This window comes from Limnobaculum zhutongyuii (assembly GCF_004295645.1).
Taxonomy (GTDB): Bacteria; Pseudomonadota; Gammaproteobacteria; order Enterobacterales; family Enterobacteriaceae; genus Limnobaculum; species Limnobaculum zhutongyuii.
In genome coordinates this window covers 2,993,500-3,051,170 of record NZ_CP034752.1, presented here as the reverse complement: position 1 = coordinate 3,051,170, position 57,671 = coordinate 2,993,500, and the positions used below count along the sequence as shown (strand labels likewise).

Annotated in this window: 58 protein-coding genes (1 of these 58 running past the window's edge); 42 read left to right on the top strand and 16 right to left on the bottom strand. The window is 46.1% G+C overall.

The window, feature by feature from the left end; translation table 11 throughout:
• The first annotated feature begins 51 nt into the window (after positions 1-51).
• The 7 genes from EKN56_RS13720 (at position 52) to EKN56_RS13695 (ending at position 7,793) form a co-directional block, all read left to right on the top strand.
• Positions 52-261: a DUF2732 family protein gene (locus EKN56_RS13720; protein WP_130592297.1), complete on the top strand. Its 210-nt coding sequence runs from the start codon at positions 52-54 to the stop codon at positions 259-261.
• A 2-nt stretch (positions 262-263) separates the two neighbouring features.
• On the top strand, positions 264-479 hold the full coding sequence (locus EKN56_RS13715) for a TraR/DksA C4-type zinc finger protein (RefSeq protein ID WP_130592296.1): 216 nt from the start codon (positions 264-266) through the stop codon (positions 477-479).
• A gap of 10 nt (positions 480-489) precedes the next feature.
• Positions 490-630 (top strand): hypothetical protein, encoded by a 141-nt coding sequence (locus tag EKN56_RS20955; RefSeq protein WP_168189654.1) that lies wholly within the window; start codon positions 490-492, stop codon positions 628-630.
• Positions 631-647: 17 nt separating this feature from the next.
• Entirely contained in the window at positions 648-1,502 is an 855-nt protein-coding gene (locus tag EKN56_RS13710) for a DNA adenine methylase (protein WP_130592295.1), read from the top strand.
• Between the two features lie 251 nt (positions 1,503-1,753).
• A complete protein-coding gene (locus EKN56_RS13705) occupies positions 1,754-4,276 on the top strand; it encodes a replication endonuclease (RefSeq protein ID WP_130592294.1) in 2,523 nt (840 codons plus the stop codon).
• A gap of 230 nt (positions 4,277-4,506) precedes the next feature.
• Complete coding sequence (locus EKN56_RS13700) at positions 4,507-5,592, top strand: AAA family ATPase (protein WP_130592293.1); 1,086 nt, start codon at positions 4,507-4,509, stop codon at positions 5,590-5,592.
• Entirely contained in the window at positions 5,592-7,793 is a 2,202-nt protein-coding gene (locus EKN56_RS13695; RefSeq protein WP_130592292.1) for a S8 family peptidase, read from the top strand. Before EKN56_RS13700 ends, EKN56_RS13695 begins: the two co-directional genes overlap by 1 nt.
• A 405-nt stretch (positions 7,794-8,198) precedes the next feature.
• On the opposite strand, the gene EKN56_RS13690 is transcribed toward EKN56_RS13695, so the two are convergent.
• Both EKN56_RS13690 and EKN56_RS13685 read right to left on the bottom strand, forming a co-directional pair.
• Positions 8,199-9,251 carry a phage portal protein gene (locus tag EKN56_RS13690; protein ID WP_407656485.1) on the bottom strand — a complete coding sequence of 351 codons (1,053 nt, stop codon included), beginning with the start codon at positions 9,249-9,251 and terminating at the stop codon, positions 8,199-8,201.
• 2 nt (positions 9,252-9,253) lie between these two features.
• On the bottom strand, positions 9,254-10,981 hold the full coding sequence (locus EKN56_RS13685) for a terminase large subunit domain-containing protein (RefSeq protein ID WP_130592291.1): 1,728 nt from the start codon (positions 10,979-10,981) through the stop codon (positions 9,254-9,256).
• A gap of 154 nt (positions 10,982-11,135) precedes the next feature.
• Between EKN56_RS13685 and EKN56_RS13680 the strand changes: the two genes are divergently transcribed.
• From EKN56_RS13680 to EKN56_RS13600, 18 genes are all read left to right on the top strand, one after another.
• Complete coding sequence (locus tag EKN56_RS13680; RefSeq protein ID WP_130592290.1) at positions 11,136-11,984, top strand: GPO family capsid scaffolding protein; 849 nt, start codon at positions 11,136-11,138, stop codon at positions 11,982-11,984.
• A gap of 59 nt (positions 11,985-12,043) precedes the next feature.
• On the top strand, positions 12,044-13,075 hold the full coding sequence (locus EKN56_RS13675) for a phage major capsid protein, P2 family (RefSeq protein WP_130592289.1): 1,032 nt from the start codon (positions 12,044-12,046) through the stop codon (positions 13,073-13,075).
• Positions 13,076-13,129: 54 nt separating this feature from the next.
• Positions 13,130-13,987 (top strand): phage terminase small subunit, encoded by an 858-nt coding sequence (gpM, locus tag EKN56_RS13670; protein ID WP_130592288.1) that lies wholly within the window; start codon positions 13,130-13,132, stop codon positions 13,985-13,987.
• A gap of 102 nt (positions 13,988-14,089) precedes the next feature.
• Positions 14,090-14,578, top strand: a complete 489-nt coding sequence (locus EKN56_RS13665; RefSeq protein ID WP_130592287.1) for a head completion/stabilization protein — start codon at positions 14,090-14,092, stop codon at positions 14,576-14,578.
• Positions 14,578-14,781: a tail protein X gene (locus EKN56_RS13660; RefSeq protein WP_130592286.1), complete on the top strand. Its 204-nt coding sequence runs from the start codon at positions 14,578-14,580 to the stop codon at positions 14,779-14,781. The genes EKN56_RS13665 and EKN56_RS13660 overlap by 1 nt, the downstream gene beginning before the upstream one ends.
• 6 nt (positions 14,782-14,787) lie before the next feature.
• A complete protein-coding gene (locus EKN56_RS13655; protein ID WP_130592285.1) occupies positions 14,788-15,186 on the top strand; it encodes a putative holin in 399 nt (132 codons plus the stop codon).
• On the top strand, positions 15,186-15,488 hold the full coding sequence (locus EKN56_RS13650) for a phage holin family protein (protein ID WP_246019826.1): 303 nt from the start codon (positions 15,186-15,188) through the stop codon (positions 15,486-15,488). Before EKN56_RS13655 ends, EKN56_RS13650 begins: the two co-directional genes overlap by 1 nt.
• The gene (locus tag EKN56_RS13645) at positions 15,485-15,964 is read left to right on the top strand and encodes a TIGR02594 family protein (RefSeq protein WP_130592283.1); all 480 of its coding nucleotides are present in this window, start codon (positions 15,485-15,487) and stop codon (positions 15,962-15,964) included. Before EKN56_RS13650 ends, EKN56_RS13645 begins: the two co-directional genes overlap by 4 nt.
• 1 nt (position 15,965) lies before the next feature.
• Positions 15,966-16,376, top strand: coding sequence for a hypothetical protein (locus tag EKN56_RS13640; RefSeq protein WP_130592282.1), 411 nt, complete (start codon positions 15,966-15,968; stop codon positions 16,374-16,376).
• Positions 16,300-16,494 carry an Rz1-like lysis system protein LysC gene (gene lysC, locus EKN56_RS21730; protein WP_456085575.1) on the top strand — a complete coding sequence of 65 codons (195 nt, stop codon included), beginning with the start codon at positions 16,300-16,302 and terminating at the stop codon, positions 16,492-16,494. The genes EKN56_RS13640 and lysC overlap by 77 nt, the downstream gene beginning before the upstream one ends.
• A 2-nt stretch (positions 16,495-16,496) precedes the next feature.
• The gene (locus EKN56_RS13635) at positions 16,497-16,958 is read left to right on the top strand and encodes a phage tail protein (RefSeq protein ID WP_130592281.1); all 462 of its coding nucleotides are present in this window, start codon (positions 16,497-16,499) and stop codon (positions 16,956-16,958) included.
• A gap of 1 nt (position 16,959) precedes the next feature.
• Positions 16,960-17,601 (top strand): phage virion morphogenesis protein, encoded by a 642-nt coding sequence (locus tag EKN56_RS13630; protein ID WP_130592280.1) that lies wholly within the window; start codon positions 16,960-16,962, stop codon positions 17,599-17,601.
• A gap of 94 nt (positions 17,602-17,695) precedes the next feature.
• Positions 17,696-18,325, top strand: coding sequence for a phage baseplate assembly protein V (locus EKN56_RS13625; RefSeq protein WP_130592279.1), 630 nt, complete (start codon positions 17,696-17,698; stop codon positions 18,323-18,325).
• Positions 18,322-18,675, top strand: a complete 354-nt coding sequence (locus tag EKN56_RS13620) for a GPW/gp25 family protein (RefSeq protein ID WP_130592278.1) — start codon at positions 18,322-18,324, stop codon at positions 18,673-18,675. The genes EKN56_RS13625 and EKN56_RS13620 overlap by 4 nt, the downstream gene beginning before the upstream one ends.
• Before the next feature lie 4 nt (positions 18,676-18,679).
• Complete coding sequence (locus EKN56_RS13615) at positions 18,680-19,591, top strand: baseplate assembly protein (RefSeq protein WP_130592277.1); 912 nt, start codon at positions 18,680-18,682, stop codon at positions 19,589-19,591.
• Positions 19,584-20,192 (top strand): phage tail protein I, encoded by a 609-nt coding sequence (locus EKN56_RS13610; protein ID WP_130592276.1) that lies wholly within the window; start codon positions 19,584-19,586, stop codon positions 20,190-20,192. The genes EKN56_RS13615 and EKN56_RS13610 overlap by 8 nt, the downstream gene beginning before the upstream one ends.
• Positions 20,189-21,475: a phage tail protein gene (locus EKN56_RS21030; protein WP_130592275.1), complete on the top strand. Its 1,287-nt coding sequence runs from the start codon at positions 20,189-20,191 to the stop codon at positions 21,473-21,475. Before EKN56_RS13610 ends, EKN56_RS21030 begins: the two co-directional genes overlap by 4 nt.
• A 1-nt stretch (position 21,476) precedes the next feature.
• Positions 21,477-21,878, top strand: a complete 402-nt coding sequence (locus tag EKN56_RS13600) for a tail fiber assembly protein (protein ID WP_130592274.1) — start codon at positions 21,477-21,479, stop codon at positions 21,876-21,878.
• A gap of 122 nt (positions 21,879-22,000) precedes the next feature.
• Here EKN56_RS13600 and EKN56_RS13595 read toward each other — a convergent pair whose 3' ends face one another.
• From EKN56_RS13595 to EKN56_RS13570, 6 genes are read right to left on the bottom strand one after another with little or no spacing between them, the layout of a single operon-like run.
• Positions 22,001-22,429 carry a phage tail protein gene (locus EKN56_RS13595; protein WP_130593709.1) on the bottom strand — a complete coding sequence of 143 codons (429 nt, stop codon included), beginning with the start codon at positions 22,427-22,429 and terminating at the stop codon, positions 22,001-22,003.
• A 31-nt stretch (positions 22,430-22,460) separates the two neighbouring features.
• Positions 22,461-25,244: a phage tail tape measure protein gene (locus EKN56_RS13590; protein WP_130592273.1), complete on the bottom strand. Its 2,784-nt coding sequence runs from the start codon at positions 25,242-25,244 to the stop codon at positions 22,461-22,463.
• Positions 25,241-25,306: a GpE family phage tail protein gene (locus EKN56_RS21560; protein ID WP_313770507.1), complete on the bottom strand. Its 66-nt coding sequence runs from the start codon at positions 25,304-25,306 to the stop codon at positions 25,241-25,243. The genes EKN56_RS13590 and EKN56_RS21560 overlap by 4 nt, the downstream gene beginning before the upstream one ends.
• A 59-nt stretch (positions 25,307-25,365) precedes the next feature.
• On the bottom strand, positions 25,366-25,710 hold the full coding sequence (locus EKN56_RS13580) for a phage tail assembly protein (protein WP_130592271.1): 345 nt from the start codon (positions 25,708-25,710) through the stop codon (positions 25,366-25,368).
• Between the two features lie 29 nt (positions 25,711-25,739).
• The gene (locus tag EKN56_RS13575; RefSeq protein WP_130592270.1) at positions 25,740-26,255 is read right to left on the bottom strand and encodes a phage major tail tube protein; all 516 of its coding nucleotides are present in this window, start codon (positions 26,253-26,255) and stop codon (positions 25,740-25,742) included.
• A 14-nt stretch (positions 26,256-26,269) separates the two neighbouring features.
• On the bottom strand, positions 26,270-27,463 hold the full coding sequence (locus EKN56_RS13570; RefSeq protein ID WP_130592269.1) for a phage tail sheath subtilisin-like domain-containing protein: 1,194 nt from the start codon (positions 27,461-27,463) through the stop codon (positions 26,270-26,272).
• A 156-nt stretch (positions 27,464-27,619) separates the two neighbouring features.
• On the opposite strand from EKN56_RS13570, the gene EKN56_RS13565 reads away from it, so the two are divergent.
• Both EKN56_RS13565 and EKN56_RS13560 read left to right on the top strand, forming a co-directional pair.
• Positions 27,620-28,711: a contractile injection system protein, VgrG/Pvc8 family gene (locus EKN56_RS13565; RefSeq protein WP_185955843.1), complete on the top strand. Its 1,092-nt coding sequence runs from the start codon at positions 27,620-27,622 to the stop codon at positions 28,709-28,711.
• Between the two features lie 57 nt (positions 28,712-28,768).
• Complete coding sequence (locus EKN56_RS13560) at positions 28,769-29,011, top strand: ogr/Delta-like zinc finger family protein (protein ID WP_130592268.1); 243 nt, start codon at positions 28,769-28,771, stop codon at positions 29,009-29,011.
• Positions 29,012-29,086: 75 nt separating this feature from the next.
• Here EKN56_RS13560 and EKN56_RS13555 read toward each other — a convergent pair whose 3' ends face one another.
• The gene (locus EKN56_RS13555) at positions 29,087-29,470 is read right to left on the bottom strand and encodes a hypothetical protein (RefSeq protein ID WP_130592267.1); all 384 of its coding nucleotides are present in this window, start codon (positions 29,468-29,470) and stop codon (positions 29,087-29,089) included.
• 683 nt (positions 29,471-30,153) lie between these two features.
• Between EKN56_RS13555 and chiP the strand changes: the two genes are divergently transcribed.
• The 3 genes from chiP to EKN56_RS13540 are packed head-to-tail and all read left to right on the top strand — an operon-like array spanning position 30,154 to position 34,635.
• A complete protein-coding gene (chiP, locus tag EKN56_RS13550; protein ID WP_130592266.1) occupies positions 30,154-31,548 on the top strand; it encodes a chitoporin ChiP in 1,395 nt (464 codons plus the stop codon).
• A gap of 56 nt (positions 31,549-31,604) precedes the next feature.
• A complete protein-coding gene (gene chiQ, locus EKN56_RS13545) occupies positions 31,605-31,934 on the top strand; it encodes a ChiQ/YbfN family lipoprotein (RefSeq protein WP_130592265.1) in 330 nt (109 codons plus the stop codon).
• A gap of 22 nt (positions 31,935-31,956) precedes the next feature.
• Positions 31,957-34,635 (top strand): family 20 glycosylhydrolase, encoded by a 2,679-nt coding sequence (locus EKN56_RS13540; RefSeq protein WP_130592264.1) that lies wholly within the window; start codon positions 31,957-31,959, stop codon positions 34,633-34,635.
• Between the two features lie 226 nt (positions 34,636-34,861).
• Here EKN56_RS13540 and EKN56_RS13535 read toward each other — a convergent pair whose 3' ends face one another.
• Entirely contained in the window at positions 34,862-35,152 is a 291-nt protein-coding gene (locus EKN56_RS13535; protein WP_130592263.1) for a hypothetical protein, read from the bottom strand.
• Between the two features lie 351 nt (positions 35,153-35,503).
• On the opposite strand from EKN56_RS13535, the gene acnB reads away from it, so the two are divergent.
• Positions 35,504-38,104, top strand: a complete 2,601-nt coding sequence (acnB, locus tag EKN56_RS13530; RefSeq protein ID WP_130592262.1) for a bifunctional aconitate hydratase 2/2-methylisocitrate dehydratase — start codon at positions 35,504-35,506, stop codon at positions 38,102-38,104.
• Between the two features lie 289 nt (positions 38,105-38,393).
• A complete protein-coding gene (locus EKN56_RS13525) occupies positions 38,394-38,756 on the top strand; it encodes a YacL family protein (protein WP_130593707.1) in 363 nt (120 codons plus the stop codon).
• On the opposite strand, the gene yddG is transcribed toward EKN56_RS13525, so the two are convergent.
• Positions 38,753-39,643 (bottom strand): aromatic amino acid DMT transporter YddG, encoded by an 891-nt coding sequence (gene yddG, locus EKN56_RS13520; RefSeq protein ID WP_130592261.1) that lies wholly within the window; start codon positions 39,641-39,643, stop codon positions 38,753-38,755. The genes EKN56_RS13525 and yddG overlap by 4 nt on opposite strands.
• A 628-nt stretch (positions 39,644-40,271) precedes the next feature.
• On the opposite strand from yddG, the gene EKN56_RS13515 reads away from it, so the two are divergent.
• From EKN56_RS13515 to EKN56_RS13490, 6 genes are all read left to right on the top strand, one after another.
• A complete protein-coding gene (locus EKN56_RS13515; protein WP_130592260.1) occupies positions 40,272-40,901 on the top strand; it encodes a ferredoxin-like protein in 630 nt (209 codons plus the stop codon).
• A 54-nt stretch (positions 40,902-40,955) separates the two neighbouring features.
• The gene (locus EKN56_RS13510) at positions 40,956-43,055 is read left to right on the top strand and encodes an aldehyde ferredoxin oxidoreductase (RefSeq protein WP_130592259.1); all 2,100 of its coding nucleotides are present in this window, start codon (positions 40,956-40,958) and stop codon (positions 43,053-43,055) included.
• 17 nt (positions 43,056-43,072) lie between these two features.
• The gene (locus tag EKN56_RS13505) at positions 43,073-43,777 is read left to right on the top strand and encodes a YdhW family putative oxidoreductase system protein (RefSeq protein WP_130592258.1); all 705 of its coding nucleotides are present in this window, start codon (positions 43,073-43,075) and stop codon (positions 43,775-43,777) included.
• A gap of 217 nt (positions 43,778-43,994) precedes the next feature.
• Entirely contained in the window at positions 43,995-44,663 is a 669-nt protein-coding gene (locus tag EKN56_RS13500) for a 4Fe-4S dicluster domain-containing protein (protein WP_130592257.1), read from the top strand.
• The gene (gene phsC, locus EKN56_RS13495; RefSeq protein ID WP_130592256.1) at positions 44,660-45,445 is read left to right on the top strand and encodes a thiosulfate reductase cytochrome B subunit; all 786 of its coding nucleotides are present in this window, start codon (positions 44,660-44,662) and stop codon (positions 45,443-45,445) included. The genes EKN56_RS13500 and phsC overlap by 4 nt, the downstream gene beginning before the upstream one ends.
• Entirely contained in the window at positions 45,445-46,464 is a 1,020-nt protein-coding gene (locus tag EKN56_RS13490) for a hypothetical protein (RefSeq protein ID WP_130592255.1), read from the top strand. The genes phsC and EKN56_RS13490 overlap by 1 nt, the downstream gene beginning before the upstream one ends.
• Before the next feature lie 29 nt (positions 46,465-46,493).
• Here the strand turns inward: EKN56_RS13490 and hemL are convergent, their stop codons facing one another.
• On the bottom strand, positions 46,494-47,780 hold the full coding sequence (gene hemL / locus EKN56_RS13485) for a glutamate-1-semialdehyde 2,1-aminomutase (protein WP_130592254.1): 1,287 nt from the start codon (positions 47,778-47,780) through the stop codon (positions 46,494-46,496).
• A gap of 377 nt (positions 47,781-48,157) precedes the next feature.
• Between hemL and erpA the strand changes: the two genes are divergently transcribed.
• Positions 48,158-48,502 (top strand): iron-sulfur cluster insertion protein ErpA, encoded by a 345-nt coding sequence (erpA, locus tag EKN56_RS13480; protein ID WP_108900121.1) that lies wholly within the window; start codon positions 48,158-48,160, stop codon positions 48,500-48,502.
• A 326-nt stretch (positions 48,503-48,828) separates the two neighbouring features.
• Here erpA and EKN56_RS13475 read toward each other — a convergent pair whose 3' ends face one another.
• Genes EKN56_RS13475 through mtnN form a run of 3 tightly spaced genes read right to left on the bottom strand, consistent with a single transcriptional unit; the run spans position 48,829 to position 51,028 of the window.
• The gene (locus EKN56_RS13475; protein ID WP_130592253.1) at positions 48,829-49,443 is read right to left on the bottom strand and encodes a TRIC cation channel family protein; all 615 of its coding nucleotides are present in this window, start codon (positions 49,441-49,443) and stop codon (positions 48,829-48,831) included.
• A gap of 29 nt (positions 49,444-49,472) precedes the next feature.
• Positions 49,473-50,327, bottom strand: a complete 855-nt coding sequence (btuF, locus tag EKN56_RS13470; RefSeq protein WP_130592252.1) for a vitamin B12 ABC transporter substrate-binding protein BtuF — start codon at positions 50,325-50,327, stop codon at positions 49,473-49,475.
• On the bottom strand, positions 50,327-51,028 hold the full coding sequence (mtnN, locus tag EKN56_RS13465) for a 5'-methylthioadenosine/S-adenosylhomocysteine nucleosidase (protein ID WP_130592251.1): 702 nt from the start codon (positions 51,026-51,028) through the stop codon (positions 50,327-50,329). Before mtnN ends, btuF begins: the two co-directional genes overlap by 1 nt.
• A gap of 259 nt (positions 51,029-51,287) precedes the next feature.
• On the opposite strand from mtnN, the gene dgt reads away from it, so the two are divergent.
• Both dgt and EKN56_RS13455 read left to right on the top strand, forming a co-directional pair.
• Complete coding sequence (gene dgt / locus EKN56_RS13460) at positions 51,288-52,787, top strand: dGTPase (RefSeq protein WP_130593706.1); 1,500 nt, start codon at positions 51,288-51,290, stop codon at positions 52,785-52,787.
• Between the two features lie 245 nt (positions 52,788-53,032).
• Positions 53,033-54,187 (top strand): CdaR family transcriptional regulator, encoded by a 1,155-nt coding sequence (locus EKN56_RS13455; protein ID WP_130592250.1) that lies wholly within the window; start codon positions 53,033-53,035, stop codon positions 54,185-54,187.
• 155 nt (positions 54,188-54,342) lie between these two features.
• Here the strand turns inward: EKN56_RS13455 and garD are convergent, their stop codons facing one another.
• Complete coding sequence (gene garD / locus EKN56_RS13450) at positions 54,343-55,905, bottom strand: galactarate dehydratase (RefSeq protein WP_130592249.1); 1,563 nt, start codon at positions 55,903-55,905, stop codon at positions 54,343-54,345.
• Between the two features lie 549 nt (positions 55,906-56,454).
• On the opposite strand from garD, the gene EKN56_RS13445 reads away from it, so the two are divergent.
• Positions 56,455-57,671, top strand: the 5' portion of a protein-coding gene (locus EKN56_RS13445) for an MFS transporter (protein WP_130592248.1). It continues 118 nt past the right edge of the window; only the first 1,217 of its 1,335 coding nucleotides appear in the window; it begins with the start codon at positions 56,455-56,457; its stop codon lies off the right edge, out of view.

Genomic DNA, 57,671 nt, shown 5'->3' with positions numbered 1-57,671 from the left:
TTACGTCAAATAAATGGCGGGGATCGCTTTATCCAAAATAAGGAAAAAGAAATGTTAACTCCAGATATAAAACCACCCGATTTTCTGGCGGCATTAAATGAAGCAAGAAAAGATGAAAGGCGCAATTATGCCGCTGTTGTTGCTTCCCGCTTAGAAGGTCTTGCCAACTTTATCGTTGATGAGTCTCCGGCTGATATTGCAGCGATTCTGCGTGATGAAGCAGAGGTGTTTAATAGAGTCGCCAGCGGCTCAGAGGTCTGATTATGGCTGATGAAATCGATATAGCTCAAGAACGGCAATCAATTGTATTGGATAGCCAGATCGCTGCTGCCCGTTTGAGCGCGGGTGTTTCGGCATTCATCTGCGAGGATTGTGATAAGCCAATACCTGAAGCTCGACGCCTTGCCTTTAGCGGGGTGACTCGTTGCATTCATTGTCAGGAACGTCATGAGCTTTTGAGTAAGCACTATAGGAAATAGAGGTGAGCTGATGCTGTTTGATAACTGGCTGGACGTTGTTGTTATCACTGGAGCTGTTTTATTAATCGCACTCATTGCTTTCATCATTTTTTGTGAATGGAAGGAAGAGCGCGATTTTATGAATAGCCCAGAGAATAAAAATTACGATTAATGGAATAAGGCATTTATATGAATCGTTCATTTTTAAAATGGCAGGGCGGGAAAGGTACTGTCATTGATGAAATTAAAAAACACCTTCCAACAGGTAAAAGATTAATTGAGCCTTTTGTGGGGGCGGGTAATGTATTTATTAACACTGATTACAATGAGTATATTTTGAATGATATTAACCCCGACCTTATGGGCGCGTACTATTATTTGAAATTGAATCATATTAGTTTTATGCAGCGATTGGCTCAGCTTTTTATTGAGGGGGCAGATCAAACCGGTTATTTATCTAGTCGAAAAATATTTAATAGCGGCAGGCGTTGCGGTAAAAATTTTGAGCGCGCCGTGCTTTTTGTTTATTTAAATCGGCATTGCTTCAATGGTGTCTGTAGATATAACCAACAGGGTGATTTTAACGTCCCCTTTGGTGATTCCAAGAAAGCCTATTTTCCTGATAGTGAAATGCTTTCATTCGCTGAAAAATTAACTAACGCTAGTCTATGTAGCACCGACTTTGAAGAAGTGATCGCCATAGCTAAGAACGGCGATGTAATTTATTGCGATCCGCCGTACCTACCAGCCTCAAAAACAGCAAGCTTTACCACTTATCACACAAAGCCATTCACCACCGAAGACCATCAACGACTAAATGCCGCGCTAATTGCTGCCGCTGAACGCGGTGCCAGCGTTGTTCTATCGAACAGTAATACCACCGAAACCCGCGAAATATACCCAGACTTTATCTTTTTTGAAATTGATGCCCGTCGATCATCAGCCGCTAAAGCGGGTAGCCGGAAGTCAGTCAAAGAGTTGATTGGGGTCTTACCCAGACCACATGCAGTTTTATTAGATCAGGCAGGGGACAGGATGATATGACAAACGTATTTCAATTGAGTGAGGCATATGCCGAACAATCGGTGAGATTGAAGCTCAGAATGCTGGGGAGTAAACGCCGTCCTTTTAATTCTTATTCTAACTGTGAAATTGGAGTAAGAGTGGATGGGCGCAGTTTAAAACACTTGAACCGTAAACTCAGATCTATCAGACCTCGCGGAAAGGTGTTCTCTATGATTATGCGGCGTCAATTTTCACGACTTTCCATTTTAGTTGAAGATGGACGCAAGTGAATGACCACCGAAACTCATGGCCGTTACGCACCATCTGAGCCAGCACCATATCCGGGTATTATTGATGATACCCGGTATGCTTATATGTGGAATAAACCACGTAAAGCGGTTGGTCTGTTTTTTGATGATGAAATAGACGAGTCTGAAGTATTTAGCGTTAGCCCGTTAGTTGCTAAGCATCTTGAAAGAATGAAACATGATTGGCAACCGCTAGGGGCGGCGGTTATACAGAGAATTAAGGAGCAGGCTCAAGAGGAACGATCCGAGCACGAAAGAAAAAAGGTGACGTGGGCTGAAACACCCGAAGGTGTAGAACAGCGTTTTAATGAACAACCTTCTTTTATCCATCAGGCGCTATTGCCTAAAGTGAACTGGTTGCGCCAGAACCGAGATCAAAAACACATCAATGCTTTTTTCATGGGATCCGTGAGAAAAGCATTGCTGCGTCTTGATGCCGTGCGCCAGCGGCAGAGTGTTAATAGTGGTCATGGTTATGAGCTGGCTGCTTACTATTTCCGGCGCTGGCCGCATTTGGCTACATTCAGCAAGAAACAGGTAATCACCGTTGCGCATGAGATTGCAGCCCGGCTGACTGAAATGTTTGAAACAGAGTGCTCAGCGATAGGTAGCCGCCCATCTGAAATGTCAGACGATGATTTATTGTGGCTATACCGACATTTAGGCGCTGAAATGTTTGCCTTACGGGTGACGCCTCCGGCATGGCAGTCGCTTAATGCTAAAGGTGGTTTTTCCCGAACCCAGTGTTATTCATCTTTATTGCGTATCTCAAACCCTGATTGGTGGGGGCGTAAGCTGTGGCGGTTGCGTTGTGAATGGCGTGAGAATCAGTTTAGGGCCGCGGGCGTTATCCATAAAAAACGGATGCCTTACGTTAGCTTTGATGCTCTGAACCAGTGGCAAGAACAGCGCCGAAAGAATCGGGCGTTTTTCCAGTCTCACGATCTGGTTGACGACGAAGGCAATATTGTCAGCTTAGAAGATATGGTTAACGCCAGCGTAAGTAATCCGGCAATCCGCCGTCATGAGCTGATGAATAGAATGTCTGGCGTTGAGCTTATTGCTCAGTCGCGCGGTGATGTTGGTATTTTTCTGACTATCACCTGTCCGTCAAAATACCACAGTAATATTCATAGCGGTCATCAAAATCCTAAGTGGAATCACACTACCGCGCGTCAGGGGCAGCAGTATTTATGCAAGGTCTGGGGACGGGCAACCTCAGCACTTAAGCGACAAGCTTTGCGCCCTTACGGGTTCCGCGTGGCGGAGCCTCATCACGATGGGACGCCGCACTGGCACGCCTTGTTATTTATGCCGCAGGATCAAGTAAAAGAAACGTTGGCCATTTTACGTGAATACTTCATAAAGGAAGATCGTCACGAATTAGGGCGTAATACTGGCGCGCGGTTTAAGTCTAAGAAAATGGATCCGCGCAAGGGGTCAGCAACTGCCTATGTTGCCAAATACATTAGTAAAAATATCGATGGCTATGCTCTTGACGGTGAACTGGATACCGAAACCGGCAAGTCACTAAAGGATACGGCAAAGTATGCAATGGCTTGGGCTTCTCAGCACAATATTCGACAGTTTCAGCCATTTGGCCAGCCGCCTGTCACTGTCTGGCGGGAGTTACGAAAGCTCAGTAATCAGTTAACCGGCATTCAGAAAGAAGCTGGGATCTTTCAGCCTGGCAAACAGATGCTACCTGATGCGGCTATGGATAATGTTATGGCTGCCGCTGATGCTGGTTGTTTTGCGACTTATATCGAAAAGCAGGGCGGTGTTCTTATTCCCCGTGAATGCTATACCGTGCGCCTGGCCTATGAAGAGGCCGAAGAGGTAAACGCTTACGGCGAATCACCAGAAAAGATTTTTGGAGTCTTCTCGCCGCACATCGGTATCACGTCCCGTATCTGTACCCGTCTTACAAGGTGGAAGATTTGCGCCAAGCATAAAACCGATAACGGCAAGGCGCGTAGCGCTGACGCCGAGGAGGTTTCTGGCTTTTCGCCGTCCGCAGGCGGCGCTTGGAGTTCTGTCAATAACTCTACGGGCGACCAAAAAACAGACGAAAAAATAGCGCCGGTAGAAGAAATTGGCAGTACATCTGAGCCAGAAATGTCTATGTCAGCTATTGATTTTGATAAGTTGGACGATAAAGAACGGCGTGCAATGCTACGGCGATTGCGAAAGCAGCCGCCAGATCGACGCAATGTTATTTGTTCGTCCACAATTCAGCGTAAGAAAACAGCAGGCGATCAGGCATTTAGCCCGCAGGCAGACGAACTGATCGCGAAAATCGAAGAATTCGCCCAGTCATTGGGCTGGCAGTTATCTCAGCATGAAACCCGCAGACTTGCCGCAGGGCATAAGGTTGATATTGATGGCCGGTATTATCGCGCCCGGCCAGACGGTTGTATCTATGCTGGCCAGCCCGAACCGCGGGCGCGGGTTTCTGCATTGATGACGCGAATACACAAATTAAGTATGGGGACAGATTTTTGAGCATTTTAGAGGTTATTGATGATTTAGTTATATGGCATAAAAACATTGTAGTCTTAGAAAAACATATAAAACAAAGGGTAGTGCTTCACTTTTAAGTTGGCCTGATTATTTATACAGTAAAAATTAAAGATAGCTCTTTCAATGTTTAGTCATATAGTGGTAATATTCTATGTAAAATATTGGTGTGTTGTTTTCCAGTTACTGTATGTTAATGATTTAAAGGTGTTTTTATGGTAAGTATAAACGAGGAAGATTTTTTCCGGCTTGTTGAGCAAGGCGTCAAAGGAAACGCTAATGCATTTGTTTTGCTTTGCAGAAGAATGATTAGCAATATAAGAAAAAATGATGAAGAACTTGCATCTAAATTAGCTAAATATATCTCTGATGGGACAGTGCTGCGTAGCGCAACAAAGAATTCTTCTATTCTTCCTGTTGATGGCGATTCTCGAAGAAACTTGTTGCAAGAAACGCCTATTGATAGCTCTTCTGAAGAACCAATGTGGAGCTCAGATATATCTAAAAAGTTAATGTCTATTGTTAACGAAAGGGAGAATACAGTTGCTTTACTAAAAGCCGGATTGGAGCCTGTAAAAGCTGTTTTACTTTCAGGGCCTCCCGGTGTAGGTAAAACAATGTCAGCGCATTGGCTTGCAGCTAGATTAAGTTTACCTCTGTTAACTTTAGATCTTTCTTCTGTTATGAGTTCTCTTTTGGGAAAAACAGGCAGCAACATAAAGTCTGTAATGGATTATGCTAAAGAATCTCCATGTGTTTTATTGCTTGATGAGTTTGATGCTGTAGCTAAAAAACGAGATGATGAGCGTGATGTTGGTGAATTAAAGAGGTTAGTCACTGTACTTTTACAGACTATAGATGAATGGCCTTCAACATCATTATTGGTGGCCGCTACAAATCATCCTGATATTTTAGATCCTGCAGTATGGCGTCGTTTTGAACATGTTTTAAATTTTGATAATCCTCAAGAGGATCTTATAAGATTATATTTAATTAAACATGGTGTAGATGAGTTTTTAGCTATAAAACTATCGACGCTACTTAATGGCATGTCATTCGCGACAATTAATAAATTATTAAACTACTCTAAAAAGAATGAAGTTCTTTCGAGTGTTTCATTTGAAAATTCTTTAATTGAATCAGTTATTATGGAAAAGTTACCTATATACAATAAGAATGATAAAGATTTAGAGGTAATAAAAAAACACTTTGAAGGAATATCTAATAGGAAGATAGCTGAATCAATGAGTATGTCACATCCAACGGTTTCAAATATTCTAAAAAAATGGGGTGTTAAATAATGGAACGTAACCTACTTCTAGGCAATGGTGATATTTTAACGAGTAAGGAAGAATTTGGTAAGGTTGGCGGGGATAAAAACTATCCTTATACCATTTCTGATGTTAGGAGCAAAATTAATAGTCAGATTGATAATGTTGTTGAAAGCTTTAGTGCGCTAGATCGAGTGGCAAAGCCAAGAGGTGAGAGTGTCTTTAATTTAACACTGCACCCGGCTTTTCTTGGTAAGTCATATTATCCTGAAAATATATTGCGTGTTTCTGGACTGAGAGACGTGGGTAGTAGGCAAATAACAATAACGCCACGCAAAGTCACAAGGAAAACTGATGAAAATAAAGAGTTAGTTACGGCGCAGTTATTCGTTAGTGGTAAAGAAGATGCTGTTAAAAAATTTAAGGAATTATTAAATTCAAATGCAACAGCAAAATATTTACAGAAAGAATTTACTGAGATTGAAGATGTTCAAAATTTCAATATCTTAGATAGAGAGCGGAATTTTAATTTAGCTCCTAAAGGGGAAGCTAAGTACGAGGTTGTTTTACATGCAGGGAATGATGACGATGATATTGTAAAAGCTTATGTATCTTATGCTGCATTACATAACGTTATTGTTGACTATAAAAATAAAATACAGGTCGGTGGGTTGACTTTTTTATCGGCAAAAGCAACTCAAGAAAACATCCGTAATACGCTTGATTTCGCTTTAATCCGTGTTGTTCGTCCTATGCCTATTCTTAGATGCACTCAACCTAATATAGTTAGGCAAATGTCAAACATTGAATTACCTTCATTGCCAATAGAAGGGGCCTATTCTCAATCAGGTAAAGTAGCAATATTTGATGGTGGATTAGGGACGACAGATTTAAATAATTGGGTTACAGAATATGCATATCCTGATACGCAAGAAACAGTAGGGTATTTGCTACAACATGGTAATGAAGTTACATCAACATTTTTATTTGGCCGAGTAGATAAGGATAATCCAGAATTTAATAGACCATTCATGAATGTAGATCATTATCGTGTTTTATCACCAGAATCGGGCAGCAACGGGGACTGGGATTTATTTGATGTATTAAAGAAAATTCAGCATGTTCTTGATACTGGCGATTATAAATTTGCTAACTTAAGTTTGGGCCCTAGACTTCCTATTGGTGATGATGAGGTTCATGTATGGACGGCAGTACTAGATCAGATCTGTGTTAAGCACGGAATTCTTCTAACGGTAGCTGTAGGAAATGACGGCGAAGAAGATGGTGACGCAGGAAGAATTCAGCCCCCATCAGATATGGTTAATGCTCTGGCTGTAGGTGCCGCCGATCGTAGTGGTAAAAAATGGGCCAGAGCCCCATACAGTTGCATTGGTCCAGGAAGAAGCCCCGGGTTTGTAAAACCTGATGGCATTATTTTTGGTGGTAGCGATGATGAGCCATTTTATACATATAATCCGTTGCTAGGTGCAATTGTTGGTGTCCAAGGTACTAGCTATGCTTCCCCTTTAGCATTAAGAACTGCAGTAGGTGTGGCTGCACTTTCTGGCACACCATTAAATACGATCGCTTTAAAAGCACTATTAGTTCATCACGCAGAGGCGTCTCGGAAAGATCCTAGAGAACATATTGGATGGGGCCGTTTTACTGAAGATCCAAACGAGCTAATCGATTGTAAAGACGATACTGCTACAGTTATTTACTACGGCTCTTTAGCTAAAGGCAAATATCTTCGTGCACCTATACCATTTCCAAATGTACCATTTCATGAATCATTTGAGCTATCAGCAACATTATGCATTCAAACTCCTGTTGATCCCGAACATTCCGTTAATTACACGAGGGCTGGTATGCAGGTGAGTTTTAGGCCACGTTTTGGTTTAGATGATACAGAAACAGATGACTTCTTTGGTCAGAAAAGTCAGTATAAAACCGAGCGAGAATGCAGAAATGAAGGACATAAATGGGAAACAACCCTTCATAGAGGTAAAAAGTTTAATGCAGATACTTTACTGAGCGATCCTGTATTTGATATTCGATATCATGCACGAGATTCTTCTCGTCATGTGGCAGGGAAATCAGCTCCTGATATGCAATACGCGATGGTCATAAGCGTGAAAGTGAAGGGATTAGATATGTATAATATTATTCGGCAGAGATATAAAATTCTGAATCCTATACAACTTCGTACTCAGATTTCTATTGAGTCATAATGAAGTAGCCGCCTTTTGGGCGGCTTAAACTTTAAATTAAGCTACAGATATTGAAAATAAATTTGATGCACGCTATTACATAAAATTGCACAAATTTTCTGAGAGCGCTTTTTCTTATTTAACCCAGCTACTGCACGGCCTCCCATGGACTGCACATATGCACAAAAAAGAGGCCTTTTAATGTGCGGGTGAGGTGGGGGAATCAGCGCGCGCTACGAGGTTGGGTGAGGGTATCCTCATGAAATGAGAAATTACCCGCTTTTTGGACTGTTTTTGTGGTGTATCGCTCTTCATTACGCCATGATGTAGGTGTGTTGAACGTGTGCTTAGAGCTTCAATGATGCGCAGTAATGATGGACAAGAAAAAAGCCGCGCTAGGCGGCTTCAGTAGTGGGTAATTGGAGGTTAAGCGGCTGATTTTTTAGCTAGTGCGTATTCATTGAATCGGATGACTTCAATACCTAACCAACTGTTTAATTCTTTTAGCGTTTCTTGTATTGGTAGCAACTCGTTCACTGAGAATACCTGAGCGGCCTTTTCTACGTCACCGAAGCCGCCAACATTGCCAGGCATAACGCCCATCAGTTGCGGCGGTACTCGATGGATTGCTAGCATATCGTCACGGGTTGCATCTTTAATACCGGTAAACTCATCTTTAGCGGCTATTTGACTGAACGGTAATATTTGTAATCCGTCTTTCTTACCGCCTGCAGCATAGACAAATAAGTTTTTAAATGCGCCGTTGCCGCGTGCTTCTTTCAGTGACCGTTTTAGTTTTTCAACATCAGCATTATTAGCAACCGGGTCGGTGAGATAAACGATAACGCCAGCGTGGCTACCGTTAATATAATAATTACGTCTGAATACTGTGGCCTCACCGTTCAGGCTGACGCTGTTCAGAGCAGCCATATATTCAGGGGATCCATAAATTTCTTGATGAATACTTGGGTTTTTTATTTGGCATACAGAACCTGGTTCAAAAGCGAAATCTTGCGCGTATCGAGTAACAAACCAATATTGGTCAAGATTGACACCGCGACGGGTATATTTGGCCAGACTGTGTTTTAGTTCAATGGGTTCACCGAGTCGATTGCGCCTGACTTCCATGAAGTTATTGCCAAATATTAAATAGTCTAATATCCATGCGCTCATATCCTGCCTGGATAGCAGAGGATGAGGAATATAACAGGACAGAATAACGTTCCGTTTAAAAAATAGTGGTGATGAGTGGTAGGCCGCATTGTCGAGCATACGAGCCAGACCATAAGTACTGATAGGTGTTTCATACCAGAGACCGTTATTTGCACATTCAAAGCAGTCATTGAGATCGCTCATTCTGTTTACAGTAATAGCATCACCAAAACTGAATGATTCTACCGACTCCATTGGCTCAGCACCTAGCTCAGCCGGTAGATTGGCCAGCGGTTTGGCCGTTCGTTTATTTTTATTGCGACTCACTATTAAAACTCCTCAACAAAGCTGTTGCTTGTGTCCGTGACTTCTACGCCAATCGGTTCGTTAAATATGCCTTGCATAGTGGCCCATGCTAGATCGCCGTGGTTACTGCCGCGTTTACGGTCAGATTCATAGGTCATAATGCCGCCCGGCGTTACCACTTTTCGGATAGTCATAAATGCATGAACAATTTCCATCATGCCGGCGTCATATTCATAGCGTCCGGAACGGATAACCATCAGCATTTTGAGTACCATCGCCCGCTTAAGTGATAAGGAATAGTTGTACATAACGGCCGCAGGGAAAAATTTAATCACCAGTTGGTAAACCGCTTCACCAATACCGGTACCATCAATGGCAATATGCTGCACGTTGTAACGCTCAGTAATTTCTTCAATGACCTTAGCTTGCGCTTCGAATTCCATGCCGCGAAGTTGAATGCGCTCAACGGTACGGAATTTAGCCCCCGGCACTGCTGGCGGTGATAAGACAACTAAACCGGCACTGTCACCTTTGCCGCTGCTGCCGTTGGGATCGTAGCTTACCCATACAGGGCGCTGGCCTAATGGGCGAGGGGAGAACGGTCGCCAGTCTGGCCATACATCATCGTTATAACCATCAACCCCGCAATTAATCAACGCGTTATAATCAAAGGCTCGTTCTCCGACTGAAATAAACCGGCACATATACAGGTTTTCAAACTCGTCAGGGGAGTTCTCCGATTTGATTTCATCCAGATCTATTTTGTCAAAGCCGAGGTTAATCGCATCAGTAACAGTAACTATTTGGCGGAAGATATTATCAGCGCATAAACGGCCATTTTTTAGCGCCTTATGACTGATATCAATATCAACCTGTTCCGATCGCGGCTTGCCCTCATTGAACAGTTCACCGCTCCAGAATTTATAGGCTTCATGTTCTTCACTCGATGCTGTGGATAGATATGTACGCCGCAGGTGTGTATGCGTAGCCATACCTGCCGCGACTTTTCGAACATTCAGAAAGTTACTTATCCAAAAAGCCTCATCAAGATTAAGGTCGCCGGTATAACTCTGATTGTGAGCCGCTGATGTACCGAGGAAATATAAAATTACACAGGAATGCTCATCAGTGGACAGTTCAATTGTATCGCCGCCTGTTAGCTCAACGCCTACCAGGCGTGCTGCTGATTGAATGAAACGCTTAAATTGGAATGCTTGAGCCCGGCTAGCTGATAAGAATATCTGGTTATTCCCCGTTTCTAACGCGACCAAAAACGCTTCATGCGATACGTAGCGAGTGCCGCCAATCTGGCGGGATTTAAGGTAAAAACGGTTCCGGCGTTTACGCTGTTTATACCAGCGTTTCTGGTGTTCGTAGAACGATTCAAACAGTAGATCACGTAACTGATTAATCTGTTCAGTAGTGAAATGATTCTTTTTGGTTTTCTTTTTTTCTTCTTTCTCTTCGTCCTGACGTTCATGCCTGAAAAAACGGTCAAGCTGCCGCCCTAGCAGGTCAATGCGTTTAAAGTCGTGAGGGGTTGGATTTTCTTTTTCTATCAGCCGTAAGTACTGGACGTGTGTACGTTCGCTAACGCGCTGCTTTCCTGTTGCCTCATCCCATTTATCACGACGCCGCCAGCTATAGAGCGTGTTAATGCTCACCCCGATCTCTTTTGATATCTGAGTGATGCTAAATTCTCGCCAATATAGACTCTTGGCTTCTGCGCGAACGTCTGGGGATGTATTCATGACAACAGGCTAACGCGCGCGCGGGCGTTGATATATCTGATTAAGTTGTCACAACAGCGCGACAATCTGAAGGTTTTGCGCTGGGGCGGCAAGGGGGAATGATGTGATTATCATTTTATGAGAAAGCGAATCTATCTACCCGGAGCTTTATACCATGCCTATTTCAAAACCTTTCTGTGTTGCTGTCGAGGGCGCTACCTGTGACGGACGTAAATTAGAACGTCAGCATATTGACCAGATGGCAGCGAGCTATAACCCTACGGTTTACGGTGCGCGTATTAATCTTGAACATTTACGGGGTTATTCACCTGAAAGCGATTTTCGGGCTTACGGTGATGTTATGACCTTGAAGGCCGAAGATATTGATGATGGGCCACTTAAGGGTAAACGCGGACTTTATGCCGTTGTTGATGCTACTGACGATTTGGTTACGTTAAAGGATAAACGTCAGAAAATTTATCACAGTGTCGAAATTCATCCTTCATTTGCCGATACAGGAAAAGCCTACTTGATGGGACTGGCCTGCACCGATAACCCTGCCAGCCTTGGTACTGAAATGATGAATTTCTGTGCTAATAGCGCGGTTAATCCACTGGCATCCCGTAAGCACGATCCCGCCTGTTTTTTCTCTGAAGCTATTGAGTCAACCATTGAGTTTGAGGCTGAAAAACCGCCGGCTGAGCCAGAGAGCGGCAAATCATTCTTCGCCCGAATCACTGAGAAGCTGACCGGTACGCAGCAAAAGTTCAGTCAGGAAAATAACGAGATCAAAAAGGCCGTAGAGGCGATTGCTGAAAGTCAGGGCAAGTTACTCGACCGAATCGAAACGCTAAGCACTGGCCAGGCTGCAACAACAGAGATCAAAGCGTCTATTGATGTGCTACGTACTGATTTTGATGCCTTAAAAACCAAGCTATCTGAAGAAGATGCTAATCATTACGGACGGAGACCGCCAGCGACCGGCAATAACGGAAACGCGGCCCCGGTTCAGGCGGACTGTTAATTACCTGACCGTTTTGACTGATACCAAATTAACTGAAATAGAAAAATAGGAATTTTAATATGCGCAATGAAACCCGCGTCTTGTTCGATGGCTACATGGCACGACAAGCTGAGCTGAACGGCGTGAGCGTCGATCATGTGACGAAAAACTTTAATCTGGCACCGAGTGTTGAGCAGACTTTGGAAGATAAAACGCAACAGTCTTCGGAAATGCTGCAAAAAATTAATATCGTCGGCGTGCCTGAGCAATCCGGCCAAAAGCTGGGACTTGGTATCTCCGGCCCAGTATCAAGTACTAATACCTCAAATACCGATCCGCGCCAGCCGCGTTCAATTCATACGCTGGATGATGATCAATACAGTTGTGGCCAGATTAATACTGACACCTATATCTCTTATGCTCAGTTAGATATGTGGGCGAAGTTTCCAGACTTCCAGCAGCGTATTGCTAACCAAATTATTCAGCGCCGGGCGCTTGACCGAATCATGATCGGCTTTAACGGTACCAGCCGCGCACCTAAATCAGATCTGGCCACGAATCAGCTATTGCAGGATGTCGGAGTTGGTTGGTTACAAAAATACCGAGAAAACGCAGCTCAGCGAGTGATGAAAAATGTCACGGTAACCAGTCGCGATGATGGGAATAAGGTTATCGCAAAAGGTATGTACGGTAACCTTGACGCGCTGGTTTTTGATGCGGTTAATTCCTTACTGGAAGAGTGGTACAAGTCATCGACTGAGTTAGTCGTGGTTTGTGGGCGTCAAGTAACGGTTAGTCGTAATTACCCATTAATTAACGCAGTGAGTTCTACTAATCCGAACTCCGAAGCCATTGCCGGCCAGCTTATTGCCACGCAGAACAAGATCGGCAACCTGCCGTCGTATATTGCTCCAAATTTCCCTAACGGTGCCATGCTGATTACCCCAATGAAAAACCTGTCTATTTACTGGCAGGAAGGCAAGCATCGCCGCATGGTTCGAGAAGAGCCAGAGCTTAACCGTGTCGCTACATATGAGTCTTCAAATGATGATTATGTGGTTGAAGATTACGGGTTTGGTTGCCTGATCGAAGGCATTACCGCTGCCGTATAACAATATCAACATGAGGGCAGGGTAAATACTCTGCCCCGTGTGCTAGGGGGAATCATGTTAACACCGGCAAGAATGCATTTTGAGAAAGTCATGGCTGAGCGCCGTGGCCATAATTCAGAGAGTAATCTTCAGGAACGGACAGCATACGAACAAATGCTTTACCGTCTACGTCTGGATAAATCTTCACTTAAAAACGTTCAATCTGATTCAGCAAAGGCCGAGTTAAAACGCAAGCTATTGCCTAATTATCAAGCGTGGATTGACGGCGTTTTGGCGTCTGATACCGGCCAGTCTGATGAAGTCCTGACTACGGTAATGATCTGGTCTGCTGACTGTGGAAATATCGCTGATGCGCTTCGCGTTGGTGAGTATGTATTACGCCATAAGTTGCCGATGCCTGATCAGTACCGGCGCACTGCCGCAACAGTGTTGGTTGAAGAAATTTGCAATCCGGTGCTGGCAGCGTTCAAAGCTAACCCGGCAAATGCATTGGTCTCAATTGATTTGCTGACGGGCTTGCAGGGCATCACGGCTAATGAAGATATGCCCGATCAGGTACGTGCCAAACTATTTAAGGCATTAGGCTTTACGCTGCGATTGGAACAGGAGCCTGAATCTCTTGAGCGAGCATTGTCTTGCTTGCGTGAAGCTATGCTGCTGGATCCGAAAAAGGCTGGCGTTACTCGTGATATTGAAAATCTGGGGCGTGATATTAAGAAAATCAATCAGACCGGCACTGATTCCACTGATGACGTATCTGCACAGGAAAGTAGCACGATTGTTGATGATAAAGCGCCGCCAGCAGAGCCAGCAAAGCCGAAAAAAGCAACATCAGCCAAGGTATCAACTAAAAAACCGCAGGCAACAAAGCCAGCGGCAAAGAAAGTGATCGGGCGTAAAGCTCAGTCATAACCGAATGTGCCCCCGCGCACCCAGGCGGCACGGAGTGATGCAGTAAGGTCAGCTTATTTGTATCACTCCGTCCACCGCCTGACCTTACCGGAGATAGTCAGCATGAGCCTGATAGCGACTGAACCAGTCAGATCCGAAACAGAGCCAGAACCGAATGACGGTGATTCAGTGGTAACTAGCTCAGCATTTTGGCCGGTTATTTCTCTGAAAGCGCTGCGCAAGTCAATGAAGATTGATGGTCAGGTAACAACCGACCGCCTGATGTCACGCACGATTGAAGCGGTAGTGAATGTTAATAATCAGCTTAAGGATTGGAAGTGGAATCAGGAATCAGACGGCTATTGCTCGTTAGTCAATGTACCGGCTGAACTCGTTAACGGTGAATCGGAAAAGGTCTGGCGATATAAAAACGCGGTTTACTCCCTGACGAAAGCACTATTGATCGAAGGACATCGGGATATTGATACTACGCGTGAAGGTGAGAAGCACGCCATAGCGCTGAGTACCCAGATCGATACGCTTTGGCGTGATGTTAACTGGTCAGTCAGTGATATTCAGGACAAAAACCGAGGTATAGCGGAATTAGTGTAATGCAAATACGAGCGCAGCAGGGCGATACGGTTGATGAGATTTGTTTACGTTACTACGGCAGAACGGCGGGAGTGACAGAGGCGGTCTATGAGGCTAACCCCGGACTCTGTGACGGTTCGCCCTTACTTACTGCCGGTCAGGTCGTCTATCTGCCGGAAGTATCACCGCCTGTACAACAGGAAATAGTACAACTATGGGATTAAAACATTATGGCTGAGCCAATAACCATCACCACAGGTATGGCAACCGGTGTTGTTGCGGGCGTTACGGTAGCGAGTCTTATGCCGGGGGTTGAGCCGGGGGTCATTATCGCGGCGTTTGCTGGGTCAGTGATATTTGTACTATCAGCCATTGATTTTCCTATCTGGCAGCGTGCCTTTCTATTTGGTGTATCGATGATTACCGGTATTTATGGCGCCGAGTTTGCTGCCGCGATTGCATCAGCATTGTTGTCTGCGGTACTGCCTGGCGAAATTCAAGCCGCTGCACCGATAGGGGCGATTTTAGCATCAGCGGCGGCGGTCAGAGTATTGATGATGTTCAGCGCAAGGCCGAAAGATAATGGCTCTGTGTTCGATCGGTTCCGTAATAGAGGGGATGGGTCATGATGGGTAATGCGCTTCTACTGGCGGTAAATGCGGCCGTTTGTATGCTAATTATTGTCAGATTATTCACGTATCGCCGTAGAGGCGCACAGCATCGGGCGGCGGGATCGTGGCTGGCCTATGTGCTGATGGTGGCCTGTGCGGCGGTCGTTGTCCGGATCATATTCGGACAATATACGAGCGTAGATTGGGCTGAAACGCTGCTGAATATTGCTTTATGCGCTTCAATATATGCTGCACGTGGCAACGTGATGCATGTCTTTCGTGGGCCAGCCAGTGAGCCCGTTATAGGGGATAAGAAATGACTGAACCAAGCTGGATTGCATTAGCCAAAAAAGATATTGGTGTGAGTGAAATCAAGGGTGATAAACATAACCCTGTTATCGTTCAGTACTGGAAAGATATCAAACGTGGCGGCATTAAAGATGATGAAACTCCTTGGTGTGCGGCATTTGTCGGTGCCATGCTTGAGCGTTCCGGTATTCGCTCCACTCGGTTTGAGTCTGCTAAATCGTACGAAACTTGGGGCGTAAAACTCACCTCTCCGGTATACGGTTGTATTGTTACATTTATTCGTAATGGCGGTGGTCATGTCGGTTTTGTCGTCGGTATATCTCCGAGCGGCGATCTGATGGTGCTTGGTGGCAATCAGTCTGATGCAGTGAATATTAAAGCCTTCTCAACTGACCGCGTAACGTCATATCGCTGGCCACCGATACTACTCCCAATCGATAGAGCATTACCCATTTTTACCGGTAACCTCTCAACGCGTGAGTCATAAAATGATGCGTCTGACTGCAGTATTGTCATTCATAACTATGTTGGCCATAGCTTCAGCGTTCTGGTTATGGCATGGGAAAACAGAAGCGCAGGCCGCAGAGCAAAAGGCTATTCAGGATTTAAATATTAGCGCCAGCACAATGAGCAATGCGCTCCGCTTAACAACAGTATTTAGTGTTATTTCAGAAGGACGGGCTCATGAAAAACTACGAGAGCAGCACGAAGGCGAGCAACGCCGCAAGGATAATCAGCAAGATTTACGGACGGTGCCCTGTGCTTCTGAGTATCTGCCTGAGTCTGTTGAGCGCCGGCTGTTCGACAACGCCAGTCGTTTACGTGCCAGCTACCTGTCCGAAGATACCGGCAGAACTATTAAGCCCGACACCAATCCCTTACCCGCAAATGACCGGTAAGCGGTTAACGTTTGGGGAGAGCACAAACTGGAATGATGCGTTATTGGAAGCGCTAGGCTCAGCCAACGCAGACAAAGCCGCTGCCCGACGTGCAGAGCGGGAAAGGTCAGGGGAATAGCTATGTTAAAGCCAGAGTTATTACGTAAATTTATCAGCGCAGCAGTGCCTTACCTGCGTGAAAACCCTGACAGCCTGATTGTCTATACCACCAAAGGCCGGATAGTGACTACCGGCCAATTTTCCCCTTCTTTTGAGTACCGCTATGTGCTCGAAGTATTGGCCATGGATTACCCCGGCTCATTAGACTCCCTAAGTATTCCGATCATCGCTTGGGCGAGGATGTACCAGCCTGATTTATTATTAAATCCTGACCGACAGCAGAACGGGATCACCTATGAAGCCGATTTACTGAGCAATACCACCATGGACGTGCTTTTTAAAATTCAGGTTGATGAGGCCACTATCGTTCAATATGAAAATGGGAATACCACGGTTAAACATCGGGCTGATGCTATGCCGTCGCCGGAGACCGGGCCGGATATTTGGGAATTAATTGCTGACGGCCATTTGGTTAATCTCTGATATGAGTACCAATACTGACGCTTTATTTCAGCAACTAGATGATTATCTGGCTACGGTAATTAAACACCTTGAGCCTAACCAACGTCGGCGCTTATCGCGTCAATTGGCCTTTGGTTTACGCCGTAGGCAGCAGCAGCGGATAGGGCAGCAGCAAAACCCTGACGGTAGTCATTATGCGCCCCGTAAAAATAAAGTATTACGGACAAGCGGTAGCGTTCGCTTTCTATGGAAAACCGGCATCCGTGAATTAGCTAACTGGCGTACAACCGGGCGCGGTGATAAACGACAAATAACCGGTTTTGATGTTGACCGGGGCGCAGTACGTTCATTTTATAAACGGGATATCCAGCAGTATATTGCGATTAATTTAAATCAAACCAAACAAACTAAAAGTAAGCCCGAAAAGATGTTCAGGCGTTTACGGACGGCCAGATTTTTACGGGCAACCAGCTCTGCCAATGAGGCGAATGTGGGCTTTAGTGGTCGCGCATCTCAGATTGCCAGCGTTCATCAGTATGGTGAAGTGGATAACGTTGCTGAAAATGCAAAAGCCCGATACCCAGAACGAGAATTGTTAGGTTTGAGTCATTCAGACTTAGATTATATTGCTGATACCGTTGTCCAATTTGTTCAGCATCCCTGATTGATTGTCGGCAGAGCCTGACAACGCCCATTCATTGCGCGCGCGCGCAGACATAGTGAAACTGACGGTAAGATTTTACAGCCTGGTTAACGTCATGGATTCTTTTGAGCTTCTTCGCCTTCTTTGTAATTTGATCCGTTTTGGTACGGTTGTCGAAGTCGATTATAAAAACTATAAGGCCCGTGTTGAGACTGGCGGAAATGTCACTGACTGGATCCGTTGGGGAATTGATAGAGCCGGTGACGCGCAGACGTGGTGGGCACCTTCAAAAGGTGAGCAAGTACTGTTGTTGTGTCCTGAAGGGGCGTTAGAAAAGGCAGTGATTTGTTTCAGTCTTTATACTGATGATATCCAGCCGCCCGATTTCGGTAAACAAACCCGCGTTACAAAATACCCTGACGGTGCCGTAACACATTATTCTCCAGAATCTGGAGCGCTTACCGTTAGTGGCGTAAAAACGATTACGGTTAATTCGGCTACATCAGTGACGGTAAATACAACTACCGCAACGATTAACGCGACTGGTTCAGTCACGCTGGACACTCCAGAAGTTATTTGCACCAACCACCTGACAACAGGGACGCTGACCGTTAAAAAAGGCGGCTCAATGCAGGGCAATATTACCCACACTGGCGGTAATTTCTCATCAAACGGTATTGTGGTTCATACCCATACGCATGGCGGTGTCGATCGTGGCTCTAGCTCGACGGATGGCCCGCAATGAGTAAAGAAAAATATACCGGCATGAATGCGTTAACGGGCAGGGCCATCAACAACGATGACCATATCAACCAGTCAATCAAAGATATTTTGACTACGCCTGTCGGTTCACGGGTGATGCGCCGTAACTATGGCTCGCAGCTTCATGAATTGATTGACCAGCCGATGAACGAAGTTAATAGCCTGCGCATCATGTCGGCGATCTTTAGTGCGCTTTACCGGTGGGAACAGCGTATTTCGTTGAGTAATATCGCGCTGAGTACAGGTGAAAAAGGGCAGTTGATTGCTGGCCTGACTCTTCAGCGTACCGATGATTTAGCCACCTTTGTCACTGACGTTTCTCTGAAAGGATAAGACTATGAGCGGAACTATCGATCTTTCACAACTCCCGCCGCCCGTGGTCATTGAATCTTTGGATTATGAAACGTTATTGTCAGAGCGAAAGGCGGCGTTTATTGCACTATTTCCGACCGAAGATCGGGAGTCCGTGCAGCGTACTTTAGCGCTGGAATCTGAGCCGCTTGTTAAGCTATTGCAGGAAAGCACATACCGAGAGCTGATACTACGGCAGCGTGTGAATGAGTCAGCGCGCGCTGTCATGCTGGCTTATGCAGTCGGTAATGATTTAGACCAGCTAGCCGCCAATTTTAACGTACCCCGTTTGACCGTTCGTGAAGCGGACAATACAGCGATACCTCATATTGATGCAGAGATGGAATCTGACGCTGATTTTCGCACGCGTACACAGCAGGCTTTTGAAGGTTTGAGCGTTGCCGGGCCGACTGCCGCCTATGAATTTTTTGGTCGGTCAGCTGATGGTCGAGTGGCTGATATCTCTGCAATTAGCCCTGCACCGGCCTATGTTACGGTTTCAGTTTTATCCCGTGAGAATGATGGTACTGCCAGCGCTGAATTAATTCAGGTGGTTGATGCTGCACTCAATGGGGAAGAGGTTAGGCCGGTTGCTGATCGTCTAACGGTACAGTCAGCCAAAATAATGAACTACGAAGTTGATGCTGTTATTTATGTTTATCCGGGGCCGGAAGTGGAGCCCATTCTTCAGGCAGCAGATCAGCAGCTAAAAACCTATACCAGTGCGCAACGTCGGTTAGGGCGGGATATCAGGCTTTCCGCTATTTATGCGGCGCTACATGTTGAAGGTGTGCAGCGGGTTGAACTGATTAAACCTGTTACTGACTTGGTTCTGGATAAGACACAGGCGTCTTATTGCACCAATTACAAACTGGTTATTGGTGGTTCCGATGAGTAGGGCGTTGTTGCCGCGTAATGCGTCTGCGCTTGAGAACGCGGTAGCTGTCGCCAGTTCTCCGATTAGTGAGGTACCCGTACCTTTGCGGCAGTTATGGGATCCTGAAACCTGCCCGCTTGAATTATTACCTTATTTAGCGTGGGCATTTTCTGTCGATCGTTGGTCGGGTGACTGGCCAGAAAAAACCAAACGAGACGTTATTAAAAAAGCGTATTTCATTCATCGGCACAAAGGCACTATCAGTGCATTGCGCCGCGTAGTTGAGCCGCTAGGCTTTCTTATCAATGTGATCGAGTGGTGGGAAATTGGCGAAACGCCGGGAACGTTCCGGCTTGAGGTCGGTGTACTTAATTCCGGCATTGATAATGAAATGTATGAAGAGCTGGATCGGTTGATTGCTGACGCAAAGCCATGCAGCAGACACTTAACCGGTCTGGTTATCAGCCTGAATATTAGCGGCCCTCTTTATGTCGGGGCTGCTAATTATCTGGGTGATGAGCTAACAGTCTACCCTTATACATCTGAAGTATTAACAGTATCCGGCGAAGAGTTCTATAGCGGCGCGGTACACGTTATTGACACTATGAGAGTGAATCCATGAGCGTAAAATTTTATACCATATTGACAGAACTTGGTGCCGCAAAGCTGGCGAATGCAACGGCATTAGGTTCGACATTAGAAATTACTCATATGGCAGTAGGCGACGGTGGCGGAGTTACACCCACGCCAACAGCCTCACAAACTGCTTTAATTCATGAGCAGCGCCGCGCCCCGTTAAATTCCTTGGGTGTTGATCCGGTCAATACTAATCAGATTATTGCTGAACAGATTATCCCTGAAGATGTTGGTGGCTGGTATATACGGGAAGTGGGCCTGTTTGATAAAGACGGTATTCTGATTGCGGTGGCTAATTGCCCTGATACCTACAAGCCGCAGCTTAGTGAGGGCAGCGGTAGGACTCAGGCTGTTAGAATGATTCTGATTGTGAGTAGTACGGCGGCGGTGACTCTGAAGATCGATCCGTCAGTAGTGTTAGCTACTCGTAAATATGTTGATGACCTATCCAATGCGATAGAAATAAGAATGAGTGCAGCGCTAATTGCGCACCAGAACTCACGTAACCATCCATCAGCAACCACTACTGAAAAGGGATTTGTTAAATTAAGTTCAGCGGTTAATAGTACATCAACTACTGATGCAGCTACGCCTAGCGCGGTTAGGCTAGCTTATGATTTAGCTGTCAGTAAAGTTAGCCCCGAGACATTGCAAAACAAAGGTTTTTTTCATTCTCAAGTTAATAAGCAAGACGTCAGCCAATTTACATTTAATGATTTTGGTCGTCGAGTATGGATTGATAATGATTCCCCATCTGCTTTTACGTTACCGGATATCAGCAATATTGAAGGTAGTGGTCAAACAATAACTGTCTGGAATGTGAGAGATACAAACATAACAATATCAGTAGGAAACTCAAGTAACAGCATCTCCGTGCCAATGTCAACGGTAAAGACGCTTACATTAAGACCCACAGAAAGCGTCGTTCTTGTTGTTGAACAAAACAAAACCTGGCATGCAACTGGTGATGCAGTGTTAAGGCTAACGCCCAGTTGGTCTTTTAATCCTGCGTTCAATGGTGGCTGGCAAAAACTCCCAAGCGGATTAATTATTCAATGGGGTGGTGTTAGTACAATTAGCGGCGACACTACAACCATGCTGCCAGTGACGTTTCCAACGGCATTTCTACATGCTGCTGTAACGATGGATTACACTCCCGGATCGGGTGCTGTTACATATATTGCTGCTTGCCCCAGCTCACGATCCACTATCATTTCACGGACAGCATCGCCCGGGTTGGGTGGTCGATACATAGCGATAGGATACTAATATGACTATATTTTTTTCCCCGAACCCTCTCGGCTTTTATGATTCAGTGTTAAATACAGATATCCCCGCCAATGCTGTTGAAATCAGCGCAGAAAAACATGCTGAGCTAATTAACGGTCAAGCGGCTGGAAAAGTAATTTCATTTAAAAACGGTGAGCCAGTTCTTATTGATAAGCCCGCTCCATCGAAAGATGAGCTGATTGTTGAAGCCAATGCAAATAAATCGATATTGTTATCAACAGCAACTGACATCATTAACTCGCTGGCTGATGCTGTTGAGTTGGAAATGGCTACGCTTGAAGAAGTATCACAGCTCAAAGCATGGAAGATATACCGAGTTTTATTAACTCGCATTGATACCAGCACCGCCCCTAATATCGACTGGCCAGAAATACCCGCCTAACCTACCCCTGAACTGATAATGAAAATGCCCGCAAACAACGCGGGCATTTTGCTGCAGTATAGATATAAATAACTGTACTGTCCGGAACGCATAGATATTACTGTCTGTGTGGTACCCGATTGTTAAAACGGCAAAATATCCGACAGGCTAAAGTCTGCTAACTTTTCTCTCAGGTCTTCGCTGGCTTTCTCCAGCGTGATAGTAAACTCAATCTTTCGAGCCTTACCATCCTGAAAAAATTCAGTTCTGGTTTCGGTAATATTGGTAATAACAAACATGCCATAGATAACACCAGTTCCCTCTATTAATGGCCAGGGCATACCGGAATAAGCCATCGTTCTCAGCGCTGACAGAGATAAATCGCCGCCACTAACTTCAGGATAGAGAACGCCGGAGAGTGTAATCTTATCATCACCGGTACCAATAAATTGACGGCGTGGTGATCTGCCTACCCGGTCATTTTTGACATGTCGCCAGTCAGTTTCTTGGCTAAGGTTTTGATAGGGGACTGAGCTCAGCATAAACGGGAACATTCCCAGAATCATCATGATATTTAATCTAAAGCCAAACATAATATTTACCTCATCCGCGATCTAACAATGACGACCGGCGACGCCTGTCAGTCGCCTGCTGGAGTACTTCCATTTCAGCCCGTACACGTTGCGCGATCTTTGCTTCATCAATGTTGCGGGCATCACTGATATAAATATTGATGTTGTATTGGTCTGAGCTAGCCGGTTGAATCGCTGAGCCAGATTGTGATCCGACAGTGCTAGTCGGCTGCTGAACGGAATAAGGCGCGACCATATTGCTACGCTGCTGTAACATCGGTTCGGTATAGCCGCCGCGAATAGGGATATATGCGGGAACATTCTTAAAGACGATATCACCCAGTTTATTAGGGTCGCGCTGATCGAGTGATCTGTTACTTAATCCTCCACCGCCACCTTTACCGCTGCTTTCACCGTCTTCACCGTCATTTTTACCTAAACGATTTAAAACGCCAAACTGTGGCGGAATTAATTTAGTGGTTACCGGCGTTTTACCCAGATTACCGCCAACACCACTAAGTGCCGTCATACCATCAACCAGATTGCCAAATGGTGATACATTCATGGCATTAGTTGCTTGCACTGCGGCATCTGCCGCACTGGGAATAGCACCGAGCTTTTCCAGTAACCAGCCAATCCCCGATGCTACAGCGACAATTATTGATACTAAGTTTGATAAGGCTTTACCAACTATCTCACCGAACCACTGTCCGGCAGAAGTACAGGCGTTAAGTTCTTCTGTGGAAAAATGAATAGGCTCAAGAAGCTTTTGAAACCACTCCCAAACACCACCAATAGCAGAACCGATAGCATCAAATATTGGTGCCAATGGGGCGAAGGCTGATTTTACAGGCGCGAGACCGGCCATTAATCCGGAAAAGAAACCGCTAAAAAATGCTTTGATGGGTTCCCAAAACTTAATAATAGCGACCGCCGCCGCAACAATAACGGCAATCACCAACCAGATAGGGGCGCTTATACCTGCAATGATGGCGATTAGCGGGCCGAACGTAGCTTGTCCAACGGTTCTAATCAATGCCATGGGTGATAGCAGGGTGCGTAAAACGCCACCGACTTTAGTGATCGCCCCCATCACGCCCCCAAATCCAGCGCCGCCCGTTAGCGTTGTTAGGCTTAGTCGAACCAATGCCATCGGGCCTAACAGCATGCCGAGCGCCAGCGTAACCGCACCAATGCCAACAGCCAGCGCCCCAACGATAAGCACAGTCTTGGCTATTCCTTTGGTGAGTTCAGGATTTTCTTTCATCCATTTTTCTACACGGTCAAGAAAACGAGTCAGGCCTTGCGTGACGCCGCGTAGTGGGGAATCAATACTTTCCTCCATATGAATTCGAACGCTTTCCCAGGCTGAATCAAGCTGGCGAAAATCGCCCAGAAGGTTATCACCCATAGTTTTAGCATTCTTATCTGCTTCGCCCGCCGCATTTCTTAACTCTTTAATTAAGCCCTGTAATTTACCATTACCAGCCGCTTCGGCTGCGGCCATTAAACCCGTAAATGCTTCCTCTCCACCGATATGTTTAAAGAAACTCACTTGGGAAGTCTGGCTGTATTTTCTGGTTTTGTTGTATAAATCGGTAAGTATTTCTTCCATGGGGCGCATTTTTCCGCCTGCACCATTGACTGAAATACCTAATTCATCTAGAGCCGCCTGTGCTTTTTTAGTTGGAGCGGCGAGACGAGAAAGGCTGGCGCGCAATGATGTACCAGCCATACTTCCACGGATCCCCTTATCAGCCAATGAACCAGCCATTGCCGCCATGGTTTCAATATCAATACCCAGAGTGGCTGCAACCGGCCCGGCATAGACCATGGTTTCACTAAGCTGGCGCAAGTCAGTATTGGTACGGGTAAATGCCCCCGTCAGTACGTCACTAACGCGATCCATCTGATCGGCGCTAAGTTTAAACTGGCTGAGTACGTTAGAACCGATGTCCGCACTTTCACCTAAATCCATATCACCGGCCAGTGCCATATTCAGAACGCCGGGCAGCGCTTGCTTAATGGCTTGGGGGGTGAATCCTGCCATAGCTAAAAATTGCTGACCGCGTGATGCATCTGTTGATGTGAATTCCGTCTCAGCACCGAGGCGTCTAGCCTCACTGCGTAGCACTTTCAATTCTTCACTGTTTTTATCCAGGCGCGTTAGCGCCTGAACCTTTGACATTCCGCGATCAAAATCCACGCCGGGTGAAAGAAAACGCGCGCTGCCATAAAGGGCAGTGCCGCCGACCATCATAGATTTCATTCCGGCACCGGTTAGCTTTGAACCGGTCTCTTTGCTGCGGTTATATCGTGACTGCGCTTGAGTGACGTTATTCAGTCGCCGCTGTTGTTCTGCTAGTTGCCGGTTGTACTGCTCAGTACGTAGCCTGATTTGATCGGTTGCTCTGGTACCTTGAGATACAGATATTCCGTGACGGTATAGATCGGCCCTGAGTTGGTTCAGGCGGGTTTGTTGTTGAGTCTGCTGCTGTGTTAGCGCGCGAACGGCTGCACGTTGTTTTATTAGCGCCGCTGTTTGTTCTGCGGTTCGTCCTTTGAGTGGCCCGAATGCTGCGGCCATTTGCCGGGCTTTTTCCTTCGCCTGGGTTAATTCATTACCTGTCCGCTTTGTGGCCGCGTTGAGTTTGTCAAAACTGGAAGCCTGACGCCCTAATGCTTTAATGCTGTTCTGAGTTGAACGAATTTGAGTGGCTAACCCTGCCGCCGCATTGCGTGCGGCACTGACAGGGCGGGCCATGTTATTGAGGGCGCTGAATGCGACTTTAATATTTAATCTACGGTCTGTCATGATGTGTTCCCACTGCGGACAGCCGCCTGTTCACGCCATGACAGCAACTCACTCGCGGTCATGGCGTCCATATCAGCCGGTCGCCAATGAAATATCACGGCTATATCGGCCATGATGCTCTCTACTTGGTCAAAGGGGCAACTGATAGTGTTGCATCCGTATCCGCTTGATTCGGTTCCGAATTCGGTTGCAAAAAATCAACCACCGCATTGGCCAATTGGCAAAAATCCCAAGTATCCATACGTGCAATTTCGTCAGAGGTCAGGGCCGGAGAGGTCACTCGCGGTAACAAGATGACTAGTGAGTCATAGCTGGAAGTCAGAACATCATAGACTTTTAAACCGCGCAGTGAACCGGCCTGTTTCAGTACTGAAGTAATGGCAATTTCAGTAATATCACCGCCAGTGCGAGTCATTGGTGTTACCAGTTTTACCACTGGTGCTGCTGGTTGGTTGTTTTTGTTCATGAATTAAATTTCCGTGTTTAAGTGGTAAATTACAGACCGCAGTTAGCGCGGTGTTTTTCCAGTACATCAACGCCACCAACTTTATAAATCATGTTTAACAGATCGATCTCCATGATTTCCTCACCTGCAATAGTGAGCTTGAAGTAGGTGTTTTTAAGCGTGTACTTATGAGAAGTATCATCGCCAGTTTTTGCCGTGCCAGGGTCTAACTCAGTAAAACGGCCGCGCGTCTGGATCTCACAGGGTACTGCTTCGCCTGTAGCTTCATCTTGGTATGAACCTGCAAAGCGGGTTTGCATACCGTCTGCGGTAGCTATACCCCATTTTTTAAGAAGGCCTGCATCCATACCGCCCAGCGTGATATCCATATCGATAGCGCCTGCATCAAAACCGAGATCAACGGCGATGGCTCCGGGCATCCCGCCAGCCTGATAATCTTCCGTTTTTTTGGTTAGTTTTGGCGGTGTAATTTCCGGAACCATTCCGGCATAGTTATCGCCGTCAAAAAACATATTGAAATACTTGAGTTTTCTAGGGAGTGCCATAATTGCCCCTTACCTTAGCTGTTAACAGCGTTGGCGAATTCCGCCAGATATTCATCAGTAAATTCCTGTACCAGGCTAAGATGTTCAAGCGGCGGAACAGGCGTGTAATTGTATTTAATGGTTAATTGGCCATTACGCAGAGTTTCTGAAGTATTGGCGTCCGCGTCGTACCAGCATTTAGCACCCAGCAGACGACCGGCAGTAACCAGTGCAGTAAGTTTGCGGTTGATGCCGTCTACAACGTCTTTGACTAACGATGGCGTTAGCGGTTTATCGACATAGAAGAAATGCGCCTCAGCAATGGTATCTGCCAGAAATTGGGCAGTACGCGTGTAGCTTTCAAAAAAGTACGTTTCTTTATCGCAGGTACGGGAACCCCAGAAGCGAAAGCCGTTCTGTTTAATCAGCGTGGTAACGCCAGCCGCGTTAAGTTCGTCAGCATCGGTATCGGTACCCTGAAGAGTGAAATAGATATCACGGTCTAACCCTAGAACGCCGTTAACGGCTACGTTAGAAAGGGTTTTATGCCAACCGATATCGGCGTCAATTTTTGCTCGCAAGCCAACAGCATGAGCAGGTGCTGGAACAGAAATGATTTCGCCATCTGCCATATTTAACGCTGTGAAGTTAGGCCAGAGAACCATCAATTCACGTTGAGAGAAATTTTCTCTATACAATTTTGCTTGAGCAATTGATGTGCAACCGTGGGCTGAAATATAAGCAAAGGCTCGCAGTTTTTCCGCAATAATACCGAGTTGCGCCGCTACTGGCTGAGTGTCCTTTTCGGGTACCGCCAGCACTCGCGGGCGGACGCCCACGCGCATTTCAGCCGACAGTAGGGCATACATACCAGTAAATCGCCCATGTTCATCAGAACCGCCAATAATCAGCTGGTCTTGAGTTAGGGGCGTTTCACCTTCTGCGGTAACAAGATTGGCTGCATCGGGTACGCGAATGACAATAGTCTGAGGGCTACACTGATCAGAAATAGCTTTCAGTGTGGTTGATAGCGTACCTGTTTTACCGGCTTTACCCAGAAAATTAGCAACGCGAGTTAATAGAACTGGCTCATTGAGCGGAAATGTTTTTTCGTCGGCATCATCAGCGACACAAACAACACCGATAACGGCTGAATCAATATCATTGATGATAGTGCTGAGATCGGTTGTTTCTCTGACCGTGACGCCATGGTGAAAATTAGTGGCCATGAATTAGACTCCTGAAATTAATTACAGGACTAATCTTGCTTTGCATCTCTTTCCCACGCCATCAGTGAAGGTTGTCAGATGCCTATAACAACAGATCGACATTGCCCGCGCGCGCGCATGTAGCGACGATGTGACATCATGAACAAGGTGTGACATATGCTGATAGATAATGATTACTCGCCAGCGCCCGCCGTTAAGATTCAGATTGGCGGTAAAGAACTGATCGAATTAAATGATCGCTTAATCTGCCTGACGTTAACTGATAACCGAGGTTTTGAGGCTGATACGCTGGATTTGACGCTGGATGATACTGACGGAAAAGTAGAGTTACCGCCACGCGGTGCAAAAATATCAGTATCACTTGGTTGGAATAATCGTCCGCTAGTTTTTAAAGGTATTTATACGGTTGATGAAGTCGCTCACCAAGGGCCACCTGATCAACTGGTTATTAGTGCTCGTAGTGCAGATTTTAGGGAAACATTTAACGTTAAGCGTGATTATAGCTGGCATGATATTAAAGTTGGTGATGTTGTTGCTGCCATTGCTAGCCGTTATGAACTACAAGCCGGAGTCAGTGAGGAACTGGCAACGGTTGAAATAGATCATGCCGATCAGACCAATGAATCTGATATCAGTTTTCTAACTCGAATGGCTGAAATGCTCGGTGCCGTGGCAACGATAAAGAATGGCATGATTCTTTTTATTTTACCTGGGCAAGGGGTGTCACAAAGTGGTAAACGTCTGCCAATAATTACAATAACCCGTGAGAGTGGCGATAAACATAATTTCAGGATTGCAGATCGAGATGCTTATACGGGCGTCACAGCCTATTGGTTAGATCTCAACTTCGGAAAGCCACAAAAAGTCAGCATTAAACGTAAGAAAAAAACACCGCCACAAAATAAAGAAAAATCCACATCAAAAGAAGGTAACTATCTGGCAGGTGAGGAGGGCAATGTTTATGTAATGCGTAAGACTTATAAAACTGAACAGGCCGCTAACAGAGCCGCTGCCGCTAAGTGGGATGAATTACAGCGTGGTGCCGCCGTATTCTCTATTAACCTTGACCGGGGGCGGGCTGATTTATTTCCCGATCAACCGGCTATAGTCTCAGGGTTTAAATCAGCAATTGATGCAGGTAACTGGACAATAACGCGATGTGTGCACGACGTCGGCGGAAGTGGCTTTACAACATCGTTAGAATTAGAAGTACGGCTGACGGAGTGGGGTACATCTGACGAAGAGTGATTAATGGCTGGTCATATTGTATACTAATACAGTAGCCAGCAAGGGGGAGAAGGAATTATGGCGATCAGATGTCCGCGTTGTCGTGCAGTTGCAAAAACCCGTACCAGTGTTGAACTAAGCCCGATGGTTCGTCGTAGTTATCACCAGTGTCAGAATATGCTTTGTGGATATTGCTTTATATCCATGACATCCATTGAAGGCTCACTTAATGAAACTACTGCCGCACCGGGTGCTAGTGTTCCTAAAGACGTATTTCCTAAAAGTCACATTGGTGAGAGTCAGCTTAATTTAGCCATTTAATTTATGATTACATTGAAAAAGCCCTGATTTTTAAGTCAGGGCTTTTTTATGAGCTGAAATTGATATTATGTAGGTCTACATCTTAACCCATCCCAGCGTTATCATTAATAGCATTGCGTTACTAGCAACGTCCTGATTGGAAAACATTTGAATATTTTTTTGTGGATTAGGATCTTTTTCAAATGCAGCATTGAGCTCTTGCCGTAGCATCACTGCTAGGGGTTCTATATCGTTAATGGATTTAATTTGGTTGCTAATTTTTTTATTGAGAAGATTCTTCTTCCAAACAACACCAATCAAGTCACCACACGTTGCCAGCTTATTTTGTTCAGATGCTTGTTGCCAAGTTATGGCGTTGCTATCGTGGAGGGTGCCACCAACATACCATTCTTGAGCCATGGCGTAAGAACTAAATAAAAAGCTCATAAAAAGTGACAAGATTAATACCATTTTTCTCATGCTACATTCCTTATTTTCAGTTTAGTGAGTGCAACTAAGTTACTTTTTAATAGTTTCCTATTTAGTCGTCAGAGCATAACATTGTGATGATTATGGGGAAATGAAAATAGCCCTGAAAAATCAGGGCTATTAATTGTTGATGGTCAATGTGTGGACATTGAAAGAAATAAATCCTTTTATTTCATATTATTACAGTTAAATATAAAACCGCTTCGGCGGTTTTTTTATGTCGAAAATTTACTGAGTTATTTATTACTACCATCTTTCTATTTTTTCCCTGACGTCTGTATGACTCTTCACCTGATATAACCATTTCTGCCTTATAAATAACACGCTATCATTTTTCGTTATAGAAAATATGTTAAATGATTCGCCAGTTATTTAATTTGAATAATTATCTTTGTGATAACACGCACAGTCGATTTTGTATTCAATGTGTTTTAAATTGAGATATTTATTTATCAATATCAATTAATTATTTTCATTAGTCGGTTTTTTTAACTGTTTGTGCCTTTTTTATCATTTTGTGCCACACGTCATGATTTTAACATTTACTTATAAATTGCGTTGATAATTCGTGTCGCGAAAAATATGCTTGAGCTTACTAAACATTACAAATGCTCATTCAGTGGGGATTCTGAGATGGGCAATATTAACGATGTGATATCTTGGAGACTTTGAGGATGAGCGCAAAAAATAGTTTCAAACGAAAGTATTTAGCATATGTTATCGCAGGAGCCACTCTGGCTTCAGGACAATTCTTTGTCCCTGAAGCGGCGGCTGAAGGTAAAGGTTTTGTTGAAGACTCGAGCCTGACCGGTGGTATTTATTACTGGCAGCGTGAACGCGATCGTAAAGACGTTAGCACCGGTCACTATGAAACTAACCTGTCCCACTCAACCTGGAACGCCAATCTTGATTTCTCCTCTGGTTATGCTGCAGATATGTTTGGTCTGGATGTTGCGGTATTTACTGCAATTGAAATGGGCGAAGCACATGACAGCGGACATCCAAACGAAATTGCCTTCTCTTCAAAGAACCGTACTTATGAAGAAGATTACTCCGGTGATAAGAGCGGAGTCAGTCTGTATAAAGCCGCAGCTAAATTTAAATATGGTCCGGTTTGGGCGCGAGGCGGGTATATCCAGCCAAGTGGTCAAACGCTGTTAGCGCCACACTGGAGTTTGTTGCCAGGTACCTATCAGGGTGCTGAAGCAGGTGCTAACTTTGATTTTGATAAAGCAGGCGCGTTGAGCTTCTCGTATATGTGGGCTAACGAGTATAAAGCGCCATGGCACACCGAAACAGATAATTTCTATCAGAATGATAAAAAGACCAAAGTAGATTATCTGCACTCTATCGGTGCCAAATATGATTTCAAAAATGACTTTGTGTTAGAAGCTGCTTTTGGTCAGGCGCAGGGTTATGTCGATCAGTACTTCGGTAAAGGGTCTTATAAGTTTGATGTGTTAGGTAATCCATTAAGCACCAGCTATCAGTTCTACGGTACCAGAGACAAAGTAACCGGTGGTGGTGTTAACGATATTTATGATGGCTTAGCCTGGACTCAGGCTCTGACGATGGGCTACAAAGCGGGTCAGTTTGATTTCCGTTTAGAAGGTACCTGGGTTAAAGCCGAAGGTAATCAGGGTTACTTCCTGCAACGTATGACCCCAACTTATGCCTCTTCTAACGGTCGTTTAGATATCTGGTGGGATAACCGTTCAGACTTCAACGCCAACGGTGAAAAAGCGGTATTTGCGGGTGTGATGTATGACCTGAGCAAGTGGGACTTAGCGGGATGGGCAGTGGGCGGTTCTTATGCTTATGCATGGGATGCTAAACCAAGCACTAATGATGCTTATGACCAGAGTCAGCGTGTTAAAGAGAGCTCCTATAGTCTGGATGCCTTATATACCGTTCAGGAAGGTCGTGCGAAAGGTACGCTGTTTAAGCTGCACTTTACTCAGTATGACAACCATTCAGATAACCCAAGCTGGAGCAATGGCTACGGCAACATGTTCCAGGACGAACGTGACGTTAAGTTTATGGTTATTGCACCATTCACAATTTTCTAATGCCTTCACCTCAGCCTGATTTTTCAGGCTGAGGTTTTTTTACAGGATTATCCGTCATGAAAAAAGTTCTAGTTGTTATCGCGATGACCGTTGCTTTAGGCGCCTGTGCCCCACAAACCGAAACCGTGCAGGAAGATGTCTCCCTGAGAGATGCCTACAGCGCCTGTATCAACACGTCTAAAAATTCGCCAGAAAAACTTCAAGCCTGCCAGTCAGTGCTGGATGTTTTAAAGAAAGATAAACAGCATAAAGAATTTGCCGAGAAAGAGAGCGTTCGCGTACTGGACTATCAACGTTGCCTGCAGGCAGCTAAAACCGGTAATGGTCAGGCATATGAGAAGCAATGCGATAAGGTCTGGCAAGAAATTCGCGCAAATAATGGTTAATTAAAAATGGAGCAAGATAAGCATGAATAAGTTCAAACTAAGTACCCTTGCAGTCTTAGCCGCCACCTGCGGTTTTGTTGGTAGCGCTAATGCGGACCAAAAAATCGTCGACCAGTTGAGCCATCTTAAAGTTAATTACAAGATTGTTGATAATCTGGCGGCCGAGCACGGCGTAGATTGTAGTGCGCTGGGCGCCGACTGGGCATCTTGTACTAAGCTGACGCTAACACTAACAAACCCTTCAGCAGAAATTAAAGGTAAAGATTGGGCGATCTATTTCCATAGTATTCGTCAGATTCTGCGGGTTGATAACGACCAGTTCAAAATTAGTCTGGTAACCGGTGACTTACATAAGTTAGAACCAACCGATAAGTTCACCTCTTTTCCTGAAAATAAAGCCGTAGAAATTCCAATTATCGCAGAATACTGGCAGATCTTTAGAACTGACGCGATACCGCGTTGGTATGCAACGTCTGAAGGCGCGAAAGCAAAAGTTATCGCCAGCACTGACACAGAAGATTTAAGTAAATTCAGCGAGCCACTGGCTGGTGAAGACTATGGCGATGTATGGAAACGTACTAAAGACGACCATAATATCCTGATGAACACCGCTAACCGTTTTGATAAAAACGCGGATGTAAAAGTTCTGCCTGCTGCGGATCTGCGTGGACAAATCATTCCAACACCAATGGAAGTGAAAGTTCATGAGAAAGATGTGGATCTGAGTAAAGGCATCTCTCTGGAAGCCAAAGATCTGGATAAAACCGCCACCGACGTTGTGCTGAAGCACTTTAAAGCGTTGGGTGTTGCTACCAATGCCTCTGGTTACCCGATAAAAGCGGCAATTTCTGCGGATGCGTTTAAAGGTCCGATGGCAGTTTCAGGCGCCTATGAACTGAAAATCGGTGAGAAAGGGGCTGAAATCACTGCATACGATCAGGCCGGTGTGTTCTATGGTCTGCAATCGATTCTTTCCCTGTTACCTGCTGATGGCGGTAAGAAAATTGCTACGCTGGATGCCAAAGATGCGCCACGTTTTGAATACCGTGCGATCTTCCTTGATGTGGGACGTAACTTCCATACCAAGCCAGCAGTACTGCGCCTGTTAGATCAAATGGCGACCTACAAGTTAAACAAATTCCACTTCCACTTAAGTGATGATGAAGGCTGGCGTATTGAGATCCCTGGGCTGCCAGAGTTGACGGATGTGGGCAGTAAGCGTTGTCACGATCTGGATGAGAAGAGCTGCCTGTTACCTCAGTTAGGTTCAGGTCCGGATAGCAACAATAACGGTAGCGGTCACTTCACTCGTGCCGACTATATCGAGATTGTTAAATATGCTAACGCTCGCCAGATCGAAGTGATCCCTGAAATTGATATGCCGGCTCACGCCCGTGCTGCCATTGTTTCAATGGAAGCGCGTCACGATCGCCTGATGAAAGAAGGTAAAGAGAAAGAGGCAAATGAGTTCCGCCTGCTGGATCCAACCGATACCTCTAATACGACTTCCGTTCAGTTCTATAACCGCATGAGCTACCTGAACCCATGTCTGGATTCATCCAAGCGTTTTGTGGATAAAGTGATTGGTGAAGTTGCTGCGATGCATAAAGAAGCCGGTCAACCAATCGGTACTTGGCACTTCGGCGGTGACGAAGCGAAAAACATTCGTTTAGGCGCGGGTTATCAGGATCTGAATGCAGAGAAGAAAGAAGCATTTAAAGGCACTATCGATCAGAGTAAAGAGGACAAACCTTGGGCTAAATCTCAGGTATGTCAGACGATGATCAAAGAGGGCAAAATTGAAGATTATGAACATCTGCCAAGTCACTTCGCACAAGAAGTCAGCAAACTGGTTAATGCTCACGGCATTGAAAGAATGCAGGCATGGCAGGATGGCCTGAAGGACGCTAAAGATTCTAAAGCGTTTGCTACCAAACGTGTTGGGGTTAACTTCTGGGACACCCTGTACTGGGGCGGTTTTGACTCAGCTAACGACTGGGCAAATAAAGGCTATGAAGTGGTTATCTCTAACCCGGATTATGTCTACCTGGACTTCCCGTATGAAGTGAACCCGCAAGAGAGCGGTTACTACTGGGGCACACGTTTTAGCGATGAGCGTAAGATATTTAGCTTTGCACCAAACAACTTACCGCAAAACGCAGAAACCTCCGTTGACCGTGATGGCAATGCGTTTGCCGCTAAGAGCGATAAAGAGTGGCCGGGAGCTTATGGTATCTCCGGACAACTCTGGAGCGAAGTGGTGCGTACCGATAACCAAATGGAGTACATGATCTATCCTCGTATGATGCCACTGGCAGAACGCGCATGGCACCGTGCTGCATGGGAGATGGATTACCAGAAGGGTAAAGAGTTCAAAGGTGGCGAAACCACATTTGTTGATAAAGCGGCATTGCATAACGACTGGATCCGTTTTGCCAACATCGTTGGTCAGCGTGAACTGGCTAAACTGGATAAAGCCGGTGTTGCTTATCGCTTACCGGTACCGGGTGCAAAAGTGGTTAATGGCAAACTGGAAGCAAACGTTGCGCTACCAGGAGTCATTATCCAATACACCACCGATAACGGTAAGAGCTGGAAACGTTATGATGACAGCGCGAAACCAGAAGTGAAGGGTGATGTGTCTGTTCGCAGCCAGAGCCATGATGGTAAACGCTTCAGTCGTTCCGGAAAGGTTAACTAAGCCGTTTTGTAGTTAATAACGTTCTCTGTTTTGGCCACGGCAGAGAGCGTAAACTTAGTGGCTACTTTCTCATAGGAGTGGTGAACCTCTGGTGCTATCGGTGCCAGAGGTTTTTTTTATTTATAAGCAAATAAATAGAGCAAGCAGAAAACAGCAAAGGGAATGGCAACTGGATTGCACAGGCCTCTATCATTGTGTTTTTTCTGTTTCGATGAGCCCTGACGCTTTAACTCCCTTCATCTTTAAAGCTAAAAAAGAAGAACATGGAAAGCAGGGAGCCAATGGAGATCAACACGATGAACAGATAGTGCAGGCCAAACTCCAGAGAGGAGAGCATTGGATTCCATTCAACTTCCGATTCGACTTCATGTAGTGGCAATTCAACTTCACCAGCAGGATGATAAATATCGGCATTAATATGGTAAAGCGAGAAGCGTGCTATCACCAACAAAATGATAGTGATAACAATAAATAACAGTATGTAATGATAGGGTTTTAAACCCCGTTTGAGGTTCATTCCTGCATCCTTGCTTGAATGATGTAACAAGCTTCAAATATACCCGATTACCCCTGGAAAAACTAATGCTATTTTTTTTGCGAAAATGTAAAAAAAATGTAATAAAATACTATACTCGATGGGGCCGGTTAGGGTAGTTTGGAGCAAGGCGTAATTTGCTTCATAAAGACCATAATGTGCATATAGACTTAGTGTGATTAGATTAACAAATTGCAGGTATATCACTAGGCTAACGGCGTGTGCTGGTGCAATTTATCCGAAGTGAGAATATACCGCTGATTAACAAAATTGTGGTCTTTAACGCTATAAAGTTCACTGCTTAATATAACAATGATAGTGGGGGAAGTCGTCGTGCTAGATGAATACCGTAAACACGTTGCCGAGCGTAGTGCCGAAGGCATTGTGCCAAAACCGTTGAATGCTGAGCAAATGGCCGGTTTGGTGACGTTACTAAAAAATCCACCTGTTGGAGAAGAAGCCTTTCTTCTCGATCTGTTAACTAATCGCGTACCGCCGGGTGTAGATGAAGCCGCTTATGTTAAAGCTGGTTTTTTGGCTGCCATTGTTAAAGGTGAAGCAACATCACCTCTGATTTCACCAGAAAAGGCCATTGAGCTACTGGCTACTATGCAGGGTGGATATAATATCCAGCCGCTGATTGATGCACTGGATGATGAAAAGCTGGCGCCGATTGCGGTAAAAGGCTTATCTCATACCCTATTAATGTTTGATAACTTCTATGATGTTGAAGCAAAAGTTAAAGCAGGAAATAAATACGCTCAACAGATTATGAAGTCCTGGGCAGATGCAGAATGGTTCCTTTCTCGCCCGCCGTTAGCCGATAAGCTAACCATGACCGTTTTTAAAGTCAGTGGTGAAACCAATACCGATGACTTATCACCAGCGCCTGATGCCTGGTCACGTCCTGATATCCCTCTGCACGCGTTGGCGATGCTGAAAAACCCTCGTGACGGTATTGTGCCGGATGAGCCAGGAAAAGTAGGCCCAATCAAAAAACTGGAAGAGCTGAAGCAAAAAGGCTTTCCGCTGGTTTATGTTGGTGACGTAGTGGGCACCGGTTCTTCCCGTAAGTCAGCCACGAACTCCGTTTTATGGTTTATGGGTGATGATATTCCATTTGTACCAAACAAACGGGGCGGCGGTGTGGTGTTAGGCGGCAAGATTGCACCTATTTTCTTTAACACTATGGAAGATGCCGGTGCTCTGCCGGTTGAAGACGTTGATGTTTCTAAACTGAATACCGGTGATGTGATTGATATCTATCCGGTGAAAGGTGAGATTCGTCGCCACGATAACAATGAACTACTGGCAACGTTTACACTGAAAACGGATGTTCTGTTAGATGAAGTGCGTGCCGGTGGTCGTATTCCATTAATTATCGGACGTGGTTTAACCACCAAAGCCAGAGAGTCATTGGGTCTACCACGCAGCGACGTGTTTGTTCAGGCGCAATCCGCTGATGCTTCCAGCAAAGGTTATACTTTGGCACAGAAAATTGTGGGTAAAGCCTGCGGTGTGAAGGGCGTGCGCCCTAAAGAGTACTGTGAGCCGAAGATGACTTCAGTAGGGTCACAAGATACTACCGGTGGTATGACTCGTGATGAGCTGAAAGATTTAGCCTGTCTTGGTTTCTCCGCCGATTTAGTGATGCAGTCATTCTGTCATACCGCTGCTTATCCGAAGCCGGTCGATGTTCAGATGCACCACTCACTGCCTGATTTTATTATGAACCGCGGCGGTGTTTCTCTGCGTCCGGGCGATGGCATCATTCACTCATGGTTAAACCGCATGTTACTGCCGGATACCGTTGGTACCGGTGCTGACTCCCATACCCGATTCCCAATTGGTATTTCCTTCCCTGCGGGTTCAGGCCTGGTAGCCTTTGCTGCGGCAACAGGGGTGATGCCTCTGGATATGCCAGAATCAGTACTGGTGCGCTTCACCGGTAAAATGCAGCCGGGTATTACTCTGCGGGATTTAGTGCATGCGATTCCTTACTATGCCATTCAGCAAGGTATGCTGACCGTAGAGAAACAGGGTAAGAAGAATATCTTCTCTGGTCGTATTCTGGAGATTGAAGGATTACCAGACCTGAAAGCAGAGCAAGCCTTTGAGCTGGCCGACGCCTCAGCAGAACGTTCAGCCGCAGGTTGTACCATCAAGCTAAACAAAGAGCCGGTGGAAGAGTACCTGAGATCAAATATCGTGATGCTGAAGTGGATGATTGCCGAAGGCTATGGCGATGAGCGCACGATTGGTCGTCGTATTGAAGCGATGGAGAGTTGGTTAGCGGATCCTCAACTGCTGGAAGCCGATGCTGATGCAGAATATGCCGCAGTACTGGAAATCGATCTGAACCAAATCAAAGAGCCTATCCTGTGTGCACCAAACGATCCGGACGATGCCCGTCTGCTGTCTGAGGTGACCGGCGACAAGATTGATGAAGTGTTCATCGGTTCATGTATGACCAATATCGGCCACTTCCGTGCTGCCGGTAAGTTACTGGAAAAAGTGAAAGGTAAACTTCCTACCCGCCTGTGGGTTACACCACCAACCAAGATGGATGCAACCCAGTTAAGCGAAGAGGGTTATTACAGCATCTTTGGGCAAAGCGGAGCACGTATTGAAATGCCGGGTTGTTCACTGTGTATGGGTAACCAGGCGCGGGTTAACGAAGGTGCTTCTGTGGTATCCACATCTACACGTAACTTCCCGAACCGCTTAGGTAATGGTGCTAACGTCTATCTGGCCTCCGCCGAGCTGGCAGCAGTCGCTGCACTGCTTGGTCGTTTGCCAACGGTAGAAGAGTATCTTGGCTACATGGCTGAAGTCGATAAAACGGCGGACGACACATACCGCTACCTGAACTTCGACCAGTTAAACGAGTACACCAAAAAAGCCGAAGGCGTAATTTTCCAAACGGCTGTTTGATAGCACTCAGTTCCAAAATAGAACCACGCCTCAGGGCGTGGTTTTTTACATAAAAGGCTTTTCAGAACGCGAATCAAGAAGAGAGGTGCTCCGTAGTGCAAATGGCCTTCCGAGCGAAATGTCTACGAAAGCTGATAACAGTATTTCCCACTGTAATTTATCCCTGACATAGCAATACCCAAAAAAGATCATAGTACGTCACCCCATTCCATGACTATTATAGAGACATCAACCACGGGATTATCCCGTGGCAAAACTAACGGAAATCGCACCGCGACAGGAGCATATTATGGACTATGAACTCAGGCTCGACGTCACTGGTCAAGTCTTTGCTACTTTCTCCATGGGACATGAGGCTATCGGCCACTGGTTAAATGAAGAAGTGAAAGGTAATTTAGCTATGTTGGATGAAGTTGAGCTGGCTATACAGCAGGTTCGTGGCAGTGAGCGGCAGTGGCAAAAAATTGGTCATGAATATACATTGTGGCTGGATGGCGAAGAGGTGATTGTACGTGCCAACCAAATCGATCTGGAAGGTGATGAAATGGAAGATGGTATGTTTTATTACGATGAAGAAAGCCTCTCCTGCTGTGGTGTGGAAGACTTTCTTGAGGCTTTAAAAGGTTATCGCGAATTCATTGCCGGACGTTAACGTTTGGTTATTTTATTCCTGCTGGCTGACCAGCAAAGCAGAGAACCTAAGATAACCATCACTAGTCCGGACCAAAACCCATTACCCGGCCAGGTACTAAGCCATAGGCTGGCAATCAGAATAGAGAACAGCGGCGTAAAGTAGGAGAGCGCGGCTACCAGCGTCATGTTTCCCTGACGCATCGCCATATCCCAGCAGAGATAAGCAACGGCAGTGGTTCCACCCATCAGCAGCAATTCCAGCAGCGTTGCTGTAGTGGGTAGGGTTGTTGGAAGCTCGGAAAAAGCAAATGTCATTCCCCACAGACAGACTGAGGTAGCCAGCAAGAATAGTGGTAAAACGCCTTTTCCCTGACAGTATATTCTTACCAGATTAGAATAAAGCGCCCATGACAACGCCGCAATTAGCGCCAGTAGATAAGCAATAGGGTTCTCCCCTGCATGAGTAATAAACTGCTGAAGGCTGAGTGTACCGCCGCTCACCACCCAAACAACACCGCAAAACGCCAGCAATATTCCCGGCCATAACCACCAGCGGGCTTTTACTTTTAATAGCGGCAGGGCAAACGCCAGAGTCAGGCTTGGCCAAAGGTAATTGATTAATCCAATCTCTAACGTTTGGGCGCGATTGCCAGCCATACCAATCGCCAGAGCGAAGCAGACCATATAAATAACAAACAGTGCACCGCAGCCCCAAAGGTAGGCAAGACGCTGCTCTCTGATTTTTGGCAGGCCAATTACACATAACACCAGCAAGCCACTTACGCTATATATTGCGGCGCCAGCACCAAAAGGGCCTAAGGCTTCTGAGATGCTACGGGTTAACGCTACGCTCATACTCCACAGTAAGATTGCAATCACGCCGCACAGAGTGGCAAGTTTGTTCATATGGTCAGATAGAGTGAAAAAGAGATAATGGGCATGGAGTTTACCACTATCTGGTCTGTTTAGTAGGTCTGGTATTTAATGGGAGCAGATAATTTTATATTTATGTTAACTGAGCTATTTGCCGTTTCCTGAACAATGGCTATTAAACAGTAATTATTATTCATCGTTATATAAATTTATTCATAACGATTAAGTGATAAGAATAAATGAATTTAACATCATTGATGACGGCAAAATATATTGATTTTTACTCTGTATAATCTAATTTTACGCCACTAAAACACCTATTTATTTTTAAATACTTTTCTTGTTCTTTTTAGGTGGCTTAACTTATCGTTATGTTATTCATTTAAATTTTTTAATTACAACGCTTTTATATAATTAAAAAATATATCAAATTACTTTCATCATTCTTTTTTAATTTTTTCAAATGATAATGAAAATCAATAACCTTATTTTTATTATGGTTATTGTTTTTTAATTGATAACGATCACGGATTATTATCATAAAGGGGGTGATTATTAAAACCAGATACCCACTTAGAGGTATTAAATTTCTTTCCGATTTTATAAAAATAATTTTAATAGCGTTGTTATTTAAGCGAGTACGGAAGAGGATGTGAATTAAATGCCTAATAATGCTGAACGCCCATTGTTAGCAATGGGTTTAACACGACTCGAGTTTTTACGTATCTCAGGTAAAGGTCTTACCGGATTGGCAATAGCTCCTTCTCTGTTATCCCTTTTTGGTTGTAAACAAGAGGATGTTGATAACGGTACGGTTGGCTTAATAACAACGCCAAAAGGGGTGCTGGTAACACAAAGAGCACGATGTACCGGTTGTCATCGCTGTGAAACCTCCTGCACTACCTTCAATGACGGCTCCGTTGGTACCTTTTTCTCCCGTATTAAAATCCACCGTCACTACTTCTTTGGTGATAACGGCGTCGGCTCCGGCGGCGGCCTGTTTGGTGATTTAAATTACACAGCGGATACCTGCAGACAGTGTAAAGACCCTCAATGTCTGAAAGTCTGTCCTATTGGCGCTATCTCTTATAACGAAAAAGAGGGCTGTATTGCCGTCGATCATAAACGTTGTATTGGATGCAGTGCCTGCACCACAGCCTGTCCATGGATGATGGCCACCGTAAATACAGAAACCAAGAAATCATCAAAATGTATTTTGTGTGGTGAATGCGCTAATGCCTGCCCGACCGGGGCATTAAAGATCATTGAGTGGAAAGATATCACTGTTTAATCGGCTGCATCCGAAAACAGCTCCTTTTGATTTATGTGCTCTAAGGAAAACATCATGGCTAATGGTTGGATGGGTAACATCTTAAGAATTAACCTCTCTTCAGGAGAGATTAGCGTAGAAGACACCAGCAAATATAAGAAATTTGTTGGTGGCATGGGAATTGGCTACAAAATTATGTATGACGAGGTCCCTGCCGGAACCAAACCCTTTGATGAAGCCAATAAACTGGTGTTTGCCGTCGGTCCTCTTACCGGATCGGGAGCGCCATGTAGTTCCCGCGTCAATATCACCTCTCTTTCTACCTTTACCAAAGGCAATCTGGTCGTTGATGCCCATATGGGGGGCTTTTTCGCTGCGCAGATGAAGTTTGCCGGTTATGACGGAATTATTATTGAGGGCAAAGCCAGCTCCCCGGTATGGATCAATATCAAAGACGATAAAGTCACCATTGAAAAAGCTGATTTCTTGTGGGGTAAAGGCACCAGAGCAACTACCGAAGAGATCTGCCGGATTGCGGGTTCTGAAACCTGCGTTGCGGCTATCGGCCAGGCCGGTGAAAATCTGGTGCCGCTCTCTTGCATGCTGAATAGCCGTAACCACAGCGGTGGTGCGGGTACCGGTGCCATTATGGGCTCGAAGAATTTGAAGGCCATTGCGGTTGAAGGCACCAAAGGAGTCAAGGTAGCTGACCGTCTGGAGATGAAGCGTCTTAACGATTATATGATGACCGAATTAATTGGTGCCAATAACAACCATGTGGTGCCAAGTACACCGCAGGCATGGGCTGAGTATTCATCACCCGGTTCCCGCTGGACTGCACGTAAAGGCTTGTATTGGGGAGCGGCAGAAGGTGGTCCAATTGAAACCGGCGAAATACCACCGGGTAATCAAAACACCGTGGGATTTCGAACCTATAAGTCCGTGTTTGATCTGGGGCCGGCAGCAGAAAAATACACGGTAAAAATGAGCGGCTGTCACTCTTGCCCGATTCGCTGTATGTCCCAGTTGAATATTCCCCGGGTGAAAGATTTTGGCGTACCGACCACCGGGGGTAACACCTGCGTGGCTAACTTTGTTCATACCACCATCTTCCCAAAAGGTCCTAAAGACTTTGACGATAAAGGGGACGGGAGCGTTATTGGCAATCTGGTGGGGCTTAATCTGTTCGATGATTATGGCATCTGGTGTAACTATGGTCAGCTGCATCGTGACTTTACCTATTGCTACACCAAAGGGGTTTTCAAACGGGTTCTACCGGCAGAAGAGTATGCCGAAATTCGCTGGGATCAGTTAGAAGATGGCGATCCTAATTTCATTAAAGACTTCTATCATCGCCTTGCTCACCGCACCGGAGAGCTGAGCCATCTGGCGGACGGATCTTATGCAATTGCTGAACGCTGGAATCTGGGCGAAGAGTATTGGGCTTACGCCAAAAATAAACTGTGGTCTCCGTTTGGTTTTCCGGTTCACCATGCAAATGAGGCTTCAGCACAGGTCGGTGCCATCACCAACTGTATGTTTAACCGTGACTGTATGACCCACACCCATATCAACTTTATTGGCTCAGGTTTGCCGCTCAAGTTACAGCGGGAAGTGGCCGCAGAGCTGTTTGGCTCTGAAGATGCCTATGACGAAACCAAAAACTATACCCCGATTAACCAGGCCAAAATTAAGTATGCCAAGTGGACCTTACTAAAAGTCTGTTTACACAACGCAGTCACCTTATGTAACTGGGTATGGCCAATGACGGTTTCGCCACTGAAGAGCCGTAATTACCGGGGCGATTTAGCGTTGGAAGCCAAATTCTTTCAGGCGATAACCGGTGATGAAACAACACAGGAAAGTCTGGATTTAGCCGCCGAGCGTATTTTCACTCTGCATCGGGCCTATACCGTGAAGCTGATGCAAACCATGGATATGCGTAATGAACACGATCAGATCTGCTCATGGGTGTTTAATAAGGATCCGCAAATCCCGGTATTTACTGAAGGTACTGACAAAATGGACAGGGAAGATATGCATAAAGCATTCACCATGTTCTACACCGAAATGGGTTGGGATCCGGAATTAGGGTGCCCAACGAAAGAGACGTTGCATCGTTTAGGTATGGAAGATGTGGCTACGGATTTGGCTTCACTGAACCTGTTGCCTTAAACCAGAACGGTGGAAATATGCGGGAATCGACTGAAAACCTCACTTTAATCAATGAAAGCGCCGTCGATAGTACGGTTGCAGAGGTGATTGATAGCGGTAAACGACGCTGGATAACCGTAATAGGGGATGAAGCCGGAGTTCGTCAGCAGGATATTGAATCAGCACAACAACAGTTGGCTGAACAGCAAGATTCTCCTGCTAATGTAGTGGCCGATTTTATCCGGCAGAGTTCGATCACCGGTGCGCTGGTGGCTCGTAGTATGTTGCTGGCACCGCCTTACTCGATGACAGAGCCGGATCTGGCGAAAGTACTGGAAGAGATTGGGCATACCGAGGCATTTGCCGACATTATGCTCAGCGTCGGAACCCAGGATGATTACTACTATTCATCCCAAAGTATTTCGGTGAACTACGCCAACATGTGTGTGCTGGTGATTGAGAAAGATATTTGCCGAACTATTGCACAAGCGGTGAGGTTTGAGTGTGAAACCTATCCTCGCCCCTACAAGGTTGCGATGTTGGCTCAGTCTCCTTACTGCTTTGAACCGGAACAGATTGAAGCCGCGTTGACCGCGATTGACACCCATCCTGATTACGCAGATATCAGGCCGGTAGCCTCATCTGACGGGCAAGCGTACCTGTTTAGCGAGCGGTTTATGAGTTACGGAAAAGCTTACGGGCTGTGTGAGTGGTTAGAAGTCGAGCAGTTTCAAAACCCATAACGTATGGCAGCAGTCGGGTAGTACAACATTGCGTATGGGTTACAGGGTGTAATGACAATTAAAAAACAGAAGATTCAGGTCATTATTCATAAGCAGTACCTTGCTATTTCATCACATTAGAAATAGAGAATGGCGGAGAAAGAGAGATGAGCAATGCATTGTTAACGTTATGGATGATGCCGGGATACTGCAGCCAACAGAATCAGGGGATTAGCAGATGACCTACACACGGCGTAAATTTGTCATCGGTATGGGCACGGTTATATTTTTCTCCGGCCCGGGCCAAAGCTTACTTGCGGCATCAAACAAAACCAGTCAGGTTCGTTACGCCATGATTCATGATGAAACCCTGTGCAACGGCTGTAACCTGTGTGCCCGAGCCTGTCGCAAAGTGAATCATGTTCCCGATCGGGGAAGCCGTTTATCCATTGCCCACATTCCGGTTTCGGACAATGAAAACGAAACCCAATATCACTTTTTCCGTCAATCCTGTCAGCATTGTGAAGATGCACCCTGTATTGACGTTTGCCCAACGGGAGCCTCATGGAGGGACGATCGGGGAATTGTACGGGTAGATACACAACGCTGTATTGGATGCAGTTACTGCATTGGCGCGTGCCCTTATCAGGTTCGTTACCTTAATCCGGTAACCAAAGTGGCGGACAAGTGTGATTTCTGTGCTGAATCCCGACTGGCAAAAGGTTTTGCCCCTATTTGCGTTAACGTGTGTCCACAGAACGCGTTAATTTTTGGCCGTGAAGATAGCGAAGTGGTACAGAACTGGCTAAAAAATAATAAATATTATGAGTACCAATTAAAAGGTGCTGGTGCTCCTCATCTTTATCGCCGTTTTGGTCAACATCTGATTAAAAAGGATAGTGTATGAACGCGATGCCAAATGCCGAACAATTCCAGTCCCAGCTTAGTCTCTATATCCCGGTGTTTACACCGGAGTTCTGGCCAGTATGGCTGGTGATTGCCGGAATAGCGTTAGTGGGTATGCTGTTGGTGTTGGCGCTGCATGCTTTTTTACGTTTCAGGCAGGCCAATCGACAAATGCACGACCACGGTGAGAAAGTGTATCTCTACTCGAAAGCCGTGCGCTTGTGGCACTGGTCTAACGCACTATTATTTATCCTGTTGCTATGTAGCGGCTTAATTAATCATTTCAATCTGGTGGCTCCTGCAGCGGTTAAAAGCCTGGTTGGGGTGCATGAAATTTGCGGATTCTTATTGTTAGCGTGCTGGATTGGCTTTGTGCTGATTAATGCGCTGGGGGGCAATGGTCACCACTACCTGATTAAACCTCAGGGCTGGTTAGGGCGCGCGATAAAGCAGGTGAACTTTTATCTGTTTGGCATTATGAAAGGGGAAGAACATCCATTTCCGGCAACTCAACGCTCGAAGTTTAATCCGCTACAGCAGGTTGCTTATCTGGGGGTAATGTATGGGCTGGTGCCTCTGTTGCTGATTTCAGGGCTGATCTCCCTCTATCCGGAGGCCTTGGGCCTACAGCAGGTCGGTATTCGATACTGGATCCTTCAGGCTCATTTCTTACTGGCAGTGTTTAGCATTTTCTTTATTTTTGGTCATTTGTATCTGTGCACCACCGGGCGTACACCAACAGAAACCTTCAAATGCATGATTGATGGTTATCACCGTCACTGATGATGCTAATTACCCGTAAAGAGCTACGGGCCTGGCGAACGGGCCCGAAAATTTACCGCTGGTTCCTCAGGAATTTTCCTGACGGTGGGCGCTATGCCGATGTCCACAATGCTTTGATTAGACATGGGTATGTGGACTGGGCGACCAGCCTGGTGGAATATGCTTATTCTCTGTGGCTGGAGAAAGAGAACTTTGCTCTGCAGGAAACCGATGCCACCGACCTGCTGGCCGATGTGCTAAGCCACCGACTGATGACCGTTACCCTCTCTCCAGCTTTGCCTTCACAATACGCTTCAATGCCGAATGATTTCAGAACAGCCGTTGCCAATCAATATGCCGGACGTCAGGCGAGTGGCGCAGACTATTTCAGCGTAATGAATATTGATAACGGCAGCCAGATTAGCAACAGTGGTGATGAGGCCCGAATAGGGAGTACCGGCAGTAGTGTAAGAATCGCCAGCTCCGGCGTAAATAGCCAGATTGGCAGTTGTGGTGAGTATGGCTGGATTAGCAGTTCCGGCTACTCAACTCAGGTTGCCAGTTGTGGATATGGCGCACGAGTCGGCTGTGTCGGGCATGATGTTCGGGTTGGAAGTTCAGGGGACAGGGCGCGTATTGCTGCTGCGGGAAATTCAGCCAAAATCAGCAGCTCCGGGCGAGGAGTAAAAATAGGCAGTGCAGGAATGCGAGCGCGCATTAGCAGTGTGGGTGATAGTTCTAAAGTTGCCAGCGCAGGCGATCTCTCGCATATTTCCAGTTTTGGTACTGGGGCCAGAGTGGTGAGTGCCGGAAATGATGCGCGTATTGTAGCGATGGGGCCAGATTCATTGATCGCCAGTGCCGGTTCGGTCGATTATGTTGTATTGGGAAAAGGGGGCTGTGCTTCCATTCCCTATTTTGATGGAGAACGGATTCGTTTTGCGGTTGCTTATGAAGGGGAAGAAAACATTAAGGCTGGCGTAAAGTACTGCCTGAATCATCAGCACCAGTTTGTCGAATGGGATGAGGAAACCCGGTGATATCAGGGATACCACCGGATAGTCACGATTTACGCAGCCAGTTTTGCAAAGCAGCGTTCAGCGGCATCAATAGTGCGTTGAATATCTTTCTCTGAATGGGCCAGAGACATAAAGCCCGCTTCAAATGCTGATGGTGCCAGATAGATACCTTCCTGCAACATCAAATGGAAGAAACGTTTAAAACGTTCAACGTCGCATTTCACCACGTCCTGATAGCAGGTTACGCTATCAGCATCCGTGAAGAAAATACCAAACATACCGCCAACGTAGTTCATTACCAGTGGAATGCCTTGTCTTTTCGCCGCTTTCAACAAGCCATTGGATAGTTGTTCGGTTCTTTCCGCCAACTGTGAGTAAACACCCACATCGGTAAGCTGACTTAAACAGGCATAGCCTGCAGCCATAGCAATCGGGTTACCGGACAGAGTTCCTGCCTGATATACCGGACCCGTTGGAGCCAGTGCAGCCATAACATCGCGGCGGCCACCAAATGCACCGACTGGCATACCGCCACCGATAATTTTACCTAAGCAGGTCAGGTCAGGCGTTACGTTATAGTAAGCCTGAGCACCGCCCAGAGCCACGCGGAAACCGGTCATAACTTCATCGATAATTAACAGTGCGCCGTACTGATCACAGAGTTGACGCAAACCCGGCAGGAAGTCAGCAGCCGGAGGAATACAGTTCATATTACCGGCGACGGGCTCAACAATAATACAGGCGATAGTCTCAGGGTTTTGTTCAAACGCCTCACGCACGGTATTAAGATCGTTATAAGTACAGGTCAGGGTATGTTTGGCAAAATCAGCCGGTACGCCAGGGGAGTTTGGCTGGCCTAGCGTTAATGCCCCTGACCCAGCTTTTACCAGCAGACAGTCAGCATGGCCGTGGTAGCAACCTTCAAATTTGATGATCTTATCGCGACCGGTAAAGCCCCGGGCCAGACGAATAGCGCTCATGGTCGCTTCGGTACCGGAGTTAACCATCCGAACCATATCCATAGATGGAACCAGTTCGGTCACCAGCGTTGCCATTTCCACTTCCATTTCGGTTGGCGCGCCAAAACTTAAACCACGTTGTACAGCTTCAATGACCGCGTCACGAATAACATCATTATTATGACCAAGGATCATTGGACCCCATGAGCCAACATAGTCGATATAGGCTTTACCATCAGCATCATACAGGTAAGCACCATCAGCACGTTCAACAAACAGTGGTACACCGCCCACGCCAGTAAATGCACGTACTGGTGAGTTAACGCCACCGGGGATGACCTGCTGGGCCTGTAGATATAGACTTTCTGATTTACTCATGAAGAGGCTCCTGCCTTGTTATCGGAATAGGTGATATACGGCTATTCTAAAAGAACTGAGGATAAATATCAGCTTTAGAATCTTTACCAGTCTTGTCAAAGGGTTTCGATAACTTGCAGGTCACTCGTGAAAATGGTGGTAATAGCAGACAAAAATAAAGCGTAATTTGACGCATTTTGTTACCGGCGTTGGTGGTAAAATAGGGAAATCAGGCGTAGCTTACGGGCTATATTTTTCTTATGCCTCTTGCTGATTGATTGTGGAATGAGGCACGACTGCGTATAATACTTGAACGTTTTAGTCAACTATTAGATAATTATAAGATGATTAGACTCGCCCGTGTCGCGGGTCTGAACCAGATAAGCCGGAGACAATTGATGAGTGATTCAACTGCTTTGCCCCTCGAATTTACCGATGCGGCAGCGAATAAAGTAAAGGCGCTGATTGCCGATGAAAGCAATCCTGAATTAAAACTGCGTGTTTATATTACCGGTGGCGGTTGCAGCGGTTTCCAGTATGGCTTCACCTTTGATGAAAAGGTCAACGACGGCGATATGATTATCGAAAAGCAGGGTGTTTCTCTGGTGGTTGATCCAATGAGCCTACAGTACCTGGTGGGTGGTGCGGTTGACTATACCGAAGGTCTGGAAGGTTCCCGCTTTATTATTCAGAACCCGAATGCGAAGAGCACTTGTGGGTGTGGATCGTCGTTTAGTGTTTGATATTTTAGGTTAGCTTCAGGGGATATTCCGGCCGTAATGGCCGTGTGCTTATATTGGTATTGAGCGCGGCCGGAAGACCATCTGTACTTGGAAACGGAGTGCGTTGGGCCTGGATTCCCTAGGGGCGCTTCGTTGGCTTACGCCAAGTCGACCCCAACGGCAATCCCTCCCAACGATTGACTTTTCTAAGAAACAACCCTGAATCGCCGGATGTTGTTATCAATCAGGAATCATCCTTTTTTTTCTGTCCTTGTCTTAATCTAAGTCAACCTCTGTACTTCCTGATGATTCACTTTTCAATTGAATTGATTTACTCATTCAATTTCTTACTTTTCCAAACTAAACGTTGGGAGTTTCAGGTTCCAGCGGATGGCGGCCAGGCGGATGGTGAGGGTGATGAGCATGCCTATCATACCGGATTCTTCCAGGCCGAGGTTGAAGTAGTAGTGGGCGGTGGCGTGGACTGAGCCGCCGATGATGCAGGCGGTGGCGTAGACTTCGGTACGTAGAATCATGGGGATTTCACGGGCCAGTACATCGCGAATGATACCGCCACCAACGCCGGTTAATACGCCCATGCAGGTTGCTACCAGCGGACCGGTTCCGGCGATAAAAGCTTTGTTAACGCCAATACCGACGAACACCGCGAGGCCGATGGCGTCGAGTACCGGTAAGATCCATTTTGGCAGGCTGCGGGGATGGCGAACCAGCAGAATAGTGAATACACAGGTCACCAGTGCCACCACTAAATCGGTGGGATCTTTAACCCAGAATACCGGGCCATTGGCTAATGCCATATCGCGGATAGTTCCACCGCCGACTGCCGTTACTACACCAAGCACTAAAACCCCAAACGGGTCCATGCGTAATTTTCCTGCTAATAGCACGCCAGAAATAGCAAAAACGGCGGTTCCAAGAATATCCAGCCAATAAACCAACATATAACAGGTACTCCAATCCTATGGTGTATCTAAGGTGTAGATGATATTTCAGACATCTTTTGGCATATGACTTCAGCGGCCTGGATTATCCTTGGTCCGCTGCGGTTAAACCAGTCTTCCGGAACGGTAACGACAGGAATATCTAACTGACCGCGCCAGAATGTTTGAACGTTTTTAATTTTTTCCTGTTCACCCGCAATAACAATGAGCTGTGGTTTGCGGGTAAGTACCTGCTCACGGCTTACCTGCGGCCAGGGAACCGGACTGTCGGCAAAGATATTTTTTCCACCGCACAGAGAAATGACTTCACTCTGTAAGGTTTTGCCTGAGGCAGTAAACAGTGGCTGATTGCTAAATTGTAGAAACACTCTGACTGGTTCGCCTTTTCGCTGGTAGCGCTGTTCCAGAGCCTGCTTGTCAGTCAGTAATTTAGCGGCGGCCTGTAGGGCTATTTCTGGTTTTGGGCTATAGGCGGCTAACTGGTTTAGATTATCCGCAATTTCCTGAATAGTTTGTGGATCTGAATAGAACAGCGAAATGCCAAATCCGGATAGCTGATCCAGTACCTTCTGTGGGTTGCCGCCGCGCCAGGCCAGAATCAGATCGGGCTTTAGCGCCAGTACGCGTTCCAGATTGATACCCTGCCAGGAAGCCACTTTTTCCAGCTTGTTAGCCTCGAGAGGATAGTCTGAATAATCACTGGCGGCGATCAACACATCCCCCATTCCGGCGGCATAAGCCAGCTCGGTTGTATGAGGTGCCAGACTGATAACCCGCTGTGGGGAAGCTTTTGCCTGATGAGAACCCATTGACAAACTAACCGCCGTTAGCAGAACTAACAGCGGTGTTATCAGGTACTTTTGCCATAAAGACTGAACGGTCATTATTGTTGTTCTGCCAGTGCCTTAAGCATAGTGCCAACCATCAGAGAAGACTGTTGGGCAGCTAATACCAGAAACTCATCAAAGCTTAGATGAGATTCCTGATCGGCAACGTCAGAAATAGCGCGTACCACCACAAACGGCGTGCCAAATTGATAGCACACGTGACCAATAGCCGCGGCTTCCATCTCAACGGCAATGACGGAAGGGAAGGTGGTACGAATGCGTGCCAATGGCTCGGCACCGTTAATAAAGGCATCACCGCTGCAAATCAGGCCACGAACCGCATGCAGATCGCACTGCTGAATACAACGCTCGGCCAGCGTAATCAGTTTTGGATCTGCCGGGAAAGCGGCCGGACAGCCCGCCATTTGACCAGGCTCATAGCCAAAGGCAGTGACATCGGCATCGTGATAACGAACTTCATCTGATACCACGATATCACCTACTTTTAGCGTCGATGCCAGACCACCCGCAGAACCGGTATTAATAATCACATCGGGTTTACAGGTTTCCAGCAATAGCGTTGTGCCCAGCGCAGCAGCGACTTTACCGATACCGGATTTCAATAAAGCCACTTCAACGCCGTTTAGACGACCGGTATAAATTTCACAGCCAGCGCGTTTAATGGTTTCACACTGTTCGATTTGAGAACGCAGCAGGGCAACTTCTTGCTCCATGGCGCCAATAATACCTATTTTCATCGCGATCTCCTGCTAAGTTCGATGCATAAATTGGCGCGTAGTCTATCATGCTAATGAGCGAAATGAGTCGCTTCAAATGCAGAGATTTTTATGTGCTTTTGATTAATCTTTAATCCGTGAACGGATAATGTATGATTGTGACTGAAAATGTCATATCGCGATGAAACAGAACCGCTTTGGTTTTCATCAGGATAGAATCGAAAAGGCAGGGCTTCGGGGGAAGAACGTAGCGCTGTCACCAGCAGAATGGGAAGAGGCTATGTCCGGGATTGATTTTGGCAAGAGAATAACAGTTCAGCGTCCTTTTAGTTCATCATCGCCAGCCCCTGTAGGGGAATACGAAATTACCCGCCAGTTTGAAAGCGATCGCGGGCGTATTATCAATTCTGCGGCTATCCGTCGATTACAGCAAAAAACACAGGTATTTCCACTGGAGCGCAATGCCGCGGTACGTAGCCGTTTGACGCATTCCATGGAGGTACAACAGGTCGGTCGCCATATTGCCAAAGATATCTTCCATCAGTTGAAAAAAGAGGGGCGTATTGAGCAACTGGGGTTGGATAAAACCTTAGAGGCTTTTGAAAGCATCGTTGAAATGGCCTGTCTGATGCACGATGTGGGTAATCCTCCTTTTGGCCATTTTGGCGAAGCGGCAATCAATAACTGGTTTGGCAAACGTCTGAACGCCGGAGCCGGTAAGCTATGTCACTATCATTGTCTGCGACTGGAAGATGAACAGCCAGAGTTGAATCAACTGCGCTTACGCATTTGTCAGGACTTAAGCAATTTTGAAGGCAATGCTCAGGCGATTCGTCTGGTGCACACATTGCTGAAACTGAATCTGACCTATTCTCAGGTCGCCTGCATACTGAAATACACCAAACCCGCATACTGGTCAGACAGCGTCCCGGCTGAATTCAGCTATCTGATGAAAAAGCCCGGCTATTATCTGGCAGAAGAAGCTTTTGTGACCGAACTGCGTTATAAGCTGGGCATGGAAGAGTTTAGTCGTTACCCGCTGACTTATATTATGGAAGCCGCAGACGATATCTCTTACTGCATTGCCGATCTCGAAGATGCCGTAGAGAAGAGCATTCTGACCATTGAGCAACTGTATGACCACCTGAGATGCGCCTGGGGAACGGTATCCGAGGGCGATCTGTTTGATAAAACCGTCGGTAGTGCCATCCGTAAAATGGAACAGGGCAGTGGCTATCGCCATCGTGAAGATCAATTTTTTATGTATCTGCGGGTATATACCGTCGGTCAATTAGTGCCGAAAGCAGCGCAACGGTTTATTCAAAATTTACCGGCGATTTTTGCCGGAAACTTTAATCAGGCGCTGCTGGAAGATGGTGATGAAGCCTTCAAGTTATTGAGTGTGTATAAAGATGTGGCGTTGAAATATGTCTTTAGCCACGAAGAAGTGGAACAGCTTGAGTTACAGGGATATCGGGTAATTAACGGCCTGCTGGATATTTATAGCCCGTTGCTGGATATGCCGATGGCTGATTTTACGCGTCTGGTTAAAGAGAATAGCCATCGGGGCTATCTGATAGAGACCCGGCTATTCCATAAGCTTTCCACCAAACATTGCATGGCTTATAAAGAAGCCATGGCTAAATTAGGGCATTTGCCTGAATCACAGTTGGAGATTCGGGAATTCTATTATCGTGCCAGATTGATTCAGGATTACATTAGCGGCATGACCGATCTTTATGCTTATGATGAATACCGTAAATTAATGGCGGCAGAGTAGCGTTCTGCTGTCAGATCTTCAGTTTTCTACAATATCCCACTTTATCTTCTCCCTGTTTCAGGGAGATATGCCACTATTGTTATCAAAATGATATTTTTTCTATACAAATCGCTGTTTTCCCCCCGCATAATTGTGACTGTTTCCGCAGTTTGAACAAATAGAATACAAATTTGGGCATTTGCACAATGCTCTGATTAAAAACAGCAATTAGTCTTGAGGGTCAGAATCACTTCAGGGATACCGCCATGTCTTTTTATCACCTCGATGCCAAACTCGCTCAGGATATCGTCGACAGAACGATGCAGATTATTGACAGCAACATTAACGTGATGGATGCCAAAGGAACCATTATCGGCAGCGGCGACATTAACCGTATTGGCGAGTTACATGAGGGGGCTTTGCTGGCGCTTTCTCAGGGGCGAGTGGTAGAAATTAATGAAGCGGTAGCCGCCAGTCTTCATGGGGTGCGTCCCGGTATTAACCTACCGCTGAGAGTTGAAGGCGATATTGTCGGAGTGATTGGTCTGACGGGGGAACCCGATGTTCTACGTCAGCATGGTCAACTGGTCGGTATGGCGGCGGAGATGATGCTGGAGCAGGCGCGGTTGATGAATATGCTGGCGCAGGATAGCCGGATGCGTGAAGCGCTGGTATTAAACCTGATCCGCAGCGATGAGTTACCCACATCACTGATGGAGTGGGCACAGCGTTTAGGTATCGACCTCTCCCAACCGAGGGTCGTGACGCTGATTGAGCTGGATAGCGGTCATCTGGGGGTGGATGTCTCAATGAAGGAGCTGCAGCAGCTGCAAAGCCTGCTAACGGTTCCCGATCGGGATAATCTGATTGCCATCGTCTCCCTGAATGAAATGGTGGTGCTGCAACCAGCTCTGAATAGTCACGGGCGCTGGGATGCAGAAGAGCACCGTAAACGAGTTGATAGCCTTTTGCTGCGCATTTCTGAAAGCAGTCGCCTGAATGTCAGAGTCTCTTTAGGCAACCATTTCTCCGGTCCGGGCTGCGTAGCGCGTTCTTACAGCACAGCCAAAGCGGCCATGTCGGTAGGCAAACAGCGAATGCCTGAACAGCATAGCTATTACTATCAGGACTTGATGCTGCCGGTGTTACTGGATAGCTTGCGCGGTGGCTGGCAGGTTAACGAATTGAATCGCCCTCTGGCTAAGCTGAAAGCCATGGATAATAATGGCTTATTACGTCGTACCTTACTGGCCTGGTTTAAACATAATATGCATCCAGGAGCTACGGTTAAATCTCTCTATATTCACCGCAATACTCTGGATTATCGCCTGAATCGCATCTCGGAAATTACCGGATTAAACCTGAAGAAGTTTGATGATCATATGCAGTTGTATATTGCATTGCAGCTGGATGATGAATGATTGGTTTTATGAATAGATATGTCTGAGGCTATGGTCCTTCCGGCCGAACACGATGTTATTACGGCTTGAATATCCAACAGAGTCTATTTGATGGACTCAGCAAAAAGGGTCAGTATCAACTTCACTGACCCAAATAAAAAAGAGATATCGCTACATTACGTCACCGGCGCCGGATTAAACACCGCCAGCGCATTATGTAATCCCCAATGATCTGACCATGGCATTTTACGTCCGCTAGCAACATCCAACAGCAGGTGGAACAGTTCCCAGCCGACTTGCTCAATGGTTGCCTCGCCGGTAGCGATAGTACCTGCATCAATATCCACCAAATCAAACCAGCGCTTGGCCAGCGCGCTACGGGTAGACATTTTGATCACCGGCACTGCCGCCAGACCGTACGGTGTTCCACGACCGGAAGTGAATACTTGTAAAGTGATGCCGGAGGCTAACTGCTGGGTTCCACACACAAAGTCGCTGGCTGGGGTAGCGGCATAAATTAACCCGCGTTTAGTTGGGCGCTGACCGGGGGAGAGCACTTCAACAATGGCGCTTTTGCCTGATTTAGCAATCGAACCTAACGCTTTTTCCACCACGTTAGCCAGACCACCTTTCTTATTACCCGGTGACGGGTTAGCACTGCGATCGGTTTCGCCGCTGTTCAGATAGTTATCATACCAGGCCATTTCACGCAGTAAGTCTTTACCCACTTCTGGCGTTACGGTGCGAGGCGTAAGCAAATGAATAGCATCACGAACTTCCGTCACTTCTGAGAACATCACGGTGGCACCGCAGCGCACCAGCAGATCAGCCGCATATCCTACCGCCGGGTTGGCGGTAACACCGGAGAAAGCATCGCTGCCGCCACACTGCATGCCGACCACCAGCTCAGACGCCGGGCAAGTTTCTCTCTGACGGCTATTCAAACGTTGCAGATGTTTTTCCGCTACCGACATGATCTCTTTAATCATGGCTTCGAAGCCAACATGCTGCTCGTCTTGCAGGCGGATAATCGGACTGTCGGTCAGAATGATCTTTTGTACATCAGGTGTGCCTTCCAGCAACCTTTCCGGCTGGAGCTTTTCACAGCCCAGACCGATAACCATCACTTCACCACCAAAGTTCGGGTTCAGTGCCAGATTATGAATGGTTCGAATAGGGATAACTGCTGCCGGTGCATTAATCGCAACGCCGCAGCCATAAAGGTGGTTCAGGCCAACAACACCGTCAACGTTAGGGTATTTGGGGAGCAGGTCGCGTTCAATTAGCTTCACCACATAATCAACGACACCCGCAACGCACTGAACGCTGGTGGTGATGCCTAACAGGTTTTTAGTGCCGACGCTTCCATCGGCATTACGGTAGCCTTCAAAGGTATAACCTTCTAAGGGTGGAAGCGCTTCAGGAACTTTAGTCGATAATGGCAGGGTTTCTAATGCGGGAGCCTGTGGGAGTGTCACCAGCGACTCTTCGATCCAACTTCCTTGGGGAATATCCCGTACCGCATAGCCGATAATCTCCCCATAACGCACAATGGCTGTATCTTTGGCGATAGCCTGTAAAGCCACTTTATGACCCTGAGGAACATATTCCGTTAACTCCAAACCACAGCTAAACCGGGTGCCAGCAGGCAGCCCGTTATCATTCACTACAATCGCTACATTGTCCTGCTCGTCGACTTTAATATAAAGCGGAGCAGCAAGATTGTTATCTTTAATCATTATAAATACCTTCAGTGTTAAAGAGTTTTAACAGGTGATAATTTTAAAAGTATTGTAATTAGCGGCGGTTTAGCGAATTTTTTCTATTTACCTTTATATCCTGTTTATATTTTTACTGCCTATCTTTAAAAATAACAATGGCTATTTTTTTTGCCGATTTAGTAAATGAATAATTGGCGATTGATATGTGACAAGTATCAACTTTCCGGACTATTTTTTTACTGAAATCTGGATGGGTTTAAATAAAACAACAAAATGATTTTATTGGTGTTTTTCATATATTCACCTAAATTAATGTGCAAAAAATGGTCTGAATTACATAAATGATTGTGCATATGCCCAATGCTTTAGCTAACCCGAAACAATTAGTATCCCCTCAGCGGTTTTATGAATTCTTAATTTTTCTATTTTCTTATTTCTGACTAAATAAATTTGCGGATTTATTTATTACTTACTCAAAGAATAATTTTTAACACAACCATTATCACTAACAATATTAAAAAATTGATGGATAAGTTGACCGAATAACTTTATCTACAGGAGAATACCATGGAGTCTACAAAGTCGGTGACAGGGGTAGGGGAAAAACCCACTCACGTTCGCTTTTGGATCGTTGTTATGCTGTTTGTGGTCACCGCAATTAACTATGGCGATCGTGCAACCCTATCGATTGCTGGTGCACCAATGTCTACCTCGCTGGGGCTGGATGCCATCGGTATGGGATATGTGTTCTCTGCATTCTCATGGGCCTATGTACTGGGCCAATTGCCGGGTGGCTGGTTACTGGATAGGTTTGGTTCTAAACGCGTCTATTTCTGGAGTATCTTCATTTGGTCGACCTTCACACTGTTACAGGGCGCTATTGGATTCCTGAGCGGTATGTGGGCACTGGTATTACTCTTCACATTGCGTTTTCTGGTGGGTTTAGCTGAATCCCCATCATTCCCGGGCAACAGTCGGATTGTTGCAGCATGGTTCCCGGCACAAGAACGTGGTACGGCAGTTGCCATCTTTAACTCGGCACAATATTTTGCAACCGTCATCTTCGCGCCAATTATGGGTTGGCTGACTCATACTCTGGGCTGGCAGTTCGTGTTCTACTTCATGGGCGGTCTGGGTATCATCGTCAGCTTAATCTGGTTAAAAGTCATTCACAATCCGAAAGAGCACCCGGGCATCAACCAGGGCGAAATCGACCATATCGAACGCGGTGGTGCGCTGACCAATATGGATCAGCAGAGCGCTAAAAAAGATGGCGGCCCTAAACTTCACTACATTAAGCAGTTATTAAGTTCACGTATGCTGGTGGGTATTTATATCGGTCAGTACTGTATCAACGCATTAACTTATTTCTTTATTACCTGGTTCCCGGTTTATCTGGTTCAGGCTCGTGGTATGTCCATTCTGAAAGCGGGCTTCGTGGCGTCTGTTCCTGCGTTATGTGGTTTTGCCGGCGGTATTCTGGGCGGCATTATCTCTGACTATCTGATGAAGAAAACAGGCTCTATTACACTGGCGAGAAAGTTACCTATCGTACTGGGCATGCTGTTATCTATCTCTATGATCTTCTGTAACTATGTTGAATCCGAAATGATGGTGGTTGGCTTTATGGCGCTGGCATTCTTCGGTAAAGGTATTGGTGCATTAGGTTGGGCGGTTATGGCGGATACCGCACCTAAAGAGATCAGCGGCCTGAGCGGCGGTCTGTTCAATATGTGTGGCAATATCTCCGGTATCGTAACGCCAATTGCTATCGGTTACATCGT

What these genes read in the sequence shown, in the direction of transcription:
- EKN56_RS13720 (WP_130592297.1), top strand. Translation starts at nt 52, where the DNA reads ATGTTAACTCCAGATATAAAACCACCCGATTTTCTGGCGGCATTAAAT.
- EKN56_RS13715 (WP_130592296.1), top strand. Translation starts at nt 264, where the DNA reads ATGGCTGATGAAATCGATATAGCTCAAGAACGGCAATCAATTGTATTG.
- EKN56_RS20955 (WP_168189654.1), top strand. Translation starts at nt 490, where the DNA reads ATGCTGTTTGATAACTGGCTGGACGTTGTTGTTATCACTGGAGCTGTT.
- EKN56_RS13710 (WP_130592295.1), top strand. Translation starts at nt 648, where the DNA reads ATGAATCGTTCATTTTTAAAATGGCAGGGCGGGAAAGGTACTGTCATT.
- EKN56_RS13705 (WP_130592294.1), top strand. Translation starts at nt 1,754, where the DNA reads ATGACCACCGAAACTCATGGCCGTTACGCACCATCTGAGCCAGCACCA.
- EKN56_RS13700 (WP_130592293.1), top strand. Translation starts at nt 4,507, where the DNA reads ATGGTAAGTATAAACGAGGAAGATTTTTTCCGGCTTGTTGAGCAAGGC.
- EKN56_RS13695 (WP_130592292.1), top strand. Translation starts at nt 5,592, where the DNA reads ATGGAACGTAACCTACTTCTAGGCAATGGTGATATTTTAACGAGTAAG.
- EKN56_RS13685 (WP_130592291.1), bottom strand. Translation starts at nt 10,981, where the DNA reads ATGAATACATCCCCAGACGTTCGCGCAGAAGCCAAGAGTCTATATTGG.
- EKN56_RS13680 (WP_130592290.1), top strand. Translation starts at nt 11,136, where the DNA reads ATGCCTATTTCAAAACCTTTCTGTGTTGCTGTCGAGGGCGCTACCTGT.
- EKN56_RS13675 (WP_130592289.1), top strand. Translation starts at nt 12,044, where the DNA reads ATGCGCAATGAAACCCGCGTCTTGTTCGATGGCTACATGGCACGACAA.
- gpM (WP_130592288.1), top strand. Translation starts at nt 13,130, where the DNA reads ATGTTAACACCGGCAAGAATGCATTTTGAGAAAGTCATGGCTGAGCGC.
- EKN56_RS13665 (WP_130592287.1), top strand. Translation starts at nt 14,090, where the DNA reads ATGAGCCTGATAGCGACTGAACCAGTCAGATCCGAAACAGAGCCAGAA.
- EKN56_RS13660 (WP_130592286.1), top strand. Translation starts at nt 14,578, where the DNA reads ATGCAAATACGAGCGCAGCAGGGCGATACGGTTGATGAGATTTGTTTA.
- EKN56_RS13655 (WP_130592285.1), top strand. Translation starts at nt 14,788, where the DNA reads ATGGCTGAGCCAATAACCATCACCACAGGTATGGCAACCGGTGTTGTT.
- EKN56_RS13650 (WP_246019826.1), top strand. Translation starts at nt 15,186, where the DNA reads ATGGGTAATGCGCTTCTACTGGCGGTAAATGCGGCCGTTTGTATGCTA.
- EKN56_RS13645 (WP_130592283.1), top strand. Translation starts at nt 15,485, where the DNA reads ATGACTGAACCAAGCTGGATTGCATTAGCCAAAAAAGATATTGGTGTG.
- EKN56_RS13640 (WP_130592282.1), top strand. Translation starts at nt 15,966, where the DNA reads ATGATGCGTCTGACTGCAGTATTGTCATTCATAACTATGTTGGCCATA.
- EKN56_RS13635 (WP_130592281.1), top strand. Translation starts at nt 16,497, where the DNA reads ATGTTAAAGCCAGAGTTATTACGTAAATTTATCAGCGCAGCAGTGCCT.
- EKN56_RS13630 (WP_130592280.1), top strand. Translation starts at nt 16,960, where the DNA reads ATGAGTACCAATACTGACGCTTTATTTCAGCAACTAGATGATTATCTG.
- EKN56_RS13625 (WP_130592279.1), top strand. Translation starts at nt 17,696, where the DNA reads ATGGATTCTTTTGAGCTTCTTCGCCTTCTTTGTAATTTGATCCGTTTT.
- EKN56_RS13620 (WP_130592278.1), top strand. Translation starts at nt 18,322, where the DNA reads ATGAGTAAAGAAAAATATACCGGCATGAATGCGTTAACGGGCAGGGCC.
- EKN56_RS13615 (WP_130592277.1), top strand. Translation starts at nt 18,680, where the DNA reads ATGAGCGGAACTATCGATCTTTCACAACTCCCGCCGCCCGTGGTCATT.
- EKN56_RS13610 (WP_130592276.1), top strand. Translation starts at nt 19,584, where the DNA reads ATGAGTAGGGCGTTGTTGCCGCGTAATGCGTCTGCGCTTGAGAACGCG.
- EKN56_RS21030 (WP_130592275.1), top strand. Translation starts at nt 20,189, where the DNA reads ATGAGCGTAAAATTTTATACCATATTGACAGAACTTGGTGCCGCAAAG.
- EKN56_RS13600 (WP_130592274.1), top strand. Translation starts at nt 21,477, where the DNA reads ATGACTATATTTTTTTCCCCGAACCCTCTCGGCTTTTATGATTCAGTG.
- EKN56_RS13590 (WP_130592273.1), bottom strand. Translation starts at nt 25,244, where the DNA reads ATGACAGACCGTAGATTAAATATTAAAGTCGCATTCAGCGCCCTCAAT.
- EKN56_RS13580 (WP_130592271.1), bottom strand. Translation starts at nt 25,710, where the DNA reads ATGAACAAAAACAACCAACCAGCAGCACCAGTGGTAAAACTGGTAACA.
- EKN56_RS13575 (WP_130592270.1), bottom strand. Translation starts at nt 26,255, where the DNA reads ATGGCACTCCCTAGAAAACTCAAGTATTTCAATATGTTTTTTGACGGC.
- EKN56_RS13570 (WP_130592269.1), bottom strand. Translation starts at nt 27,463, where the DNA reads ATGGCCACTAATTTTCACCATGGCGTCACGGTCAGAGAAACAACCGAT.
- EKN56_RS13565 (WP_185955843.1), top strand. Translation starts at nt 27,620, where the DNA reads ATGCTGATAGATAATGATTACTCGCCAGCGCCCGCCGTTAAGATTCAG.
- EKN56_RS13560 (WP_130592268.1), top strand. Translation starts at nt 28,769, where the DNA reads ATGGCGATCAGATGTCCGCGTTGTCGTGCAGTTGCAAAAACCCGTACC.
- EKN56_RS13555 (WP_130592267.1), bottom strand. Translation starts at nt 29,470, where the DNA reads ATGAGAAAAATGGTATTAATCTTGTCACTTTTTATGAGCTTTTTATTT.
- chiP (WP_130592266.1), top strand. Translation starts at nt 30,154, where the DNA reads ATGAGCGCAAAAAATAGTTTCAAACGAAAGTATTTAGCATATGTTATC.
- chiQ (WP_130592265.1), top strand. Translation starts at nt 31,605, where the DNA reads ATGAAAAAAGTTCTAGTTGTTATCGCGATGACCGTTGCTTTAGGCGCC.
- EKN56_RS13540 (WP_130592264.1), top strand. Translation starts at nt 31,957, where the DNA reads ATGAATAAGTTCAAACTAAGTACCCTTGCAGTCTTAGCCGCCACCTGC.
- EKN56_RS13535 (WP_130592263.1), bottom strand. Translation starts at nt 35,152, where the DNA reads ATGAACCTCAAACGGGGTTTAAAACCCTATCATTACATACTGTTATTT.
- EKN56_RS13525 (WP_130593707.1), top strand. Translation starts at nt 38,394, where the DNA reads ATGGACTATGAACTCAGGCTCGACGTCACTGGTCAAGTCTTTGCTACT.
- yddG (WP_130592261.1), bottom strand. Translation starts at nt 39,643, where the DNA reads ATGAACAAACTTGCCACTCTGTGCGGCGTGATTGCAATCTTACTGTGG.
- EKN56_RS13515 (WP_130592260.1), top strand. Translation starts at nt 40,272, where the DNA reads ATGCCTAATAATGCTGAACGCCCATTGTTAGCAATGGGTTTAACACGA.
- EKN56_RS13510 (WP_130592259.1), top strand. Translation starts at nt 40,956, where the DNA reads ATGGCTAATGGTTGGATGGGTAACATCTTAAGAATTAACCTCTCTTCA.
- EKN56_RS13505 (WP_130592258.1), top strand. Translation starts at nt 43,073, where the DNA reads ATGCGGGAATCGACTGAAAACCTCACTTTAATCAATGAAAGCGCCGTC.
- EKN56_RS13500 (WP_130592257.1), top strand. Translation starts at nt 43,995, where the DNA reads ATGACCTACACACGGCGTAAATTTGTCATCGGTATGGGCACGGTTATA.
- phsC (WP_130592256.1), top strand. Translation starts at nt 44,660, where the DNA reads ATGAACGCGATGCCAAATGCCGAACAATTCCAGTCCCAGCTTAGTCTC.
- EKN56_RS13490 (WP_130592255.1), top strand. Translation starts at nt 45,445, where the DNA reads ATGATGCTAATTACCCGTAAAGAGCTACGGGCCTGGCGAACGGGCCCG.
- hemL (WP_130592254.1), bottom strand. Translation starts at nt 47,780, where the DNA reads ATGAGTAAATCAGAAAGTCTATATCTACAGGCCCAGCAGGTCATCCCC.
- erpA (WP_108900121.1), top strand. Translation starts at nt 48,158, where the DNA reads ATGAGTGATTCAACTGCTTTGCCCCTCGAATTTACCGATGCGGCAGCG.
- EKN56_RS13475 (WP_130592253.1), bottom strand. Translation starts at nt 49,443, where the DNA reads ATGTTGGTTTATTGGCTGGATATTCTTGGAACCGCCGTTTTTGCTATT.
- btuF (WP_130592252.1), bottom strand. Translation starts at nt 50,327, where the DNA reads ATGACCGTTCAGTCTTTATGGCAAAAGTACCTGATAACACCGCTGTTA.
- mtnN (WP_130592251.1), bottom strand. Translation starts at nt 51,028, where the DNA reads ATGAAAATAGGTATTATTGGCGCCATGGAGCAAGAAGTTGCCCTGCTG.
- dgt (WP_130593706.1), top strand. Translation starts at nt 51,288, where the DNA reads ATGTCCGGGATTGATTTTGGCAAGAGAATAACAGTTCAGCGTCCTTTT.
- EKN56_RS13455 (WP_130592250.1), top strand. Translation starts at nt 53,033, where the DNA reads ATGTCTTTTTATCACCTCGATGCCAAACTCGCTCAGGATATCGTCGAC.
- garD (WP_130592249.1), bottom strand. Translation starts at nt 55,905, where the DNA reads ATGATTAAAGATAACAATCTTGCTGCTCCGCTTTATATTAAAGTCGAC.